This window comes from Xanthomonas sp. NCPPB 3570 (assembly GCF_056725115.1).
The window spans coordinates 1-57,671 of sequence record NZ_CM161513.1; the positions used below are offsets into that span (position 1 = coordinate 1).

Below are 57,671 nucleotides of genomic sequence, written 5' to 3' on the forward strand. Positions count from 1 at the left end.
ATGGATGCTTGGCCCCGTTGCCTGGAACGTCTGGAAGCCGAATTTCCAGCCGAGGACGTTCACACTTGGTTGAAACCGCTGCAAGCCGAACAGCGCCATGACAACAGCATGGTGCTGTACGCCCCGAACGCCTTCATCGTCGAGCAGGTGCGCGAGCGCTACCTGCCGCGCATCCGCGAACTGCTGACCTATTTCGCCGGCAGCGGCGAGGTGCTGCTGCAGGTCGGCTCGCGTCCGCGCGCGCCGGAACCGCCCGCCGCACCGCCCAGCGAGACCACGGCGGCACGTACCCCGGCGCCGCCGTTGCTGGAGCCGTTCGCCGGCAATCTCGATTCGCACTACACCTTCGCCAACTTCGTCGAAGGCCGCAGCAACCAGCTCGGCTTGGCCGCGGCGGTGCAGGCCGCGCAGAAGCCAGGCGACCGCGCGCACAACCCGCTGCTGCTGTACGGCGGCACCGGCCTGGGCAAGACCCACCTGATGTTCGCCGCCGGCAACGCCATGCGTGAGCAGAACCCGAACGCACGGGTGATGTACCTGCGCTCGGAGCAGTTCTTCAGCGCGATGATCCGCGCGCTGCAGGACAAGACCATGGACCAGTTCAAGCGCCAGTTCCAGCAGGTGGACGCGCTGCTGATCGACGACATCCAGTTCTTCGCCGGCAAGGACCGCACCCAGGAAGAGTTCTTCCACACCTTCAACGCGCTGTTCGACGGCCGCCAGCAGATCATCCTGACCTGCGACCGCTACCCGCGCGAGGTCGAGGGCCTGGAGCCGCGGCTGAAGTCGCGCCTGGCCTGGGGCCTGTCGGTGGCGATCGATCCGCCCGATTTCGAGACGCGCGCGGCGATCGTGCTGGCCAAGGCGCGCGAGCGCGGCGCGGAGATCCCCGACGACGTGGCGTTCCTGATCGCCAAGAAGATGCGCTCGAACGTGCGCGACCTGGAAGGCGCGCTCAACACGCTGGCGGCGCGCGCCAACTTCACCGGCCGCGCGATCACCACCGAGTTCGCCCAGGAGACCCTGCGCGACCTGCTGCGCGCGCAGCAGCAGGCGATCGGCATCCCCAACATCCAGAAGACCGTGGCCGACTACTACGGCCTGCAGATCAAGGACCTGCTGTCCAAGCGACGCACCCGCTCGCTGGCGCGGCCGCGGCAGGTGGCGATGGCGCTGACGAAGGAACTGACCGAACACAGCCTGCCGGAGATCGGCGACGCGTTCGCCGGGCGCGACCACACCACCGTGTTGCACGCCTGCCGCCAGATCAAGCACCTGATGGAGACCGACGGCAAGCTCCGCGAAGACTGGGACAAGCTGATCCGCAAGCTCAGCGAGTAGTGCGGCGGCCGGTATGGCGGACGCCGGATAAATCGGTGCATGACTTCGCGACAAATCCGGGAGAAACTGTGGATAAAGCGCGACGCGGCGGCGACGGCAAAACTATCCACAGGTTTCCCCACCAGTTCCGGGACAGTAGTACACGGGATTGGGAGCGTTAAAAACTCTTTGTATTCAGTGGCTTGAGCTACATTTGCACCGAATTTCGCTCTACCATCACCACCAAGCTTTTGATTTATTCCACATCTTTTAAAGCATAGGGGCACGGAACCACATGCGTTTCACACTGCAGCGCGAAGCCTTCCTCAAGCCATTGGCGCAAGTCGTCAATGTGGTCGAACGCCGCCAGACCTTGCCGGTTCTGGCCAACTTCCTGGTGCAGGTGCAGGGCGGCCAGCTGTCGCTGACCGGTACCGATCTGGAAGTGGAAATGGTCTCGCGCATTGCGGTCGACGATGCCCAGGACGGCGAAACCACGATCCCGGCACGCAAGCTGTTCGAGATCGTGCGTGCGCTGCCCGACGGCAGCAAGGTCACCGTGTCCCAGTCCGGCGACAAGATCACCGTGCAGGCCGGGCGCAGCCGCTTCACCCTGGCCACGCTGCCGGCCAACGACTTCCCCTCGGTCGACGAAGTGGAAGCCACCGAGCGCGTGGTGGTGCCGGAAGCGGCGTTGAAGGAGCTGATCGAACGCACCGCATTCGCCATGGCGCAGCAGGACGTGCGGTATTACCTCAACGGCCTGCTGTTCGACCTGCGCGACCAGACCCTGCGCTGCGTGGCCACCGACGGCCACCGCCTGGCACTGTGCGAGACCGAGTTGGAGAACGCCGGCGGCGCCAAGCGCCAGATCATCGTGCCGCGCAAGGGCGTGACCGAGCTGCAGCGCCTGCTGGAAGGCGGCGAGCGCGAAGTCGAGTTGGAAGTCGGTCGCGCGCATGTGCGGGTCAAGCGTGACGATGTCACCTTCACCTCCAAGCTGATCGACGGTCGCTTCCCCGATTACGAAGCGGTGATCCCGATCGGTGCGGACCGCGAGGTCAAGCTGGATCGCGAAACCCTGCGCGCAGCACTGCAGCGTGCGGCGATCCTGTCCAACGAGAAGTACCGCGGCGTGCGCGTGGAAGTCTCGCCGGGCCAGCTGAAGATCAGCGCGCACAACCCGGAACAGGAAGAAGCGCAGGAAGAAGTGGAAGCGGACACCAAGGTCAGCGACCTGGCGATCGGCTTCAACGTGAACTACCTGCTCGATGCACTGTCTGCGCTGCGCGAGGAGTTCGTGGTGATCCAGCTGCGCGACGCCAACTCGTCGGCATTGGTCCGGGAGGCGAGCAGCGCCCGCTCGCGTCATGTGGTGATGCCGCTGCGTCTCTGACGATCCCGCTGCGTGTTCCACGTGGAACACGTGCGAAAGCAACCCGGCCTTGTGCCGGGTTTTCTTTTTTGGAGCGCTGTAAAACTGCTTCTGCACGCAGGAAAGCAGTGCCGAGTTGTTGCTTCATGGAAAACGGGGCCGTCGAGCGACACACGGTGTTGGAGCGTCTTCGTCGGCACGGCCACCAAGATGGGCAGCCTAGACGTATCGCGTTGTCGCGCTGTCAGCCATGCACCCCCTGGATGGCTACGCTCAGGAATCGCTGGATCCTCATAGAACGTTGCTTTGCTGGAGAAGCCCAGCTGGCTCACGGCAGGCCCGCCCTGCATCGCACAGGCATCGCTCCTACGTGACGCCTCGATTAGCCCCGTTGAGACGGCGCTCGCGCCGCCGCGGGCAGCAACGCCTCACGGCACCCACAGACCATTTTGGTTATGCTGCCGCCCTGCCCCAACCTCGATCTGCGTGCGCCCGGTGCGAGCGCCTTCGCCTCTATCCCCGCATGCACGTCTCCCGTCTCGATTTCCATCACCTGCGCCGGTTCGCGACGATCGAGTTGGCGCCCGCGCCCGGGCTGAACCTGATCACCGGCGACAACGGCGCCGGCAAGACCACCGTGCTCGAGGCGATGCACCTGATGGCCTACGGCCGCAGCTTCCGTGGCCGCGTGCGCGATGGCCTGGTTCGACAGGGGCAGGACGCGTTGGATGTCTTCGTCGAATGGCAGGAACACGCCGGTGACGCAGGTCCGACTCGTCGGCGGCGCGCTGGACTGCGCCACAGCGGTCAGGAATGGCGTGGTCGCCTCGACGGCCAGGACGTCACCCATCTCGGGACGCTGTGCGCCGCGTTGGCAGTGGTCACCTTCGAGCCAGGGAGCCATCTCCTGGTCAGCGGCGGCGGAGAGCCACGGCGCCGCTTCGTCGACTGGGGCTTGTTCCACGTGGAACCTGACTTTCTGTCGCTGTGGCGACGCTATGCCCGCGCGCTCAAGCAGCGTAATGCCCTGCTCAAGAGCGGCGGCAGCGGCGCGGCGCTGGATGCCTGGGACCATGAGCTGGCCGAATCCGGCGAGCCGCTGACCTCGCGCCGCCAAGACTACCTGGACCGCCTGCTCCAGCGCCTGCTTGCCCTCGCCGCGGACCTGGCGCCGGCGTTGGGTATCTCACATCTGCAATTCGCACCCGGCTGGCGGCGGCAGGAGGTGTCGCTGGCCGATGCGCTGCTGCTCAACCGCGAACGCGACCGTCAGCTCGGCTATACCTCGGCCGGTCCGCACCGGGCCGACTGGAGCCTCAGCTTCGCCGAGATTCCCGGCCGCGATGCGCTCTCCCGCGGTCAGGCCAAGCTCACCGCCCTGGCCTGCCTGCTGGCGCAGGCCGAGGACTACGCCGAGCAGCGCGGCGAGTGGCCGGTGATCGCCCTGGACGATCTGGCCTCGGAACTGGACCGCCACCATCAGGCGCGCGTGCTGGAACGGCTGCGCGCCGGGCCGGCCCAGGTCTTCGTCACCGCCACCGAAACCCCGCAGGCGCTGGCCGATGCCGGCCTACCGATCGCGCGGTTCCACGTGGAACATGGGCAGATCCTGGCCCTTTCCTAGGCCGCCACGGGTCCGGCGGCCCGGGCTGCTATAATTTCTGCCAATCCCCTATCCAGCGGCGCGAACCGGCCCCCGCCTGTCTTCGCCGCCTCGTGGAGCCTACGGCACCCGCATGACCGACGAACAGAACACACCGCCCAGCAACGGCAACTACGACGCCAACAGCATTACTGCCCTGGAAGGGCTGGAGGCGGTCCGCAAGCGGCCCGGCATGTACATCGGCGACGTCCATGACGGTACCGGCCTGCATCACATGGTGTTCGAGGTCGTCGACAACTCCATCGACGAAGCCCTGGCCGGGCACGCGGACCACGTCGCAGTGACGATTCACGCCGATGGCTCGGTCTCGGTATCTGACAACGGCCGCGGTATCCCGGTCGGCAAGCACGCGCAGATGAGCGCCAAGCTCGGCCGCGAGGTCTCCGCCGCCGAAGTGGTGATGACCGTACTGCACGCCGGCGGCAAGTTCGACGACAACAGCTACAAGGTGTCCGGCGGCCTGCACGGCGTGGGCGTCAGCGTGGTCAACGCGCTGTCGGAGAAGCTGCTGCTGGACGTGTTCCAGGGTGGTTTCCACTACCAGCAGGAATTCAGCAATGGCGCGGCCGTCGCGCCGCTGGTGAAGCTCGGCGAGACCACCAAGCGCGGCACCACCGTGCGCTTCTGGCCGTCGGTGGTGGCCTTCCACAACAACGTGGAATTCCACTACGACATCCTGGCCCGTCGCCTGCGCGAGCTGTCCTTCCTCAATTCCGGGGTCAAGATCGTGCTCGCCGACGAGCGCGGCGAGGGCCGGCGCGACGACTTCCACTACGAGGGCGGCATCCGCAGCTTCGTCGAGCACCTGGCGCAGCTGAAGACCCCGCTGCATCCGAACGTGATCTCGGTCACCGGCGAGCACAATGGCATCACCGTGGACGTGGCGCTGCAGTGGACCGACTCCTACCAGGAGACGATGTACTGCTTCACCAACAACATCCCGCAGAAGGACGGCGGCACCCACCTGGCCGGCTTCCGCGGCGCGCTGACCCGCGTGCTCAACACCTACATCGAGCAGAACGGCATCGCCAAGCAGGCCAAGATCAACCTGACCGGCGACGACATGCGCGAAGGCATGATCGCGGTGTTGTCGGTGAAGGTGCCGGACCCGAGCTTCTCCAGCCAGACCAAGGAAAAGCTGGTCAGCTCCGACGTGCGCCCGGCGGTGGAGAACGCCTTCGGCGCGCGCCTGGAGGAGTTCCTGCAGGAAAACCCCAACGAGGCCAAGGCGATCGCGGGCAAGATCGTCGATGCCGCCCGCGCCCGCGAGGCCGCGCGCAAGGCAAGAGACCTCACCCGCCGCAAGGGCGCGCTGGACATCGCCGGCCTGCCCGGCAAGCTGGCCGATTGCCAGGAAAAGGATCCGGCGCTGTCGGAGCTGTTCATCGTCGAGGGTGACTCGGCAGGCGGCTCGGCCAAGCAGGGCCGCAACCGCAAGAACCAGGCGGTGCTGCCGCTGCGCGGCAAGATCCTCAACGTCGAGCGCGCGCGCTTCGACCGCATGCTGTCCTCCGACCAGGTCGGCACGCTGATCACCGCGCTGGGCACCGGCATCGGCCGCGACGAGTACAACCCGGACAAGCTGCGCTACCACCGCATCATCATCATGACCGACGCCGACGTCGACGGCGCACACATCCGCACCCTGCTGCTGACCTTCTTCTACCGGCAGATGCCGGAGCTGATCGAGCGCGGCTACGTCTACATCGGCCTGCCGCCGCTGTACCGGCTCAAGCAGGGCAAGCAGGAGCTGTACCTGAAGGACGACAACGCGCTCAACGCCTACCTGGCCAGCAGCGCGGTCGAAGGCGCGGCGCTGGTCCCGGCCAGCAACGAGCCGCCGATCACCGGTGCGGCGCTGGAGAAGCTGCTGCTGCTGTTCGCCAGCGCCAACGAGGCGGTGGCGCGCAATGCGCACCGTTACGACCCGGCGCTGCTGAGCGCGCTGATCGACCTGCCGCCGCTGGACGTGGCCCAGCTGGAGAGCGAGGGCGAAGCGCACCCAAGCCTGGACGCGCTGCAGGCGGTGCTCAACCGCGGCAGCCTGGGCTCGGCGCGTTACGCCCTGTCCTTCGAACGCGGCAGCGAGCAGAAGCCGGCGATGTTGAAGGTGATCCGTCGCCACATGGGCGAAGAGCTCACCAGTTGGGTGCCGATGGCCGCGTTCGAGAGCGGCGAACTGCGGGCCTTGCGCGAGGTCGCGCTGGCGCTGCACGGGCTGGTGCGCGAGGGCGCGCAGATCGTGCGCGGCAACAAGACCCAGGCCATCAGCAGCTTCGCCCAGGCGCATGCCTGGCTGTTCGAGGAGGCCAAGAAGGGCCGCCAGATCCAGCGCTTCAAGGGCCTGGGCGAAATGAACGCCGAGCAGCTGTGGGAGACCACGGTGAACCCGGACACGCGCCGCCTGTTGCAGGTGCGCATCGAGGACGCGGTCGCCGCCGATCAGATCTTCAGCACCCTGATGGGCGACGTGGTCGAGCCGCGCCGCGACTTCATCGAAGAGAACGCGCTGAAGGTCGCCAACCTCGACATCTGACCGTGGCGGTGCCCGTCCCTGGCCTCCGTGCCGGGGCGGGGCGTCCCGCTGCGCCTTCCGCCCGCTCCCGCCCAGGACCGCGATGACCGCACCGCCGTTGCCCGCCACCCCGCTGCCGTTGCCGTCCGCGCCGCCGGCCCGCCCGCGCCGGCCGATCCTCGGGTTCTTCCTCGACGTGCTGCTGGCGGCGGTGGTGCTGCTGGCGGTGAGCGTGCTGAGCGGCCTGGTCTGGGGCGTGATCCGCGGCTTCCAGCTGGCGATGGAACTGAAGGCGCACGGCATCCCCGCCGATCGCCTGGCCTCGGTGGTGGCGCAGCGGGTCGGCCAGCCGGGCGCGCTGGCGCAACTGCTGATCGCCCTGGTCAGTACGCTCTCCGCGGCGCTGCTGCTGTACTTCCTGCGTCGCCCGGCCAGCGCCGCCGAGCGCCGCGCCTCGTGGCAGGCGGCGCGCACGCCGTCGACCTGGGGCTGGGTGCTGCTGGTCGCGGTCGGGGTGTTCGTCGGTAGCGCGGCGATTTCCGCGCTGGCGGCGCAGGTCGGCATCAAGCCGGTGCCGACCAACCTGCCGTTGATGCAGGACGCGATGGCGCAGATGCCGCTGTTCCTGATCGTGTTCGCCGTGGTGATCGCCCCGGCCTACGAGGAACTGCTGTTCCGCCGCGTGCTGTTCGGGCGGCTGTGGGACGCAGGCCGGCCGCGGTTGGGCATGCTGCTCAGCGGCGCCGCCTTCGCCCTGGTGCACGAAGTACCGGGGACCACCGGCAACAGCCTGGCCGCGACCGCGCAACTGTGGCTGGTCTACGGCGGCATGGGCGCGGCGTTCGCCTGGCTGTACAAGCGCACCGGCACTTTGTGGGCGCCGATCGCCGCGCATGGCCTCAACAACGCCATCGCGGTCGCCGGGCTGTACTGGTTTGGCGCAACCTGAAGGTTTGTTTGACGAAATGTTAAGACGCGGCCCTCCACACTGCGACGCGTGTCAGGAGGGGGGACCGTATGAAGCAAGTGGTACTTGGCGCGTCGCTCGCGATGCTGCTGGCAGCGTGTGCGACGACGACATCGCCAACCGGGCGCACCCAGGTCGTCGGCGGCATTTCGCAACAACAACTCGACCAGATGGGCGCGCAGGCGTTCGCCGAGGCCAAGGCCAAGGAACAGCTGGATACCGATCCCAAGCGCAACGCCTACGTGCGCTGCGTGGTCAACGCGCTGGTCGCGCAATTGCCCGACCAATGGCGCGGCACCGGCTGGGAAACCGCGCTGTTCAACGACAAGGAACCCAACGCCTTCGCCCTCCCCGGCGGCAAGGTCGGGGTCAACAGCGGCATCTTCAGCGTGGCCAAGAACCAGGACCAGCTCGCTGCCGTGCTCGGCCACGAGATCGGCCACGTCATTTCGCGTCATCACGAAGAACGCATCACCCGCCAACTCGGCGCGCAGGCGGGCCTGAGCGTGATTGGCGCGCTGGCTGGCGCCCGCTATGGCCAGGGCGCGGCCGATACCGTCGGCCAGGTCGGCGGCATGACCGCGCAGACGCTGTTCCTGCTGCCCGGCTCGCGCCAGCAGGAAAGCGAGGCGGACATCGTCGGCCAGCGCCTGATGGCGCAGGCCGGGTTCGACCCGGCGCAGGCGGTGGATCTGTGGAAGAACATGATGGCCGCCGGCGGCGACCGTCCGCCGCAGTGGCTCTCCACCCACCCCGATCCCAGTGCCCGCATCCGCGAGCTGCAGCGCGACGTCGCTGCGCTGGAACCGGTGTATGCGCAGGCGCGCAGTGCCGGCAGGACGCCCAAGTGCGGCTGAGCCTGGCGTCGTCCCCGCGCCGGCCGCCGGCACTGTCACAGAAAACGCATCCAAAAACGTTTTCACGGCGTACAGGTTTCTGATAGGTTTGCTGGCTTGGCCGAGGAACGGCCGCTCCGTCTTCCGTGCCGCTCCGGGCGGTATCCACCGAGGTGACCCATGAAATTCCGCATTCGCAAGCAAGCGTTGTTGTCCCTGGTGATCGCCGCTGCCCTCGGTGGCGCGGTGGTGACCGATGCCGCTGCGCAGAGCGATCGCACCGACCACCGTTCCTCGCGCAATGCCAAGAGCGAGAAGGCGGCGGTGTTGTTCCCCAATGCCGAGCGCAAGGAGCCCAACGGCAAGCCGTCGTCCAAGCTCGGCAGCAAGCTGCAGAAGCTGATCGACACCTACAACAAGGGCGAGGACTACGCGTCGGTGCGCAGCCAGGCCGATGAGATCCTGGCCAACAGCGGCGCCAACGAGTACGACAAGTCGGTCGCCGCGCAGCTGGCCGCGCAGGCCGCCTACAACCTCGACGACAGCAAGGCCGCGCAGGCGTACCTGAAGCAGGCGATCCAGTTCAACGGCCTGGACAACAACGGCCACTACCAGTCGATGCTGATGCTGGCGCAGCTGCAGCTGCAGGACGACCAGACCGCCGAAGGCCTGGCCACGCTGGACAAGTTCCTCGCCGAAACCAAGTCGACCCGCCCGGAAGACCTGATCCTCAAGGGCCAGGCCCTGTACCAGGCGCAGCGCTATCAGGAAGCGATCCCGGCGCTGAAGCAGGCCATCGCCGCGTCGCCGGAACCGAAGGACAGCTGGAACCAGCTGCTGATGGCGTCCTACGCCGAGGCCGGCCAGACCGGCGAGGCGGTCAAGGCCGCCGAGGCGCTGGCGGCCAAGTCGCCCAACGACAAGAAGGCCCAGCTCAACCTGGCCAGCATGTACATGCAGGCCGACCAGATGGACAAGGCCGCAGCGGTGATGGACAAGCTGCGCACCTCCGGTCAGCTGACCGACGAGAAGGAATACAAGCAGCTGTACTCGATCTACGCCAACACCGACGGCCATGAGAAGGACGTCATCGCGGTCATCAACGAAGGCATGCAGAAGGGCATTCTGAAGCCGGACTACCAGACCTACCTGGCGCTGGCGCAGTCGTACTACTACACCGACCAGCTGCCGCAGGCGATCGAGAACTGGCAGAAGGCCGCGCCGCTGTCCAAGGACGGCGAAACCTACCTCAACCTGGCCAAGGTGCTGCATTCGGAAGGCCGCGTGGCCGAGGCCAAGCAGGCGGCGCAGCAGGCGCTGGCCAAGGGCGTCAAAAAGCCGGAAGACGCCAAGAAGATCATCAACCTGAAGTAGCACGCAAAAAAAGCCCCCGACGACCAGTGCTGAAAGTAGTGCAGGTAACAGGGATTGGTATAAGCTTGGAGGTTCCTGCGGTGTCATCGCCGCGTGAACTTGGGTCCCGCTCCACCGTGGGATCCGCCCCCCTTTAATCGAGTCATTGGCGCATGACGGAACAACTGGTCATCCATCGGCATTACGACAAAGATGACGCCTCCGGCCTCAGCTGGCCGCGCATCATCGGTATTGCCTTCGTAATCGCGCTGCACCTTGCAGCGCTGATGTTGCTGCTGATTCCGGCCGTTGCGCCCAAGGCGGTGGCGGAGAAGGAACGCAACATCATGGTCACCCTGGTGGACGCACCGCCGCCGCCTCCCCCGCCGCCGCCGCCGCCGCCGAAGCCGCCGGAAACTCCGCCGCCGCCGGTGAAGAACCTGGCGCCGCCGAAGCCGACCCCGCTGCCGCCGCCGCCGGAAGCCCCGGTGATCGACGTGCCGACGCCGCGCGACACGGACATCGCCACGCCGCCGTCGCCGCCCGCGCCGCCGGCCGCACCCTCTGACATCAGCGCTAGCGTCGATATCTCGTCGAAGAACATGAACCCGCCGAAGTACCCGCCGGCTGCATTCCGGTCGGGCGCACAGGGCGAGGTGATCCTGATCATCGACGTCGATGCCAGTGGTAACGTCACGAACGTTGCCGTCGAGAAATCCAGCCGCAACCGCGACCTGGACCGCGCCGCCATGGAAGCAGCGCGCAAGTGGCGGTTCAATGCCGCTGTCGTCAATGGACAGAAGACCGCCGGCCGCGTCCGCGTCCCGGTCAACTTCGCGCTGAACTGATACAAAGGTTGCGCGGACCGGCGCACCGCCGGTCCGCAAGCCCTGTCTACTCTTTGCACCACCCTCATCACCACCACACACAACAAAGGTAAGCGTCATGCTGCAGGAAATTTTCATCGCCGCTGCTGCGGGGGGCAACAACGCATCGAACGCCCTGTCGCAGATGGGCTTCGAGCACCTGATCACCGAAATGACCTCCAAGCCGGGTGACTTCGCCGTCTCCTGGGTGGTGCTCATCACCCTGATCATCATGTCCGCCTCGTCCTGGTACTGGACGATCATCAACATCTTCCGCGCCACCCGTCTGAAGAGCCAGGCCGACCGCGTCACCAGCCTGTTCTGGGACACCCCGAACGCCCAGGACGCCATCCGTGCGATGGAAGAGCAGCCGGCCTCCGAGCCGTTCTCGAAGATCGCTCTGGACGCTGCGCAGGCCGCCGCGCACCACCAGCGCGCCGAAGCCGGCACCGGCACCGGCCTGGGCGAGACCCTGAGCCGTTCGGAGTTCGTCGACCGCGCCCTGCGTCAGGCCGTGACCCGCGAAAGCACCAAGCTGCAGTCGGGCATGACCCTGCTGGCGACCGTCGGTGCGACCGCGCCGTTCGTCGGTCTGCTGGGTACCGTGTGGGGCATCTACGGCGCGCTGATCAAGATCGGTGCCACCGGCTCGGCCTCGATCGACGCCGTCGCCGGCCCGGTCGGTGAAGCGCTGATCATGACCGCGATCGGTCTGTTCGTCGCGATCCCGGCCGTGTTCGCCTTCAACTTCTTCAGCAAGGTCAACAGCTCGGTGATCGCCAAGTTCGACACCTTCGCTCACGACCTGCACGACTTCTTCGCCACCGGTTCGCGCGTTCGCTGATCCCGGCTAAGTCGTCCACGCAACGTTAACGGAGCCCGTTATGGCTTTCAGTAGTGGTAACAGCGGCGGCCCCATGGCCGACATCAACGTCACGCCCCTCGTGGACGTGATGCTGGTGCTGCTGATCATCTTCATCATCACGGCACCGCTGATGTCCCACAAGGTCAAGGTGGAGCTGCCCCAAGCCAACTTGAAGCAGGATCCGGACAAGGACGACAAGCGTTCGAATCCGATCACCCTGGCGGTCAAGGAGGATGGGTCGCTGTACTGGAACGATGAGCCGATCTCCAAGGAAGCCCTGGAGTCGCGCTTCTCGACCGCTGCACAGCAGACCCCGCAGCCGCCGCTCAACCTGCGTGGCGACCGCACCACCAAGATGCGCACGATCAACGAGATCACCAAGATCGCGCAGAGTCAGGGCATGCTGGACGTCGGCTTCGTTGCGACCAAAGAGAAGGGGAACTGAGCCATGGCGTTCAGCTCAGGAGGCGGCCGTGGTCCCATGGCCGACATCAACGTCACGCCGCTGGTCGACGTGATGCTGGTGCTGTTGATCATCTTCATCGTGACCGCGCCGATCATGACGTACCCGATCGACGTGGATCTGCCGCAGCGGGTCATCAACCCGCCGCCGCAGTTGCGCGATCCGCCGCCGCCGATCGATCTGCGGATCGATGCGTCGAACCAGGTGTTCTGGAACAACAGCCCGGTGGCGGTGAGTGCGCTCCCGCAGATGATGGAAAACGAAGTCCAGCGCGATCCGACCAACCAGCCGGAACTGCGCATCGATGCCAATCCGGATTCCGAGTACGAAGTGATGGCCAAGGTGCTGGCCGCCGCCAAGAACTCGGACATGAAGAAGATCGGCTTCGTCCAGCAATAAGCTTCACCGCAATCCGTTTCACCGCAACACCTCAGTCATGACGCGACTGCAAACGCCACCGGAAACGGTGGCGTTTTTTTGTGCGTGCACGGTTGGCTGCCATGCCTGTTTGCGACGATGCCGGTCTGCGGTCCGGCGTGTGGCGCGGCGTGTTGCCCGCCTGGCCGGGCGTGCTTCACGCTCGCCTGCTCACCTGCCGGCCTGAGCAGTCCGATGCGGGACCACTCCGAGCCTGCCCGCCTGTCGCCGCCCCTCGTATCCTGCCGCACCGCGGGTGTAGGCTGGTGGCGCGACACCACACCCACAGGAGGCTGGCCATGGCGTTCAGTGCTGCAGGGAATCGGGGACCGCTGGCGGAGATCAATGTCACTCCGCTGGTCGATGTGATGCTGGTGCTGTTGATCATTTTCATCGTCACCGCGCCGATGCTGACGCGAACGATCACCATGGACCTGCCGCAGCGGACGCCGGCACTCTCCAGACCCCTGCCGCCACCGGACCCGATCCAGTTGCGCCTGGATGCCAGTGGCCAGTTGTTCTGGAATGCCGCGCCGCTGGCCTTGCGCGATCTGCAGCCCCGGTTGCAGGACGCGATGGCGCAGGCGGCCGGCAATCCGCCCGAGCTGCGCATCGATGCCAGCCCGGACGCCGACTACGAGGCCATGGCCAAGGTGCTGGCGGCGGCCAAGAACGCCGACGTGCAGCGCATCGGTTTCGTGCAGTAACAGGCGCCGGCGATGCGACGCCACCGTGGTCGGTGGCGTCGCCCGCTCGGGCACCGCACGGCGCGCCGCCTGGGGGAGACAGCCAAAGACCCACGCTGACTGGATTGCGCCGAGCGCGACAGCCCTGCGGCACGGGATGGCCGCGCCCGCCAAGCGGCCAGTCTGTCAGGGTAGCGCCCTGCCCCGCGTTGCCGGCGTCGCTCAGCGTGCGCTGGCCAGCACCGCCAGATAGGCCTTCACCGTGGCGTCGAGCCCGGCGTAGAGCGCCTCGCCGATCAGCGCGTGGCCGATCGATACTTCCAGCACGTCCGGGACCGTCGCCAGGAACGCGCCGAGATTGGCCTGGGCCAGATCGTGGCCGGCGTTGACGCCCAGTCCGGCAGCCTGCGCGCGGTGTGCGGCGGCGGCGAACGGCGCAGCCGCAGCGCTGTCGCCCTGTTCCCATGCGGCGGCATAGGGCCCGGTGTACAGCTCGACGCGGTCGGCGCCCAGTTCGGCCGCCACCGCCAGGTCGGGATTGTCGGCATCGACGAACAGGCTGACCCGGCAGCCCAGGGTCTTCAGCTCGGCGATCAGCGGGCGCAGGCGGTCGCTGTCGCGGCCGAAGTCGAAGCCATGGTCGGAGGTGAGCTGGCCGTCGCCGTCGGGCACCAGGGTGGCCTGCGCCGGGCGGGTCTGCGCGCACAGGGCGATCAGTCCCGGATAGCCGGGACGCGGCGGCGCGAACGGGTTGCCCTCGATGTTGAATTCGACACCGCGCTCGCGGGTCAGCTCGGCCAGCACCAGCACGTCCTCGGCATGGATGTGGCGCCGGTCCGGGCGCGGGTGAACGGTGATGCCGTGCGCGCCGGCGTCCAGGCAGGCACGCGCGGCGTCGAGCACGCTGGGCAGGTCGCCGCCGCGCGAATTGCGCAGCACCGCGATCTTGTTGACGTTGACGCTGAGCTTGGTCATCGCCGGCGAACCGCTTACGGCGCTGCGGCGTCGTCGCTGGCGGCGGCCGCGGCGCGGCGCGCCTCGGCCTGCTCGCGCAGCCGGCGCAGTTCGGCCGGGTCGATCATCGGCATCGCGTCGCGCTGGCTGGCGTCGCCGATCTTGGCCACGTACCAGCCGCGTGCCCAGGCCAGCAGGAAGGCCAGCGCGGCCAGCAGGCTCACCACCAGCAACCACATGTGCGGCGTCGTGAACGCCAGAACGAAAGCACCCAGTGCGAGCGGCAGAAAGAGCCAGTACATGACGATCTCCCCAAGGATGGGGCAGTGTAGCGCCGCCGGGCGTGCCGGTTCCACGTGGCGTGGCGGTCGGCGCGCGCCGCTCCCGGCGCGGGGCGCCGCGCTTACAGCAGCGGCGAGGTCAGCCGCGCCACCGCCTCCGGCAGCCGGTAGCGCCACAGCGAGCGCTTGCGGTCGTCGCGCACGCGCACCGCATCGGCCATCTCCCCTTCCAGCAGCTCGGCCAGTTGCCTGGTCAGCCCGCGGTCGCGGAACAGCGTGGCGACCTCGAAATTGAGTCGGAAACTGCGGTTGTCGAAGTTGGCGCTGCCGACCAGGCACAGGTCCTCGTCGGTGATCAGCGCCTTGGTGTGCAGCATGCGCGGGCCGTACTCGTAGATCCGCACGCCGGCCTGCAGCAGTTCGTCGAAGTACGAGCGCGCGGCCAGCGTCACCAGCCGCGAGTCGCTGCGCTTTGGCACCAGCAGGCGCACGTCCAGCCCGCCCAGGGCCGCCGAGGTCAGCGCCATGCGCGCGGCCTCGCCCGGCACGAAATACGGCGTGACCAGCCACACCCGCCGCTGCGCCTCGTAGATCGAGGCGACCTGCAGGCGGTGGATGCTCTCCCAGGACGAATCCGGCCCCGACACCAGCACCTGCGCCTGGATGCTGCCGGCATCGCGGCTGGGCATGTCGCTGGGCCAGATCCGCGCCATGTCGAAGGCGTCGCGGCCCTGCCGGGTGGCGTACAGCCAGTCCTCCACGAACACCAGCTGCAGGCTGCGCACCACGTGGCCTTCGCAGCGCAGGTGCAGATCGCGGTAGGCATCGGCGCGCAGCGCTTCGTTCTCCTCGTCGGTGACGTTGATGCCGCCGGTGAAGGCGATGCGGCCATCGATCACCACGATCTTGCGGTGGGTGCGCAGGTTGACCCAGGGCCGCTTGAACTTGAACGGTCGCAGCAACTGGGTGGGATGGAACCAGGCGACCTCGGCGCCAGCCTCCAGCAGCGGCCGCAGGAAGCGCTTGCGCACCTGCGAGGAGCCGACCGCATCCAGCAGCAGGCGCACCCGCACGCCGGCGCGGGCGCGCTCGACCAGCGCGTCGCGGATGCGCGTGCCGGTGCGGTCGGGATTGAAGATGTAGTACTCCAGGTGCACGTGATGCTGTGCGGCGCCGATGTCGCGCACGATCGCGTCGTAGGTGGCGGCGCCGTCGACCAGCCACTGCACCGCAGTGGCCGAACTCGGCGCCAGGCCGGTGGTGGCCTGGGCGATCTTGGCCAGCTCGGTGCAGTCGGCATCCGGCGGACACACGCTGCTGTAGTGCTCCATGCCCGAGCGCGAGCGGCCGCGGCGCAGGCGCTGCCGCTTCACCTTCTGCGGGCCCAGCAGGTAATAGATGACGAAGCCCAGATAGGGCAAGGCGGCCAGCGACAGCACCCAGCTCAGCGTCGCCGCCGGCTCGCGCTTCTGCAGCACGATCCAGCCGCTCAGCCACAGGATGTACAGCAGGTAGGCGGCGGTGAGATAGGCGCCGATGTGGGGGATGCCGGTCAGCCGGTCCCAGGTGTTCTGCAGAGTCGCGATCACGAGCATCGGCGGATTCTAGAGGGTGGCGCGGAGGTTGCGGCGAAGGCGGCGTCGGATGGGCATGGTGGCGAGTGGCCTGATCGCGTGCAGTGGCCGTCTGGCTCGCTGGCGGCACATGGTTCTGCGAACCGGCACCGCACCGCACGGTGTATGACACGCGCTCGCGGCAGCCGGATGACGGCTGCCGTATCGCGTTCGCGCGCGACGGCGTGCCGGCTCGGCGAAAACCGGCGTCGACGCGCCGGCCACCGTGGAGCACGACCTGCGGCGCTGGCATCGCCTTTGATGCCTGCGCAAGCTGGGCAAGTGACCAATGGTACATGTCGGCCTGAAAGATTCAGCGCCGCCGTCCGTGCCGTCGCATCCGCCGAGACGGCCGGCGCGTAGCCTATGCCGATGAGCATTGCCATCAAGGGCCGCGGTGCCGGCAGCCACCTGCCGGGCCGCTTCGAACGGACCGTCAGCCAGGCCGAGGACGACGGCTGGCATCCCGACGACAGCGAGGAATTCGCCGCTCCGCGCCTGCGCACGCAGGTGAGCGAGGAGACCGCGCGCAGCATCATCAGCCGTAATCAGTCGCCGGACGTGGGCTTCGCGCAGTCGGTGAATCCTTACCGCGGCTGCGAGCACGGCTGCAGCTACTGCTTCGCCCGGCCTAGCCACGCCTATCTGAACCTGTCGCCGGGGCTGGACTTCGAGACACGGCTGTTCGCCAAGACCAATGCCCCGGAACTGTTGCGCCGCGAGCTGGCCAAGCCCGGCTATGTGCCCAGCCCGATCGCGCTGGGCATCAACACCGACGCCTACCAGCCGATCGAGCGCAAGCTGCAGCTGACCCGGCGCCTGATCGAGGTCTTCGCCGAAACCCGCCACCCGTTCTCGCTGATCACCAAGAACGCGCTGGTCGAGCGCGACCTGGACCTGCTGGCGCCACTGGCCCGCGACAACCTGGTCAGCGTGCACTTCTCGGTGACCTCGCTGGATCCGCGGCTGTCGGCCAGGCTGGAGCCGCGCGCCTCGGCGCCGCACGCGCGGCTGCGCGCGATGCGCACCCTGCATGAGGCCGGGGTGCCGGTCGGAGTGATGGTGGCGCCGGTGATCCCGTGGATCAACGACCATGCGCTGGAAGCGGTGCTGGAGGCGGCCCGCGCCGCCGGCGCCGAGTCCGCCGGCTACGTGCTGCTGCGCCTGCCGCACGAAGTGGCGCCGCTGTTCCGCGATTGGCTGCAGGCGCACCATCCCGACCGCGCCGCGCACGTGATGAGCACGGTGCAGCAACTGCGTGGCGGCAAGGACTACGACAGCACCTTCGGCAAGCGCATGCGCGGCGAAGGCGTCTACGCCGATCTGCTGGCGCGGCGCTTCGCCCTGGCGCACAAGCGGCTGGGTTATGCCGAGTCCCCGCGCCGCCGCCTGGACTGCAGCCACTTCGTCAAACCGCTACCGCCGCGCCCGTCGTCGCCGCAGGGGGTGTTGTTTTGAGCGGGGATTGGGGATTCGGGATTGGGGATTCGCAAGAGCGGCACGGCGCGGCCTGACGCAGCCACTGCCATCCAGCTGCCAAGAAAGCCGCTTTTACGAATCCCGAATCCCGAATCCCCAATCCCTGCTTTTGACGAATCCCCAATCCCGAATCCCTACTCCCGGCCGTACAACGCCTGGGCCGACTGGAACAGGATCCAGCTCGTGGCGATGAACTTGTCGCCGCGCTGCGGGCGGTTGCCGCGGTGGGTGTGGGTGAAGGCGGTGGGGGCGATCAGCAGGCTGCCCGCACGAGGGGCGATCTTGCGGCGCTGGAACAGGAACTCGGTCTCGCCTTCGTCGAAATCGTCGTTGAGGTACAGGGTCCACAACAGGTGCCGGTGCAGGGTCTCGGCGCCGGAATCGCGCGGGTACAGCTCGCAGTGCCAGTACGGATAGCCGCCCTCGCCCGCCTCGTACCACTGCAGGTTGATCGCGCCCGGGCGCAGGCAGGTGCGCGCCAGGTTGGACAGCGCCGCGTCGTCGAGCAGGGCGAAGTCCTCGGCGCCGAGCCGGTGCGGCTGGCCGTCCGCGCCTGGCACCTGCAGCATCAGCGGCGAGATCAGGGTCTGCGGATACTTGCGCAGATAGCCGAGCAATCCGCCGAACACCGCCTGCTGCAGCCGTTGTTCCACATCGCGCCACGGCTCCAGGCCGCTGATGCGCAGGTCACGGCTGCGCTTGAGCTCGGGAAACACGCCGCTGCCGACCTCGCCGGGCCGCAGCTGGGTGCTGCCGCGCAGGCGCCGCAGGATGGCGGCGCAGTCCTCGCGGGACATGGCGCCCTCGAACACTTCGATGAAATCGGGATGCGTGTCGGACATCGCGCGACCTTACCAGCGATTTCGCGGGGTTGCAGCCGCAGCGAAGCGGCCGCGAGCTGCGGACGGCGCCGGCCGGTGGACCGCATCACCGCAGCGCACGTGCGGATTGGGCTTGCGCGTGCGGCGAAAGCGGCGAGGACGGCGTCCATGCCACCTCCAGCCGCGCGGCCATGCGTCAGCGGAACACGCGCTGCCGTGGCTGATGCCTAGCGCGTGTCGCCCGGCGCTGGATTGCCGCGGATCGCGATGCCAAGCAGGGCCAGCCACACTGCCAGCGCCAGCAGGGTGGGCAGTTCGAAGCGACTGGAGTTGTACAGGGTGAAACTCCGCGCGGCGAAGAACAACAGCGTCCACAACGCCAGGTTGATCAGCACGATCCGCTTTCGCCAGCGATGGCGGGTGAACAGCGCGATGACGGTGGGCATCAGCGCGACCGGTGCGGTGGCGAAGAAGAACAGCACGACGAGGGTCTGGTTCATGGGTTTCCGCCTGCCTGGTAAGGCCAGGTGCAAGTAACGACGGGCAGCGATCGGCGCACTCCGCGCATGCCACGGACTGCCGCTACCCTGGCACAGTCCAGCCTTCGTGCAGCGTCCGCCGCCTTGCCCCACTCGTCATGGCGGCGCAATCGACGCAGATGGGCCGGGTCTCTTTGCATAGGGCACGTACGCATGTGGGGATCGGCGCGGGGTGCAACAGAGCGTCTTCGGCAACGCTAGAAGTAACCGCCCTGCGCTTCCTGCCAGATCCGGTAGCCCTCGAGCTCTTCCTCGGTCACCGAGGACTGTTGAACGAAATGAAGATCCCAACCGGCGAAAGACGCTCTGGAAATCGGAAGGTGGCCCATGCCCAGTGGCTCGTCATCGCGTCGATTGTCGCCAGCGAGATACAGCGTGGACGTGTCGACTGCCTTGGGCGGCACTGGGTAGACGTTGCTGTAGACGCGCACATGCACGCCATCCGCGTCCAGCTTGAGAATCTTGAGCAGCACATACCCACCCTCCGGCCGACTGGTCGCGTAGAGACCTCCCTCCCGCCACGCGTCGGCCGCCACTGGCGAAGCAGCGACAAACAATGCAAACAGAGCGGCAAGCCATCGTTTGAACATGGTCGGTCTCCTGATACTTGAACGCCCGCAACTGCACGGAATGACTGTGTTCACTGCGCGGCGGGGTCGCCCAGCGTCTCACAAGTTTCGGTGCCGCTGACGCAATCGATGGGTATCGAAGCCACCGCTCCGCTCGCGCCTGGCCTGGAGTGCCTCGGTGCCACCATGCATCAGGCGAGCGCCGACGCGACGCCTTGCGCGGAGCAGAGCAACGCCAGTTCACACCGCGCGATCCAATCCAATCCGAGGCGCGGGCTGGGTCGTTTCCTGCCCGCGCCATCGGCCGCTGTGTCGCTCAGGCATTCGCCGCGTCGTGTTCCAGGTGATACCGCACCGCCTCGGCCACCTCGTTCTTCGAGCCCAGGAACACAGGCACGCGCTGGTGCAGCTGTTCCGGTTGCAGGCCGAGGATGCGTGCGCGGCCGGTGCTGGCGGCGCCGCCGGCCTGCTCCACCAGCATGCCCATCGGGTTGGCTTCGTACATCAGCCGCAGCTTGCCGGCCTTGCCTGGGTCCTTCTTGTCCCAGGGATAGATGAAGATGCCGCCGCGGGTGAGGATGCGGTGCACGTCGGCGACCATGCTGGCGATCCAGCGCATGTTGAAGTTCTTGCCGCGCACGCCCTCGCTGCCGGCCAGCAGGTCGGCCACGTACTGCTGCATCGGCGCTTCCCAGTGGCGCTGGTTGGACATGTTGATCGCGAACTCGGCGGTGTCCTCGGGGATGCGCATGTCGGCCTGGGTCAGCAGGAAGCTGCCTTCCTCGCGCTCGAGGGTGAAGGCGTGGGTGCCGTGGCCCAGGGTCAGCACCAGCATCGTGCTGGGGCCGTAGATGCAGTAGCCGGCGGCGACCTGCGCGGTGCCCGGCTGCAGAAAGTGCTCGTCGCCGGGCTTGTCGGTGCCTGGGGGCGCGCGCAGCACCGAGAAGATGGTGCCGACCGAGACATTGACGTCGATGTTGGAGCTGCCGTCCAGCGGATCGAACAGCAACAGGAAATCGCCGCTGGGGTACTTGTCGGGCACCGGCTGGCAGTGGTCCATCTCTTCCGAGGCGCAGGCGGCGAGGTGGCCGCCCCAGGCGTTGGCTTCGAGCAGGATGTCGTTGCTGAGCACGTCCAGCTTCTTCTGCGCCTCACCCTGCACGTTGCCGGTGCCGGCATCGCCGAGCACGCCGCCCAGGGCGCCCTTGCTGACCGCGATGGAGATGCGCTTGCAGGCGCGGGACACGATCGTGATGAGCTGGCGCAGTTCCGGGCCGATACGCCCGGCATGCTGTTCTTCGATCAGGAAGCGGGTCAGCGACGTTCGCGACATGGGCAGGACGGCCTTGCGTGAGAAAGGGGACCGCCATTGTCGCGGGTTGCGCGGTAGATTTCGATCAACGGTGTTCCACGATCCTTTCCGCGCCTGCAGACGCGGCCGCCACGCAGGCACAAAAAAGCCGGAAGCGCAGGGCGCTCTCGGCTCCAAGGCAGGACCGCGGGGACTCAGCCCTTATGCACGGTCGCCACGGCTTGAGTCACGTAGTCCAGGTTCTTCTGGCTCAACGCGGCCACGCAGATGCGGCCGGTGCCGACCGCGTAGATGCCGAACTCCTCGCGCAGCCGGTCCACCTGCGCCTTGCTCAGGCCCGAGTAGGAGAACATGCCGGCCTGCTGCTGGATGAAGCCGAACTCCGGCGCGCCGAGGGCGGCCAGCTTCTGCACCATGCCGGCGCGCAGGGCGTGGATGCGCTCGCGCATCTCGGTCAGCTCCTGCTCCCACATCGCGCGCAGTTCCGGGCTGTTGAGTACCCCGGCAACCAGCGCGGCGCCGTGCGTGGACGGGCTGGAGTAGATGGTGCGGATGATGCGCTTGACCTGCGACTGCACCGCCTTGCTCTCGGCGGCGTTGGCCGAGACCACCGACAGCGCGCCGACGCGCTCGCCGTACAGCGAGAACGACTTGGAGTACGAACTGGCGACCACGTAGTTGTCGATGCCGACCTCGGCCAGCAGGCGCACCGCGTAGGCGTCGGCATCGATGCCCTTGTCGAAGCCCTGGTAGGCGATGTCCACGAACGGGAACAGGTTACGTTCCTTCAGCAGCTCGGCCACGGTGCGCCACTGCGCCTGGCTCAGGTCGGCGCCGGTCGGGTTGTGGCAGCAGGCATGCAGCAGCACCACGCTGCCGGGGGCGAGCGCGCGCAGGTCGGCGAGCATGCCGTCGAAGTTCAGGCCGTGGCTGGCCGGATCGAAATAGGTGTAGTCGACCACGTCGAAGCCGGCGGCGGTGAACACCGCGCGGTGGTTCTCCCAGCTCGGGTTGCTGATGGCGATGGTCGAGGTGGACAGCAGCTTCTTCAGCAGGTCCGCGCCCACGCGCAGCGCGCCGCTGCCGCCGACGGTCTGCGAGGTGGCGACGCGGCCGGCGGCCAGCAGCGGCGACTCGGCGCCGAACAGCAGTTTCTGCGTGGCCAGGTCGTAGGCGGGCAGGCCGTCGATCGGCAGGTAGCCGCGCGGCTTGGCTTCCTGCGCCAGCTGCTGCTCGATCTGCTGCACGGCGCGCAGCAGCGGGATGCGGCCGTTTTCGTCGTAGTAGATGCCCACGCCCAGGTTGACCTTGGTCGGGCGGGAGTCGGCGTTGTAGGCCTCGGTCAGGCCCAGGATCGGGTCGCCTGGGACCTGTTCCACGTTTGCAAAGAAGGACACGGCGGTACTCGTTCGGTGGCGGAGGTGGGGGCCGGAAGGACCGGAGCCGGCGCGGTCAAACACCTCATCCTAACAAACGCTGCCGCGCTTGGCCGGTGCGGCCGGGCGGCAGTTGGGCGATGATGGGCCATGTCTTCTTCCCTGCCCTCCGCCCTGCTCTGCGGGGCCTGCGCCCTGGCGCTGTCGTCCCTGGTCCACGCCGCTCCTGCCGAGGAGCCGGCCACCACCCTGCCCGCCTTGCAGGTCCAGGCCGCCCGCGTCGGCGGCGTGGCCGATTTCGACCTGCCGGCGTCGCTGACCACCACCGGCCTGGGCGACAGCGACCGCCTCGGCATCCAGGCATCCGAGGCGCTGGTCGGGGTGCCCGGCCTGCTCGCGCGCGATCGCCAGAACTACGCGCAGGACACCCAGCTGTCGATTCGCGGCTTCGGCGCGCGCTCGGCGTTCGGCGTGCGCGGGGTGCGCCTGCTGCTGGACGGCATCCCGGCGACGATGCCGGACGGCCAGGGCCAGCTGTCCAACTTCAACCTGTTCGGCAGCGAGCGGGTCGAGGTGCTGCGCGGGCCGTTCTCGGCGCTGTACGGCAATTCCTCCGGCGGCGTGGTGCAGCTGTGGAGCGCCGACGGCCAGCCGGACGATCCCTGGCGGCTGCGCAGCGCGATCGGCAGCCACGGTACCGCGGCGCTCAGCGCCCAGGCGCTGGGCCAGCAAGGCGAGGTCCACTACAACCTGGCCGCCACCCATTTCAGCACCGATGGCTACCGCGACCACAGCCACGCCCAGCGCACCACCTTCAACGCCAAGATCGGCATCGATCTGGCGCCGGGGCGGCGCCTGGACCTGCTGCTCAACGCGCTGGAGGCGCCCGATGCGCAGGATCCGCTGGGCCTGAGCCGCGCCCAGGCCGCTGCCGACCCGCGCCAGGCCACCGCCGCGGCCAGCCAGTTCGACACCCGCAAGTCCACCCGCCAGGTCCAGGCCGGCGCCATCTTCACCCAGCAGGTGGACCAGCAGACCTGGCGCCTGATGGGCTACGCCGGGCGCCGCGACGTCACCCAATACCTCTCGGTTCCGGTGAGCGCGCAGAGCAACCCGCTCAACGCCGGCGGGGTGATCGACCTGGACGGCGACTACGGCGGCCTCGACGCGCGCTGGGCCTGGCAGGGCGAACTGGGCGGCCGCGCGTTCCAGTTCACCGTCGGCGCCAATGCCGACCGCCAGCAACAGCACCGCACCGGCTACGAGAACTTCGTCGGCAGCACGCTCGGAGTGAAGGGCCGGCTGCGGCGCGACCAGCAGGACCGGGTGGAGAACGTGGACCAGTTCGCCCAGGCCTGGTGGCAGTTCGCCGAGCGCTGGTCGCTGCTGGCCGGCCTGCGCCACAGCCAGGTACGGTTCCGCTCGGACGACGCCTACATCGTCGGCCGCAACCCCGACGACAGCGGCCGCACCGACTATGCCGCGACCACGCCGGTGGCCGGACTGGTGTTCCGCGTCACCGACGACCTGCGGCTCTACGCCTCGGCCGGGCGCGGCTTCGAGACCCCGACCTTCAACGAGCTGGGCTACCGCCGCGACGGCGGCGCCGGCCTGGCCCTGGACCTGGCCGCGGCGCGCAGCCAGAACCTGGAACTGGGCGCGAAGTGGCGCAACGCCGCCGGCGCCAGCTGGGACGCGGCGCTGTTCCGCGCCAGCACCGACGACGAACTGGCGGTGGCCAGCAACACCAACGGCCGCAGCACCTACCGCAACATCGGCCGTACCCGCCGCCAGGGCGCCGAGACCAGCCTGACCCTGCCGCTGGGCGACAGCGCGCAACTGCAGCTGGCCTACACCTGGCTGCAGGCGACGGTGCGCCAGGCCTACCTGACCTGCGCCAGCAGCGGCTGCGCGACGCCCACCGCGGTGGTGGCCGCCGGCACCCGCCTGCCCGGCGTGCCGCAGCAGCAACTGTTCGCGCGCTGGCAGTGGCAGCCGCGCGCCTGGCAGTTCGCGGTCGAGGGCGTGGCCGCCGGCGACACCGTGGTCAACGACCTGGCCAGCGAGGCCGCGCCCGGCTACGCCCTGCTCAACCTGGAAGCGGCGCGGCGCTGGACCACCGCGCACGGCACCCTGCGCACCTTCGCGCGCATCGACAACGCGTTCGATCGCCGCTACATCGGTTCGGTCATCGTCAACGACGGCAATGGCCGTTACTACGAGCCGGGGCCGGATCGCAGCTATACTGTCGGGCTGCAGTGGGACTTGCCGCACTGAGTTGGTCTTAGGCGGGGAGCATCTCCCAGCGCCATCCGAGCGTGGCGTTTTTCGGTAGTTCGCTGATCGCCGCTAGCGATGGGCGGCACCATGGGACGCGGGAATCCTGTTCGGCGGTGGCGCAGGACTGCTTCGTCGAGCAGCGCCGGAGCCCCTGCCCTGACCTGTCCGCGGGTCCTGCGGCACACCGTGGCATGCGCGCTTCACAAACCGCCGCCGGCGACGCTTAGACGCAGGGAAGGCAGCGCCGCATGGATGGCCCATGCAGGCGTCGATGTCGCGGAGGGATTGCCGTGGAAGACAAGCTCGACCGGTTGCTGAGCGACGTCGCCCGGCTCAAGCAGGCGCTGCAGACGCGGAAAACCCCGGCCGAGCGCGCGTTCCGGCTCCTGGAGAAGATGCTGGCGCCGTTGGCGATGGCGGTGTTGGCGTTCTACGGCAATGCCGCCGCGGACAAGATTTCCGCAGGCCAGTTGGCGCTGGCGAAGCTCAGCGTGGAAGACAAGAACAGTGAATTTGCGCGCTCGTTGCAGAGCAAGTACGTGGAACTCTTCTACGCCGACATCACCTCGGGCGATCCGGTGCGGCAAGGCCACGCGCTGGGCCTGCTGCGCCTGATGGATCCACCGCTGGCGCTGCAACTGGCGGCGTTCGTCGCGACCAGTCCAACGGCGCCGCCGGCGCTCAAGGCGCAGGCCGAAGCCACCGGCCGGCAGATCCGGCGCGAACCCCGCGCACCGGCGGCACCGGCACGGTCGCGATGAGCCAGGCCGACGGCAGCAGCGCGCCGCTCAACTGCGGTTGATCGACACCCCGCCGTCGACCAGCATCGCGCTGCCGGTCACGAACGCGGCTTCGTCCGAGGCCAGGAACAGCGCGGCCCGCGCCAGTTCGTCCGGCTGCGCCAGGCGCTTGAGCGCATGCAGCTGCGCGACCTGCGCCAGCGCCTCTGGCGTGCCGTTCATCGCCTCCGCCATCTGCGTGTGCGTGCCGCCCGGCAGCAAGGCGTTGACCCGGATCGCCTGCGGTCCGAACTCCGCTGCCAGCGCCTGGGTCAGGCCGATCAGGCCGGCCTTGCTGGCGGCATAGGAGGCGGTGCACGGGAAGCCGACGGTGTGGCCGACGAAGGTCGAGGTGAAGATCACCGACCCGCCGCCGCGTGCCAGCATCGCCGGAATCTGATGCTTGGCGCCGAAGAATGCGCCGCTGAGATTGATGTCGAGCGCGTCGCGCCAGGCCTGCGCCTGCAGCTGCGTGGTCGGCACCAGGGTGCCCAGGGTGCCGGCATTGTTGAAGCCGATGTCCAGGCCGCCGAAGCGCTCGCTGGCCAACGCCACCAACGCCTGCGCATAGGCCTCCTCGCGGACGTCGCCGGCCAGCCACGCGGCCTGGCCGCCGGCCTCCTCGATCTCCGCGGCGATTGTCTGCAGCAGCGCGCCGCGGCGCGCGCCCAGCACCACGCATGCGCCTTCGCGTGCGAACAGGTGCGCCGCGGCGTGGCCGATGCCGGAACTGGCGCCGGTGATGAGCGCGATCTTGCCGTGCAAGCGTTGCATGTGATGCTCCATGGTCTTGAAGGAACCTGGAGCATCGTCGGCGCCGCCGCGCGCTGCTCGCCGTGTTCGGACGCGGCAGTCGCGGGCGATGGATCGTCCGAAAGATGCGTTGGATGCGAGAGCGGCGGCCAACCGTGACGCGGCGTCCTGCGAGATCTGTCGAAACTCGGCAAGAAGCACTGCTGTCCTGTAGGAGCGGCTTCAGCCGCGACTGGCATGACCGATGGAGTCGCGTCGCGGCTGAAGCCGCTCCTGCGAGAAACCCGACGTCGACAACCGCGCGGCGCAGCCGGCACGCAGCGAAACGCGATCTCAGTGCGCGCCCAACTGCAGCCGCCGGTACAGCGTGCTGCGGCTGATGCCGAGCCGGCGTGCGGCCTGCGAGACGTTGCCGTTGCAAGCGTCCAGAGCCTGGCGCATGGCGCCGAGCGCGAGACTGTCGAGGTCGGCATCGGGCAACGGCATCGCGGTGCCGGCGTTGCTGCCCTGCTCTGCCGCGCGCACGCCGGGCAGATAGGCCGGCAACGCGTCGCTATCGACCAGCGCGTCCGGATCGCTCAGCGCCACCAGCGTGCGCAGGCAGGCCACCAGCTGGCGCAGATTGCCCGGCCACGCATAGGCGCTCAGCGTCGCCAGGGCGGCCTCGGTCAGGCGCCTGCCCTGGCCAAGCCGCGTCCACAGCTCGGCGACCAGCGTGCGCCGGTCCGGATGCGCGCGCAGCGCCGGCACCTGCACGCAGTGGTGGGCGATGCGGTAGTACAGGTCGGGGCGGAAGCGCTGCTCGGCCATCGCCGCGTCCAGGTCGCGGTGGGTGGCGCAGATCAGCGCGAAATCCAGCTTCACCGGCTTGCCGCCGCCCAGCGGCAGCAGTTCGCGCTCCTGCAGTACACGCAGCAACCGCGGCTGCAGGGCCAGCGGCATGTCGCCGATCTCGTCCAGGAACAGCACGCCGCCATCGGCCTGACGCAACAGCCCCGGATTGCCGTGCTTGCGCGCGCCGGTGAAGGCGCCGTCCTCGTAGCCGAACAGTTCCGCTTCGATCAGCCCTTCCGGCAGCGCCGCGCAGTTGACCGCCACGAACGGGCGCCCGGCGCGTGCGCTGCGCCGGTGCAGTTCGCGCGCGAACACTTCCTTGCCGGTGCCGGTCTCGCCCTGCACCAGCACCGGCAGTTGCGCGTCGAGCACGCGCCGCGCGCGTTCCAGCGCCAGCTCCTGTGCGGCGTCGAACAGCGGTGCGTCGGACGCCGCCGCCGCCGAAGGCCGCGACGACGCGGTCACGGTGATCGGCGCCTGCTGCGGGCGCCGCCGCGGACGGTCGTCGGCCGGGCTGTCGATGCGTCCGTGCAGCGCCCGTCCCTGCAGATCGAACACGCTGCCCTGCTGGCGCAGCCGCGACAGCGGCTCTTCGAACAGCGCCTCGTAGGGCGCGCGGCCGAGTTCGTGGCGCTCCAGCCCGAACAGCCGCAACCCGGCCTGGTTGGCGGCCACCAGGCGGCCGTTGCGGAAGGCCAGCAGCGCCTCGCGTGCGGTGCCGAGCAGCGCCGGGTCGTGGTGCACGCGCAGCAGTTCGCAGCCGGGAATGCCGTCGTCGAAATAGCGGTGCTCGATGTTGGCCACCGCCATCCGCGCCAGCGCCAGCGCGTGCATGTGCTGCACGCTGGCGTCGCCGGAGATGTCGAGCACGCCAGCGAGGGCGCCGTACGGATCGAAGATCGGCACCGCGGCGCAACTGAGGATCTGGTGCGGGGCGAAGTAGTGTTCGCCACCGCGCACTTCCACCGAGCGGCTTTCGACGATCGCCGTGCCGATCGCGTTGGTGCCGACCTGGGGTTCGCTCCAGCATGCGCCGGGCATCAGCGCCACCCTGCCCGCCTTGTCGAGGAAGCGCGGGCTGCCTTCGGCATCGAGGATCCAGCCGGCCTCGTCGGTGAGCAGCACGATGCTGCCTGTGGCCGCGGCGTCGCCGGCCAGGCCTTCCAGTTCGGCGCGGGCCAGCCGCCACAGTCGCTCGTGCGCCTCGCGCAGGGCGCGCAGGCGCGAGGCCTCCAGTGGCTCGATCGCCGGTTTGGCGTCCGCGGCCAGGCCCAGGCGCTGGCAGCGCTGCCACGACTGCAGGATGGTGTCGGGCACCTGCCCGACCGGCGCGCCGCCGCGTTCGAAAAAGGCCCGGCGGGCCTGGCCGAGTTGGTGTTGCGAAGGGTGCTGCGCCATGTCCGGCTCCGCTGTCGCAGATTGCGACACCTGGTGATACGGGTGTTCCGATAAACAGCACATCCGCCGGCGCGGTGCAATCAGCAGGCGTGGCGCAACGCAGCAAAACCGGGCGGGGTGCGTCGCTGTGTCGCGGTGCGAACGCGTGACGCGGCGCAGCACGCAAAACCTGGCATCGGTCTTGCGCATGTGCAGCTACCCGGACGGGCCTGCCCTGTCCTTCTCGACCGCCGAAGGAGACACCACGATGAATGCCGTCAGCACCGCCAAGCCGCATGCCACCGATCCGCAGTCCATCTTCAAGTCGCGCTACGGCAACTTCATCGGCGGCAAGTGGGTGGAGCCGAAGAGCGGGCAGTATTTCGACAACAGCACGCCGATCACCGGCAAGGTGTTTACCGCGGTGGCGCGCTCCAACGCCGAGGACATCGAGGCTGCGCTCGACGCCGCGCACGCCGCCAAGGACGCCTGGGGCAAGACCTCCAGCACCGAGCGCAGCAACGTGCTGCTGAAGATCGCCGACCGCATCGAGCAGAACCTGGAACTGCTGGCCTATGCCGAGACCTGGGACAACGGCAAGCCGGTGCGCGAGACGCTCAACGCCGACGTGCCGCTGTGCGTGGACCACTTCCGCTATTTCGCCGGTGCGGTGCGCGCGCAGGAAGGCGGCATCTCCGAGATCGACCACGACACCATCGCCTACCACTTCCACGAGCCGCTCGGCGTGGTCGGCCAGATCATTCCGTGGAACTTCCCGCTGCTGATGGCGTGCTGGAAGCTTGCGCCAGCGCTGGCCGCCGGCAACTGCGTGGTGATGAAGCCGGCCGAGCAGACCCCGGCCTCGATCCTGGTGCTGATGGAGGTGATCGGCGACCTGTTGCCGCCGGGCGTGCTCAACGTGGTCAACGGCTTCGGCCTGGAGGCGGGCAAGCCGCTGGCCAGCAATCCGCGCATCGCCAAGATCGCCTTCACCGGCGAGACCACCACCGGCCGGCTGATCATGCAGTACGCCAGCCAGAACCTGATCCCGGTGACGCTGGAACTGGGTGGCAAGTCGCCCAACATCTTCTTCGCCGACGTGATGGCCGAGGACGACGACTTCCTCGACAAGGCGGTGGAAGGTTTCGTGCTGTTCGCCTTCAACCAGGGCGAGGTGTGCACCTGCCCGTCGCGCGCGCTGATCCAGGAATCGATCTACGACAAGTTCATGGAGAAGGCGCTCAAGCGCGTGGCGGCGATCAAGCAGGGCAACCCGCTCGATCCCAACACCATGGTCGGCGCGCAGGCCTCCAGCGAGCAGCTGGAGAAGATCCTGTCCTACATCGACATCGGCAAGCAGGAAGGCGCCGAAGTGCTGATCGGCGGCGAGCGCAACGCGCTGGATGGCGAGCTGGCCGGCGGCTTCTACGTCAAGCCCACGGTGTTCAAGGGCCACAACAGGATGCGCGTGTTCCAGGAGGAGATCTTCGGCCCGGTGGTGTCGGTGACCACCTTCAAGGACGAGGCCGAGGCGCTGGCGATCGCCAACGACACGCTGTACGGCCTGGGCGCCGGCGTGTGGAGCCGCGATGCGGCGCGGCTGTACCGCATGGGCCGCGCGATCCAGGCCGGGCGCGTGTGGACCAACTGCTACCACGCCTACCCGGCGCATGCCGCGTTCGGCGGCTACAAGCAGTCGGGCATCGGCCGCGAGAACCACAAGATGATGCTCGACCACTACCAGCAGACCAAGAACCTGCTGGTCAGCTACTCGCCGAAGGCGCTCGGCTTCTTCTGACGTGCGGGCAGGGCGGCGGCACGCGCACAGGCGTGTCGTCGCGTTGCCGCCAACTGATCTGGATCAAGGCAATCCGTCGCCGGTCGCGCGATGGTGACAGTACCCGTTTTTCTCAGGAGCGTTGCAATGGACAAGACGATGAAAGCCGCCGTGGTGCGGGAATTCGGCAAGCCGCTGGCGATCGAGGAAGTGGCGGTGCCGCGGCCGCAGGCCGGCGACATCCTGGTCAAGATCGAAGCCTGCGGCGTGTGCCACACCGACCTGCACGCGGCCGAAGGCGACTGGCCGGTGAAGCCGAACCCGCCGTTCATTCCCGGCCACGAGGGCGTGGGCCATGTGGTGGCGGTGGGCGCCGGCGTGGACCACGTCAGGGAAGGCGATCGCGTCGGCATTCCGTGGCTGTATTCGGCCTGCGGCCATTGCGAGCATTGCCTGGGCGGCTGGGAAACCCTGTGCGAGACGCAGCAGAACACCGGCTACTCGGTCAACGGCGGCTTCGCCGAGTACGCGCTGGCCAATGCCAACTACGTCGGCCACCTGCCGAAGGGCATCGGCTTCGTCGAGGTCGCGCCGATCCTGTGCGCCGGCGTCACCGTGTACAAGGGCCTGAAGGTCACCGACACCAAGCCCGGCAACTGGGTGGTGATCTCCGGCATCGGCGGCCTCGGCCACATGGCGGTGCAGTACGCCAAGGCGATGGGCCTGAACGTGGCCGCGGTGGATGTGGACGACGCCAAGCTGGCGCTGGCCTCGCGCCTGGGCGCGACGGTGACGGTGAACGCGCGCACGACCGATCCGGTGGCGTACCTGAAGAAGGAAATCGGCGGCGCGCACGGTGCGCTGGTCACCGCGGTCTCGCCGAAGGCGTTCGAGCAGGCCATCGGCATGGTCCGCCGCGGCGGCACCGTGTCGCTCAACGGCCTGCCGCCGGGCCAGTTCCCGCTGGACATCTTCGGCATGGTGCTCAACGGCGTGACCGTGCGTGGCTCGATCGTCGGTACGCGTCTGGACCTGCAGGAGTCGCTGGAATTCGCCGAGCAGGGCAAGGTGGCCGCGACCGTGGCCACCGACACCCTGGACAACGTCAACGACGTGTTCGCACGCATGCATGCCGGCAAGATCGAAGGCCGCATCGTGCTGGACATGGCCACCTGATGGACGCGTCCGCGCCCGCCGACGCGCTGCCGCCGCAGGTGCTGGCGACGCTGCCGGCGCTGCAGCTGATCGCCAAGCTGCGGGCGCGGCACGGCGCACTGCTGTTCCACCAGTCCGGCGGCTGCTGCGACGGTTCCTCGCCGATGTGTTATCCGCAGGACGACTTTATCGTCGGCGACCGCGACGTGCTGCTGGGCGAGATTGGGCAGGCGCCGTTCTACATCAGCCCGTCGCAGTTCGCCTACTGGAAGCACACCCAGCTGATCATCGACGTAGTGCCCGGCCGCGGCGGCATGTTCTCGCTGGAGAACGGCGAGGGCGTACGCTTCCTGGTGCGCTCGCGCCTGTTCACCGACAGCGAGTACGCCGCGCTGAAGGCGGCGGGGAAGGTGTAGGAGCGGCTTCAGCCGCGACAGGGCGTTTCTCGATCTCGCGTGGTCGCGGCTGAAGCCGCTCCTACAGTAGGAACCCCGGTGTGGGAGGCGCTGTTGCGATTCCCCATTCCCTATTCCCCAATCCCGGCTCCATCGCGGCTGAAGCCGCTCCTACCGATGTGATGCATCGCGCCGACGATGCCCTGGGTGGCCTACGACGCCTTCGGCGGCTTCGCCGGCACGAACGGGGACACCGGGTCGCTGGCGGGAAAGGTTTCTTCCAGCGCTTCGTCCTGGTTGGCGTCGGCGTGCCGTCCGTGCGCGGTGTCCGGCGTGGAGTGCGCCGGCGTGTCCGGCGGGGCAGGGCGATCCTCGCCGGTGCGTGGTTCGTGTTCGACGATGGTCTCGGGCCGGTCGCCGGCGCCGCGGTCTTCGCTGAGCTGCGTCTCGCGTTTGCCGCGTTGTTCGCCGGGGAGGGGGGCCGCGCGGCGCAGCGGGTCGGTGGGCGTGGACATGTCCGGTTCCTCCAGAGGAATGGCGGCGGAGGTCCAGTTCACCGCCGCGGCAGTGAAGCCATTGCGAATCGCGGCCCTTGCACGCGTCGGTCACGAACCGCTAACGGGGCGGGCGCTACTGCTGCGCATCCCCCCGCCGACGTTGCCGCCCGGAGCCCTGCCATGCGCCCCAGCGACCGCCCCGACCCGCTGCTGTTCAACGCCCATCTGGACCCCTTGCCGAGCGTGCCGCCGCCGCGCCGCCGTGGCGCCGCGCCGCGCCCGCACGATGCGCCGGATTACCGCCGCTACAGCCTGGCCGACTACCGCCAGCGCCGTGCGCGCCACCGCACCCCGTGGCGCGACCTGTGCCCGGCCTATGCCTTCGCCCTGCAGACCCACGCCCGCGGCTGGCCGCGCGGACCGGAGGCCGAGACCGATGGCGAACTGGCCGCGCATTGGGACCTGGTGCGCGGCGACTCGCGGCTGGACTGGGATCAGGCGCGGCAGGTGGTCGAGGACGCCTGGCAGGCGCTGGACCACCTGCCGGCGCAGGCGACCGGCATGGAGGCGCACTGATGCCGCGCCCGATCTGGACCGGCACGCTGTCCTTCGGCCTGCTCAACGTGCCGGTATCGCTGATGTCCGGCGAACGCCGGGTCGACCTGCACTTCCGCATGCTCGACGCGCGCGACAAGCGCCCGATCCGCTTCGAGCGGGTCAATGCCGACACCGGCGAGGAAGTGCCGTGGAAGGACATCGTCAAGGCCTACGAATACAGCAAGGGCAACTACGTGGTGGTCGAGCAGCAGGACATCGCCTCGGCCGCGCCGGAGAGCCACGAGGCGGTGGAGGTGGAGGCCTTCGTCGACGCCGCCGAGATCGACCTGCGCTATTTCGAAAAGCCCTACGTGCTCGTGCCGGGCAAGAAGGCCGAGAAGGGCTATGTGCTGCTGCGCGAGACCCTGCGCAGCACCGGCAAGGTCGGCATCGCGCGGGTGGTGATCCGCACCCGCGAATACCTGTCGGCGGTGATGCCGCTGCAGGACGCACTGGTGCTGATCCTGCTGCGCTATCCACAGGAACTGGTGGACCTGGACGACTACACGCTGCCCAGCGGCAAGGCGGCCGACTACCGGATCAGCGCCAAGGAAACCGAGATGGCGGCGCAGCTGATCGACTCGATGTCCGGGCGCTGGGACCCCGACGCCTACCACGACGAATTCCGCGAGCGGCTGCATGCGGTGATCCAGAAGCGGATCAAGGCGCAGGAGGGCACCACCCAGGTCGACGAGGACGCCGAGGCGCCGCAGCGCGAGGACGCCACCACCAACGTGGTCGACTTCATGTCGCTGCTGCAGAAGAGCCTGGAGGCCAAGAAGCGCACGCCGGCCAAACAGGACGAGCGCGTGCCGGTGCGCAAGACCGCGACGAAGAAGAGCGGCAAGCCGGCCAAGAGCGCGGCCGGCAAGGCCAAGAAGGCGACGCGGGCCAAACCGGCGGCGGCCAAGGCCAAGCCGGCCGCGCGCAAGGCGCCGGCGCGGCGCAAGGCCGGCTAGGGCAGGTCGGTTGCGGCGGCGCCAGGGCCGCCGCGACCGGCGTTACGCCGAGACCATCGCCTCGCGCGTCACCTGCGCCAGCGACTCGCGCGAAATCGCCGCGATCGACCTGGCGCCGGTCAGGGTCATCGCCACCCGCATCTCCTTCTCGATCAGGCCCAGCAGGTGTTCCACGCCGGCCCGGCCGGCGGTGGCCAGCGCGTAGACGAAGGCGCGGCCGAGCAGCACCGCGTCGGCGCCGAGCGCCAGCATGCGCACCACGTCCAGGCCGCTGCGCACGCCGGAGTCGGCCAGGATCTTCAGCTCGCCCTTCACCGCATCGGCGATCGACTGCAACGCCCGCGCACTGGACAGCACGCCGTCGAGCTGGCGTCCGCCATGGTTGGAGACGACGATGCCGTCGGCGCCGAAACGCACCGCATCGCGCGCGTCGGCCGGGTCGAGGATGCCCTTGATCAGCATCGGCCCGGTCCAGAATTCGCGGATCCACTCCAGGTCCTTCCACGAGATCGACGGATCGAAGTTGGCGCCGAGCCAGCCGATGTAGTCGGCCAGCCCGGTGGGGTGGCCGCGGTAGGTAGAGATGTTGCCCAGGTCGTGCGGGCGCCCGCGCAGGCCCACGTCCCAGGCCCAGCGCGGATGCGTGAGCGCCTGCAGCATGCGCCGCAGCGGCGCGTTGGGGCCGCTCATGCCCGAATGCGCGTCGCGGTAGCGCGCACCCGGCACCGGCATGTCCACGGTGAACACCAGGGTGCTCACGCCGGCCGCCTTGGCCCGCTCCAGCGCGTTGCGCATGAAGCCGCGGTCCTTGAGCACATACAGCTGGAACCACATCGGCCGGTCGATCGCCGGCGCCACTTCCTCGATCGGGCACACCGACACCGTGGACAGGGTGAACGGCACGCCCTTGGCCGCCGCCGCCCTGGCCGCCTGCACCTCGCCGCGGCGCGCGTACATGCCGGTCAGGCCCACCGGCGCCAGCGCCACCGGCAAGGCCAGGCGTTCGCCGAACAGCTCGGTGTGCAGGTCCAGCGCCGACATGTCGCGCAGCACCCGCTGGCGCAGGGCGATGTCGCTGAGGTCGGACACGTTGCGGCGCAGGGTGTGTTCGGCATAGGCGCCGCCGTCGATGTAGTGGAACAGGAACGGCGGCAGCCGGCGCTGGGCGGCGGCACGGTAGTCGGTGGCGGCGGAAATGATCATCGGGGCAGGGCGGTCAGGGAGAGGAGGGCAGGCGCGAGGCACGCGCGCGGCGTGCATCGTCCTCGTCGAGCGTGCGCAGCGCGCTGTGCACGAATTCCAGGTGTGCGTGCGCGGCGGCGCGTGCGCGTTCCGGGTCGCCGGCCAGGATCGCGTCGCGCAGCGCGCGGTGTTGGGCGTGCAGGGCGGCGAAGATGCGCGGCGAGGCGAACAACTGCTGCCGGCTCTGCGAGATGTTGGCCTGCAGCAGGTCGAACAGGCCGCGCATCACCTGCAGCAGGACGCGGTTGTGGGTGGCCTCGGCGATGGCCAGGTGGAAGTCGGCATCGGCGTGCGCCTGGGCGGTGGCATCGGCCTGCGCGTGGGTCTGCAGCAGCGCCTCGAACGCGGCGTCGATGCGCGCGCGGTCGTCGGCGGTGGCGCGCAGCGCCGCGTGCCAGGCGGTGGCGCCTTCCAGCGCATGGCGGGCCTCCAGCACGTCGAAGCGGTACTCCGGGTCGGCGTGCAGCAGCGGCAGGAACGGCTGCAGCGGCGCCACCACCTGGTCCTCCGGGGTCGGCGGCCGTTGCACGTAGGTGCCGCCGCCCACGCGCGCCCGCAGCAGCCCCTGGCTGGCGAGCTGGGCGATGGCCTCGCGCAGCACCGGGCGGGACACGCCCAGTTCCGCGGCCAGGGCGCGCTCGGCGGGCAGGCGCGCGTCGACGGCCAGGCCGCGTTGCGCGATCAGTGCGCGCAACTGGGCGGCGACCCGGTCGCTGAGCCGGGCTGGGGACTCGGCCGGGGCGTCGGCGCTGGCGGTAGCGGATAGATTGGTCATACCAATTGCGTGATAGTAAAGCGCGTGGCCTGGCCATTAGGCGCCACGTCTCACGCAACGTCAATCACCGCAGCAAGATACGGCGCGTAATTGGTCATACCAATCAGAACATTCGATAGCGCGCCATCGCCGCAGCCAGCACCACCAGCACGGCCACCAGGGCCAGTTCCAGCCCGAGCAAGCGCTGCAGCGTGCGCACCTGCGCGGGCGGCGGCGCCCAGTCAGGCTGGCGCCGCGCCTGCCGGCGCCAGCGCAGCAGGCGCAGCGTCGGCACCAGCGAAAGCAGGCCGATCGCCGCGAAGGTGCCGAGCTTGGCCCAGAACCAGGGGTTGTGCAGGTAGTAGTCGGCGCCCTTGACTCCATAGCGCACACGCAGCGCGCCGGCCGCCAGGATCAGCAGCGCGGCCACGCCGTAGATGGCGTCGATGCGGACCAGCCGCGTCAGTTGGATGCGCGCCAGCGGCGCGCGCAGCAGGGCCCATTCGGCCACCAGCGCGGCGATCAGCAGCAGCATCGCTAGGTGGTGCAGGGCGGCCAGGATCAGGTCGACAGTGCCCATCGGCGCGGCCTCACCACACCCACGGCAGCAGCCGCCAGCTGTGCGCGGCGTAGTCCGGGTAGTCCTCGGGGAAGGCCTGGGTCAGCATCGCTTCCTCCACCCGGATGCGGCGCAGGAACGCCCAGGTCACCGGCAGTACGATCGCCAGCAGCGACAGCACGTTGCCCATGCCCAGTGCCAGCCCGTAGAACGCCAGCAGCGCGCCGGTGTAGGAGGGGTGGCGCAGATAGCGGTACGGCCCATGGCGGACCAGACGGTGGCCCTCCTGGATGGTCACGTCGACGGTGAACCAGCGTGCCAGCACCCGGATCGACCACAGCCGCAGCGCCAGCCCGCCGGCCAGCAGTACGCAGGCCGTCCAGCGCAGCGGCTCCTGCAGGTGCGGCGCATACCGCCACACGCCGAGCATCGACAGCACCACGCCCAGCGCCACCGCCGCGTACAGCACACGCCACAGCAGGCGCAGCGTGCCCTGGTCGCGGGCACCGCCGTCGGCGGCGCGACGGCGGCGGCTGAGCAGCATCTCGTAGGCGCCCCAGCTCAGGCCGAGCAGCATGAACAGCAGATCCGGATGGCGCAGAGTCAGGGGCATGGCGGCGTCCTCGTGGCGGAGTGCAACAGCGGCATTGCGTGGCAAGGTGGATGAACCGGGCCCGTCCTGCGTGTCGATCGTCCGGCATGCAGCGGGTATGGACACAGTGTGCCGCGCGCGCGGTGGTGCGGCAGTGGCCGCAGGTCATGCCGTCCGCCTGCCGGAAGTCACTTTCTGCGCCCGCCCCATTGCCGTGGCATCGGCCCGCCGTCAGCATCGGCCGCATGAACCGATTCCTGCGCGACCTGATCGAACCCAAGCGCCTGGCCGGGCTGCTGACCGTGGCCACCGTGCTGTGGTCGTTCCAGTTCGCGACACATGCATTGGCCGTCTGGCGCTGGATCGCGGCGACGCTGTTCCTGCTGCCGCTGCTCGGCGCCCACTACCTGCCCGCGCGCTGGCGCGACGCCGCGCTGTGGGTCGAAGCGGCCGCGGCGATGGCCCTGGTCTGGCTGGAGCCGCACGTCGGCACCGCGCCGGTGCTGCTGGTGGTGGTGGTCGCGCAGGTGGCGTTGCAGTGGCCGCCGCGGCCGGTGCTGGCGCTGGCGCTGCTGGCCAACCTGGGCACCTTCCTGGCGCTGTCCGCCGCCGGCATCAGGCATCCGCTGCTGACCACGCTGATCTACGCCGGCTTCCATGCTTTCGCCGGCCTCAGCGCGCACTACGCGCGCACCGCCGAGCTGGCGCGCGAGGCGCTGGCGCGGGTCAACGCCGACCTGCTGGCCACCCGCGCGCTGCTGGCCGACAGCACCCGCGACGCCGAGCGCCTGCGCCTGGCCCGCGAACTGCACGACGTGGCCGGGCACAAGCTCACCGCCCTGCGCATCCAGTTGCGCCTGCTGCTGGCCGATCCGGCGCTGGCGCAACGCCCGGAGGTGGCGACGGTGGAGCGGCTGTCCGGCGAACTGCTGGCCGACATCCGCGCGGTGGTGCAGTCGCTGCGCGACGAACGCGGCGTGGACCTGGAGACGGCGCTGTGCGCCCTGGCCGCGCCGTTCCCGCGGCCGCAGCTGCAACTGCAGATCGATCCGGCGCTGCGCATCACCGATCCGCACCTGGCCGAGACCCTGCTGCGGCTGGTGCAGGAAGCCCTGACCAATGCCGCGCGGCATGCCGACGCGGCGCATGTACGGGTGCGCCTGGGCCAAGACCGGCAGCAGCTTTGCCTGGACATCGAGGACGACGGCCACCGCGCCGAGCGCATCCGCGAGGGCAACGGCATCGCCGGCATGCGCGAGCGTCTGGCCGCGCTGCACGGGCGCCTGGAACTGGGCCGCACGCCGCTCGGCGGCATGCAACTGAGCGCGAGGCTGCCGCTGTGAGCGCGCTGCGGATCGCCCTGGCCGACGACCAGGTGCTGGTGCGCGCCGGCCTGCGCGCGCTGCTGCAGACCCAGGGCATCGTCGTCGCCTGCGAGGCCGACGACGGCCAGGCCTTGCTCGACGTGGTGGCGGCCACGCCGGTGGACGTGGTGCTCAGCGACATCCGCATGCCGGGCATGGACGGCATCCAGGCGCTGCAGCAGTTACGCGCGCGCGGCGACCGCACGCCGGTGCTGCTGCTCACCACCTTCGACGACTCGGACCTGCTGCTGCGCGCCACCGCCGCCGGCGCGCAGGGCTTTCTGCTCAAGGACGCCGCGCCGGAAGACCTGCGCGAGGCGATCGCGCGCGTGGCCGCCGGCGAGACCCTGCTGCAGCCGGTCAGCACCGACCCGGTGCGCGCGCGCTACCGCTACCGCGACGAGGACGCGCCGCGCGACACCTTCAACGAACGCGAAGTGGCGATCCTGCGCCTGCTTGCCGGCGGCTATTCGAACAAGGAGATCGCGCGCAGCCTGTTCCTGGCCGAGGGCACGGTGAAGAACTACGTCTCCACCATCCTCGACAAGCTCGGCACGCGCGACCGCACCCGCGCGGTGCTCAAGGCGATCACGCTACGCATCATCTGATGCGTGCACGAGCGGTGACGCTGCGACGTCCACCGGCAGCGCGTCGGGACTGAAGTCCCTCCCACACTGTCTCCATCCGGCATCGTGGCACCGTCCCAATGGCGGCACCGTCCGACATCGTAGGAGCGGCTTCAGCCGCGACAACCGATGTTGCGGTGCGTGGCTCCCCGATAAGCGCTTTGCCTTCCCGCCAGCACAGCATCCGCTACCGCGATGCCGCCTTTGGTGGGAGCGACTTCAGTCGCGACGCGACCCATCCGAACGCGCGCGCACACCCGCAGTACGCTCCATACCCCGCCGTGTGCTACCACCGGGACTTCTGTGCGCCCGCCGCAGACATTAAGATGCCGCGGGGCATCCAGCCGAGAGGACATCACGTTGATCATCCACCCGAAAGTTCGCGGTTTCATCTGCACCACCACGCATCCGCTCGGTTGCGAGCGCAACGTGCTCGAGCAGATCGCCGCCACGCGCGCGCGCGGCGTGCGCGGCGACGGGCCGAAGAAGGTCCTGGTGATCGGCGCCTCCAGCGGCTACGGCCTGGCCTCGCGCATCACCGCCGCGTTCGGCTTCGGCGCCGCCACCCTCGGCGTGTTCTTCGAGAAGCCCGGCAGCGAGAAGAAGGCCGGTACCGCCGGCTGGTACAACGCCGCCGCCTTCGACAAGCACGCCAAGGCCGCCGGCCTGTACAGCAAGTCGATCAATGGCGACGCGTTCTCCGACGAGGCGCGCGCCAAGGTCATCGAACTGATCAAGCAGGACATGGGCGGCCAGGTCGACCTGGTGGTGTATTCGCTGGCCTCGCCGGTGCGCAAGCTGCCGGGCACCGGCGAAGTGAAGCGCTCGGCGCTCAAGCCGATCGGCCAGACCTACACCGCCACCGCCATCGACACCAACAAGGACGCGATCATCGAGGCCTCGATCGAGCCGGCCACCGAGCAGGAGATCGAAGACACCGTCACCGTGATGGGCGGGCAGGACTGGGAACTGTGGATCGATGCGCTGGACGCCGCCGGCGTGCTCGCCCCGGGCGCGCGCACCGTGGCCTTCAGCTACATCGGCACCGAGATCACCTGGCCGATCTACTGGCACGGCGCGCTGGGCAAGGCCAAGGTCGACCTCGACCAGACCGCGCAGCGCCTGCACGCCCGCCTGCAGCAGCACGGCGGCGCAGCCAACGTGGCGGTGCTGAAGTCGGTGGTCACCCAGGCCAGCGCGGCGATCCCGGTGATGCCGCTGTACATCTCCATGGTCTACAAGATCATGAAGGAAAAGGGCCTGCACGAAGGCACCATCGAGCAGGCCGACCGCCTGTTCCGCGAACGCCTGTACCGCGAGGACGGCCAGCCCGCGGCCACCGACGACGAGAACCGCCTGCGCCTGGACGACTGGGAACTGCGCGACGACGTGCAGGACGCCTGCAAGGCACTGTGGCCGCAGGTGACCACCGAGAACCTGTTCCAGCTCACCGACTACGCCGGTTACAAGCACGAGTTCCTCAAGCTGTTCGGCTTCGAGCGCCAGGACGTGGACTACGACGCCGAGGTCGACCCGGACGTGAAGTTCGATTGCGTGGAGCTCTGAGGAGCCGGGATTGGGGAGTGGGGATTCGGGAGTAGTCGTGTCCCGGATCCTGGAAAGAACATGCGGCCGGCAGCGATGTCGGCCGTTTTCTTTTGCACCTCGCATCGCCAACGTGCGATGGCCGGTCGCGGCTGAAGCCGCTCCTACGAGAGCACGCGCTGCACCCGTAGGAGCGGCTTCAGCCGCGACAATCGAAGCCGCGATGCCCGAACTGCCCCCACACCATCAGGACTAAAAAACCCGCCACATCGCAACACCAATCCGCACGCAAACCCGCAGCGCCAGCGCCTTCACGATTCCCCACTCCCATTCCCCATTCCCGGCTCTTCACCGCCTCACATCGAACCGCGTCGCCCCCACACACGCCTGCACCTCGGCCTCGCTCAGCGCCAGCATGTCGCCCGGCAGCGTGTGCTTGAGGCAGCCGGCGGCCAGGCCGAAGCGGATCGTGGCGGTGTCGTCCCATCCGCGGCTCAACCCGTGCAGCACGCCGGCGGCGAAGGCGTCGCCGCCGCCGATGCGGTCGACGATGCCGCTCAGCTCCTCGGCCGGCGCCTGCGCCACGCTGCCGTCGCGGCGCAGCAGCATCGCGCCCAGGCTGTGCCGGTCCACGCTGTGCGCCGCGCGCTGGGTGCAGGCCATCGCCTGCAGCTGCGGGAACGCGGCAAAAGCATCGCGCGCGCCCGCCTCCACCCGCGCTTGCACGCTGTCCTGCGGGTAGCGGTGGCCCAGCACCACCTCCAGGTCGCGGTAGTCGGCGAACAGCACGTCCGCCTGGTTCAGCAGTTGCCGCAGGATGCCCGGCGCATCGCCATTCCAGGCTTCCCACAATTTGGGCCGGTAGTTGCCGTCGAACGACACCCGCACCCCGGCCGCGCGTGCCGCCTGTGCCGCGGCCAGCGCCGCCGCCGCGCCGCGTTCGCCCAGCGCCGGGGTCACCCCGGACAGATGCAGCCACTGCGCGTCCCGCAGCAGCGCCGGCCAGTCGTGCTGGTCGCCCGCATCCAGCGCGAAGGCCGAGCCGGCGCGGTCGTAGGTGACCTCGCTGGGCCGGTGCCCGGCGCCGGTGCTGAGGAAGTACAGGCCCATGCGCCCTGGCACGAAGCGGATGCCGCCGGTGTCCACGCCATGCCGGCGCAGTTCGCCGGCCGCGCCCTGGCCCAGCGGGTTGTCGGGCAGCACGCTGACCACCGAGACGGCATGGCCGAAATGCGCCAGCGCCACGCCCACATTGGCCTCGGCACCGCCCACCTGCACCTCCAGCCGCGGCGTCTGCAGCAGCCGTTCGTGGCCCGGCGCGCCCAGGCGCAGCAACAGTTCGCCGAAGCAGACGATGCGGGAAACGGTCATGGCGGGCGGGTCCGGGCGGCCGAAGGGACGCCAAGCATGCCGCGAAACGCGCACCTCGGCCAGAAATACTGACTAGCGGTGTCATTTTCGTGCGGCAGCACGCGGTTCGGCACTGGCCCGCGTCGCGATCGTGCGCTATCTCATTGACTGGAAAGACCCTGCGGCCGCCGTGCACTCTGTTGCGCTGCAAGATGCCGCAATGTTTCGCAACTGTTAACGTTGGTTTTGACTAGCGGTGTCATTCGCGACAACGCCCGTAGTTCAACGCCGTCATGGAACCCTTGGGAGGGGAGGACATGCAATCACGTACCGAACGCCGGAAGACACCGGTTACCTTGCTCGCGCTGTCGATCAGCCTGGCCCTGCAGGCCGGTGCGCTGCAGGCGCAGGAGGCTCCGGCGGCGTCCGCGCCACCCGCCACGGCCTCGGCCGATGCCACCACCGAGCTCGACACCGTCGTCGTCACCGGCTACCGCGCCAGCGTGGAGAAGGCGCTGGACATCAAGCGCGCCGAGAAGGGCATGGTCGACGCCATCGTCGCCGAGGACGTGGGCAAGTTCCCCGACACCAACCTGGCCGAATCGCTGCAGCGCATCCCCGGCGTGGTCATCACCCGCGACGCCGGCGAAGGCCGCAACATCTCCGTGCGCGGCCTCGGCCCGGACTTCACCCGCGTGCGCATCAACGGCATGGAAGCGCTGACCACGGTCGGCGCCAGCGACCAGAGCGGCGGCACCAACCGCGGCCGCGGCTTCGACTTCAACGTGTTCGCCTCGGACCTGTTCACCCAGATGGTGGTGCGCAAGACCGCCTCGGCCGACGTGGAGGAAGGCTCGCTGGGCGCCACGGTCGACCTGCGCACCGCGCGGCCGTTCGACTACGACGGCTTCACCTTCGCCGCCAACGGCCAGGCCACCTACAACGGCATGTCGCAGAAGGCCGATCCGCGCATCGCCGCGCTGGTCGCCAACACCTGGGCCGATGGCACCTTCGGCGCGCTGATGTCGGTGGCCTATTCCGAGCGTCAGGTGCTCGAGGAAGGCAGCGGCACCACGCGCTGGGCCAACGGCCCCAGCAACAACGGCTACAGCGCCGCCTCGCCGTTCGCTGCGGCCAACAGCGCCAACGTGTTCAGCCCGCGCATCCCACGCTACACGCAGATGGAGCACGAGCAGAACCGCCTGGGCGTGACCGGCTCGCTGCAGTGGAAGCCCAACGACAGCACCGAGTTCTCGCTGGACGGCCTGTATTCCAAGATCGACGCCAAGCGCGACGAGCACTACATCGAGGCGATCAGCTTCAGCCGCGGCCGCTCGCAGAACGGCAAGCCGGACATGATCGTGCGCGACGGCTACGTCGATCCGGCCTCCGGCGCGCTGCTGTACGGTCGCTTCGACAACGTCGACATCCGCTCGGAGAACCGCCACGACGAGTGGAACACGGTCTTCAAGCAGCTCACCCTCAACGGCGAGCACCGCTTCAGCGACACCTTCAAGATCACCGGCGAGATCGGCAGTTCCAGTTCCAAGCACCGGAACCCGATCCAGACCACGATCATCATGGACAAGAACAACGTCGCCGGGTACAGCTACGACTACCGCAACAGCTACACCTCGCCGGTGTTCAACTACGGCATCGACCCGACCGCCGCCAACGGCTGGACCCTGGCCGAAGTGCGCATGCGTCCGCAGTCGGCCAACAACAGCTTCGACACCGGCTCGCTGAACTTCGAGTGGAACCTGGGCCCGAACTTCACCCTCAAGGGCGGCGTGCTGGCCAAGAACTACGGCTTCGACACCAAGGAGTTCCGCCGCGCCTCCGAAACCAGCGTGCCGACCTTCGCCACCGGCAACCGCATCGTGCCGGTCGACCTGGTGACGCTGGCCGGGCTCAAGGGCATCGAGGGCTCGCCGTCGAACTGGGCGGTGCCCGACCTCAACGGCATCGCCGATGCGCTGGGCATCTACAGCGGCACCGGCACCTGGACGCTGACCGAGCGCGCGGTCAACACCCGCAGCGTGGAAGAGAAGGACCGCGGCGCCTGGTTGATGGGCGACTTCGCCTTCGACATCGGCGCGATCCCGTTCTCCGGCAACGTCGGCGTGCGCTACGTGAAGACCAAACAGTCCTCCACCGGCTACGCCCTGGTCGGCTCCAACCTGATCAACACCACGGTCGAGCGCGACTACCACGACACCCTGCCGTCGCTGAACCTGGTCGCCGAGATCACCCCGGACTTCCTGATCCGCTTCGGCGCAGCCAAGGTGATGACGCGGCCGGGCCTGGGCAGCCTGACCCCGGGCGTGACGGTCGCCGTCGCCGGCGGCGCGCGCACGGTCAGCGGCGGCAATCCGAACCTGGATCCGATCCGCGCCAAGACCGCCGACCTCGGTTTCGAGTGGTACCTGCAGGAAGGCGCGATGCTCGGCCTGGCGCTGTTCTACAAGGACATCGACAGCTTCGTGCAGACCGCGCGCACCATCGCCCCGTACTCCAGCAGCGGCCTGCCGGTCAGCCTGCTCGACGGCACCGGCGCGGCGGCCAGCGACGACTTCGTCTTCAGCGTGCCGCTCAACACCCCGGGCGGCAAGCTGAAGGGCGCCGAGTTCAACTACATCCAGCCCTTCAGCTTCCTGCCGGGCAAGTGGGCCAACTTCGGCACCCAGCTCAACTACACCTACGTGCAGTCGAAGATCCAGTACGTCACCGGCACCGGCGCGCTGTCGTTCAACACCGACCTCACCGGCCTGTCGAAGAACTCGTACAACGCCACGCTGTTCTACGAAGGCGAGCGCTTCAGCGGCCGCGTGTCGCTGACCCACCGCGACGGCTACCTGACCCAGGTGCCGGCGACGGAAACCGGCTTCGACATGCACGGCATGCGCGGCACCAATGTCGTCGACGCCAAGCTGACCTACAAGATCGACGAGAAGATCGACATCAGCCTGGAAGGGTCGAACCTGACCAACGTGCCGTACTACGAGTGGGTGCAGACCAGCGCCACCGGCGCGCAGCTGCCGCTGACCTACAGCGAGACCGGCCGCCAGTACGCGATCGGGGTGCGTTACAAGTTCTGATGTCTGCGTGCGCCGGTGCCGCGCTGCGGCATCGGCAACGCCCCGCTGCCCGCATACTCGCGGGCCGGGGAGGGAGATCGACGCGCGCCGTCATGGCGCGCGCCGATCGCAAAGGAGCGAGATGAACCAGGCAATTCGCAGTGGCGCCGCCGCCGACCACATCGTCGCGGCTGAAGCCGCTCCTACGCGCGCACCGGCTCCTCGTAGGAGCGGCTTCAGCCGCGGTAGCCGGCCTCGTTCTTCCACGGCGCTGCCCATGCGCCTGCGCCGCATGCTCCACAGGCTCGCCCTGCTGTGCGGACTCTTGTGTCCCACCATCGCCACAGCCGCTCCACCCGAACTCCTCTTCCGCGTCTCCGCCGACCATGGCCTGGACGCCGACGTCGCCCAAGGCGACCCGACACCCAACTTCCGCGACAAGATCGCCCTGGTCCCCACCGGCGTCTCCGGCCAGGCCATCGAATGGGCCGACGACGGCGTGCTGTCCTGGAACGCCCCCGGCAACCTCTACACCCAGCGCGGCACGCTGTCGTTCTTCTGGCGCTCGCGCTACCCGGTGGGCGAAGCCCCGTTCGTGATCTTCCGCGTCGGCTACGCCGACCACACCAGCTGGGACATGGCCTGGCTGCGTATCGACTGGAACGGCCGCGGCTTCGATGCCTTCGTCACCGACGCCAACCTGGCGCGCACCCGCGTCTCCTTCAAGCTCGACAAGATCCCCGCGCCCAGCGCCTGGACCCACCTGGCCTTCGCCTGGGACGAGACCCGCGGCGTGCGCCTGTACGTGGACGGCAAGGAAGCCGCACGCGTCGACTGCACCCAGGTCTGCGCCGATGGCGGCTCGCTCGACTTCGACGCCGCGCTCGACCAGCTCGGCCTGGCCGCGCGCGTGCTGGCGCCGCACCAGGTGCAGAGCCGCTACAACTTCCTGCGCGGCAGCGATTTCGACGAGATCCGCGTCTACGACCGCATGCTCGATGCCGCCGGCGTCGCCGCGTTGGCCCGGCAGCAGGAACCGCGCAGCGCCGAGACCGTACCCGACAGCGCCGCGCGCAATGCCTGGCTGCACCGCTTCGGCTGGGACCGCGGCCGCGCACCGCCGGCGCTGGATGCCCCGTCCACGCGCATCCGCAAGGTCGAGTTCGCCGACGCCAAGGACCTGAAGGAGTGGATGTGGAAGGCGACCGACGGTATCGCCGAGACCACCTGGCCCGGCGTCTACAACCGCTCGCGCCTGCCCGGCCGCAACGACTACTTCCAGCTGCCGGACTGGAACGTCTACGTCGAAGGCGGCAAGGCGCTGGACCTGGCCCTGCCCGACGAACCGTTCAACCGCATCGAACTGCGCGGTGCCGCCTATGGCCAGGCCACTTATGCCGCCGAAGGCGCCACGCCCACGCCGCTGTTCTCGCGCGCCCAGGGCACTGTGCGCAGCGTCGACCAGTTCGAGCGCCGCCGCGGCGGCCACCTGCGCTTCACCAATGTCGCCCAGGAAACCCCGATCCAGGAAATCTGGGCCTACGACGTCGGCGCCGGCGCCGAGCCGGCCAACCCCAGCGCCACGCTGCGCTACACCGTGCGCAGCGACATCGCCCCGGACTACGCCAACCTCGCCGCGCTGCGTGCCTACATCGCCGGGCGCTACCCGCCGGACGAGCGCAGCACCGTGGTCGCGCTGCCGACCAAGGCGCCCCAGCGCAAGCGCGCCGACGACAAGGCCGCGGCGCCGCCGCTGCCCATCGTGCATGTGCTCATCCCCTCCAACCTAGGCGACGCACCGGCCGCGCAGCCACTGATGCGCAGCTGGTCCTACGGCTGGGAGAACATGCACGACGGCCTGGACGGCATCGCCATCGACCTGCCGGCACTGCAACTGCCGGCCACGCACAACGGCCTGATCCCGCTCAACATCCGCGTCAAGGATCCGATCTGGCCCGGCCGCGACATGCTCGACGTGTCGGTGTCGGTCGCGCCCGGGCAGGCGCGCACGCTATGGCTGGACCTGCGCGACCGCATCCTGACCGACGACAGCCTGATGCTCAGCATCGCCTCGGCCGCCCCCGGCTTCGACGCGCGCGCGCTGGACGGCGCGCAGATCCGCCTGCTGTTCAAGCCGCGCGAGCAGGCCAAGGCCGAGCACATCGCCGACCGCTTCAACCAGGTCAAGGACAACTGGGGCTTCCTGGTCGAGGAACACACCACCTCCAAGCGCCAGCGCCTGTACGCGCGCCTGGACGCCGACATCCACGACCTGCTGCGGGTGGACCCGGACAACGCGCTGGGCCGCCAGTACTGGGCCGACATCAGCTACGGCAACCAGGGCTCGCTGCCGGTGCAATTGCCGCAGCCGCCCAAGGGCGTGCCGGGCTGGGCGTTCTGGCAGCTGGAAGACCTCAAGGCCACGCGCCGCTACATCAACTGGTGGATCGACGAACGCCAGGTCGACTACGGCGATTTCGGCGGCGGCATCTCCGACGATTCCGACCTCACCCAGCAATGGCCCGGCGTCGCCCTGATGGGCGTGGACCCGGACAAGCTCAACGCCTCGCTCACCGCCCTGTCCGACGCCAACTACCGCAACGGCATGTTCACCGACGGCCTCTCCACCATCGAGACCGACGAACTGCATTCCTACGAGGACGGCATCAACATCAACAGCGAGATGCTCTACCTCAACTGGGGCGACCCGCTGACGGTGGAGCGGCTGATGCGCACGGTGAAGGCGTTCGACAACATCATCCAGGTCAACCCGCAGGGCCACCTGCTGTTCGCCAGCAACTGGTTCGGCGGGCGCAAGGTCTACCGCGAGCCGAACTGGCAGTGGCAGAAGCCCTACTCGTTCCCGATCCTGCACCCGGCGCTGCTGCTGGGCGGCTACAACGCCGACCCCAACAGCCGCCGCATCGTCACCGGCCTGGCCGACGGCTACCTGGCCCATGCTTACACCGACGCCAAGGGCCAGTGGGCGCTGCCCAACGAGATCAACTGGGCCACCGGCAAGACCCGCGGCGGCAGCCTGTTCGACGGCAGCGGCGGCCCCGACACCCTGCACACCTTCTGGGCCGCCTACCGCTGGACCGGCGACGCGCGCTATCTGAAGGCGATCGACTACCGTGTCGCCAAGGCCGGCCCCGGCGGCCTGTCCCTGCTCAACGAGAACTTCCTCGACGTGCTCGGCAAGCGCGACAGCTGGGGCGCCAGCTTGGCGAAGGCGGCAGCAGATGCCGACCCCGACGACGCCCCGGACTTCGCCCACCACGTCGCCTGGGAACAGAGCGGCGATACGCGTTGGCTGGAAACCCTGTACCGCGCCGAGACCCGCGACAAGCTGCAGACCTTCTACATGAACACCGAAGGCCACTGGTGGAGCGACCGCGTCGAATCGCCCACTGTGAACCTGCAGCGCGCCCGCCTCGGCGGCGTCGCCCTCAAGCGCAACCAGACCTACCCCGGCCACACCGTCAGCTGGCGCTTCGCCGATCCCGAAGGTGCCGTGCAGGTAGCGGTGCTGCTGCCGAAGCCGCGGCAGGATCGCTTCACCGTCATCGGTTACAACACCAGCGGCAAGACTCAGCGGGCGCAGATGACCGGGTGGAATGTTGCCGCCGGGCAGTGGCGGATGCGCTCGGGCGTGGATCGCGATGGCGATGGGAAGATCGATGGCAAGGCCACCACCAGTGAATTCGCGTTCGAGAAGAGCGGGGCGGTGAACGTGGAGTTCCCCGCCGGCAAGACGGTGGTGATGGAGTTCGAGCTGGTCACGCCGGCGGCGGTGCCGGTTGAACAGCGGCCGGATCTGGGGATTGGGCGGGGGGATGTGCGGGTGACGGGCGATGCCATCGAAGTCACCGTGCATAGCCTGGGGCATGTGGATGCGCCGGCGGGGTTTGTGGTGTTGGAGGATTCGCGGGGTCGGGAATTGGCGCGGGCGGGGTTTGCTGCGTTGGAGGCGCCGCGGGATTTGGAGCCTAGGACGGCCCAGGTGCGGCTGGCGGTGCCGCGTGGTGCGAGTGCCAAGGGAGGTCGGCTGCGTGTCGTCACCCAGGGCGACGTCGCAGAACTGACGCAGAGAAACAATGCAGGGGATGTGCCTTGATTTAATTGGACCCACATCAAGACGCGCTCTTGCCTAGCGGAACGCGCATTCAACTCGGAATGTCCCCGACTGACGGCTTACATTTGTCTCCCAAAAAAGTGTGACGCCGTGCTACAACAGGATCATCTGTGGGGGAGAACGGACTTCCATAGGACCTGATCGGACGGTTGCGCCTGGGGATACGCGGCGCAGAGCGTCCATGTGTAATGAGAACGCTAGGACGCCAATTTTCTCAGGGGAAATCGATGTTTACCAAAGTCTCGATCATCGCGACGCTGGCCGGGTTTGCCATGTGTCTGGCGGCTGTATCTGCGGACGCACGTGTGCGTGCGGCGGGTTCACACCACACGACCAGTCATGGGGGGCACTACACGTTGGGCCATGGCTCTTCGCATAAGGGCGGTAGCTATCGTAGTCCAAGCACCAATAATCAATACCGCCGGCATAAGTCCTAATTTTTATAAGTTACGAACTTCTTGACCGAATAGCCATTTTGGCAGAGCAAATGGCATCAGTTTGCTCTTTCCCGTGCCCAGCATCTTAAAACCTGCACTCTGACCCGGTTCTCTATGCATTAGTTGCTGCAATAAACGGAGTCGCTGCCATGCCAAAGCAAGTAAGGACGCTCTCGTTATATCGCAAGATTATCGATCAACTCCCTGAGTTCAGGCTCGTGAGTTCGACCCTTACTGATCGTCTTGCACGCGCCCTCGGATTCGACGGAATCCCCAAAGAAGGAGACTCCATCCTCCCAAGCTCCAACGGGGTTGCAACGATCTTCAACGCTCGAGGAAAAGAGATCGTAAGGCGCGACCTTCCTATGGAGACGCGATCTCGCATGATCAACACGACATGGCAAGACTGGCATGGCCAGACACACCACGGAATACAGATACGAGACTATGAAGCGTATCCGAGAGATTTAATTCCACCGCCAGGTGAATTTCTTACGGCGATGCGTAAGAATGGCCAAATCGTGGCTGCTTCCCGCATCATACAGCGAGACGAGGATGAATCTGACATCGTTATTATTATAAATATGTTTTTAGAATGTTTTCCTAACTTCGAAATCGTTCGGCCAGACCTCACCGAACCCACCGAAATTAGAAAGATCAACTGGAAGATCCTTCCGCAAGGCCAGTATCCATTTGAGCGTGCTCGACAAGCTCTAGAGGAATACCTTCAACAACTCTCGGAAGATGATAGGGCAACCGCAACGGAAAGAATTCGCGGCATTACCCGGCACAATCCAGACTTTATTGCCATTGGACTTGGCGGATTCAGTGATTACGTCGTCTTCGGGTTCACTGGAAGGCATCGATATGTTCTTGAGAGTCCAAACGCAGGCAATGCAACTTACGTGTTTCGCAATAAATGGGAAGATTTTTCCAAATTAAGCAAACGAGAGATCCTCCAAGAGAATCTTCAAGAAGCGCGACTCGTGCATAACAGCAGATGGCATAGGTCGGTCAGTGACGTCATCAACAGCTCGTAGAGGTATCCATCAACTTGAAAACAGGGGTCAGAGTACACTTTTCTTGTGAGGGCGGAATAGGGGTCAGAGTGCACTTTTTTGTTTGCTACACCTATGAAAGTTCACTCTGAACCAAGTTTTAAGAGCAGCCAACAATTCATTCAAGCCGACGCCGCCTCGGCTCGACCTATTTCCAACGTTAGACGATATTACACAACAAGGATATCTCATGGCCTCTAGAAAGCCCTCAAAAGGTAAAACGGCCTCAGCCCGAGCTAAGAAAGCTCCAGCCAAGAAACCAGCTGATCGTGTTTCTGCCAAGAAGGCGGCCAAGCGTGCTTCTGCAAAGGAGAAGTCTCCTCCCGCGAAGTACCCACGCCATGCCGTGGAAAAGGCACTGAGGATCCCGAAGGCAATCTTGGATCAAAATGCAGGTCGCTCCTGCACGGTCAAGGAAGCAGCCGCATTCTTAGGACTGGGAGAAGCTGGTCCATTTCAGACCGAAGTTAGTTCAGGCATTAAATATGGATTTCTAGATCGTCCGGTAGCGGGCCAAGTGCAAGTTACGGATAGGGCCAAGCAAATTTTACGGCCTCAGGATCCCGATGATCGGCTGCGCGGAATCCGCGAAGCCGTACTCTCGGCCCCCGTGATCTCAGATGTATACGGGCACTATCGAGGTGAATATATTCCAGATGCACAGTTCTTCCACAACGCCTTAGTTGACACTTTTGATGTTCCGGCGGACAAAGTGGACGAATTCCAGGACGTTTTTTTGGAGTCGCTCGCTTCCGCCGAGTTGGTTGCTGAATCTGAAGGTAAGCATCGAGTGCTAGATGTGAGTTCGGGCCACGAACAAAGTCCAGGCAACACAGCCACGTTTAAGAAGTTAGATAGGGCGGTAAAAGTTGAGGCCGGGGAAAGCTGCTTCGTCATGATGCCATTCGCTGTTCCGCAGGGCGACTACTATTCAAAGATCTACAAGCCGGCCATTGAAAAAGCAGGCCTGCGGCCGGTTCGCGCAGACACTGAAATATTTGGAACTGGGAAAATAATGGATCAAATATGGTCCGGAATACATGCAGCAAGAGTCCTTGTCGCAGAACTGACGACGAGGAATCCAAATGTATTTTATGAGCTTGGCCTAGCGCACGCACTTGAGAAACCTGTCGTATTAGTCTGTGGTAACGAATCAGACGTTCCTTTTGATCTTAAACATATTCGTGTAATTTATTACGACACAAGCGACCCATTCTGGGGAAGCAAGTTGATGGATAAGGTTGCGGAAAACATTTTATCAGCTATTGCAAATCCAGAAGAGGCGGTACTAAAGCGAAGGAATGAATGATATCGTCTAACAATTAATTTAGACCGACGCCACAATGAGTAACCGGATCGGGTTAACTTTGATTTTTGTATAATGGATTTAGTTTTAAGCAACGGGCTCAGGACGACCTATTGGTTGATCGTGGTGGGTTTGCGTGGCCGATGGGCTGGCCTGACACCAGCGAAGCCGCAGGAAACAGGGGTCAGAGTGCATTTTTATTGTATGCAAGGCAATTTAAAGTTAGCTCTGACCCCAGTTCTGTTTGGCGTCATATGGTGCCGGCCCGCGTAGCATAGACCGCTGCGCCGCTGCCTTCGAGTGCGTCAGCCGCGGGCTCGACATGCTCATCGTGAATAAACCCTGGCCATGGCCCGAACCAAGAACGACAAGCACCCTGTCTCCGTATCCAAGCCATCGGCATCTGGCCGGCCACTGGGCATGTCCTATCTCGACTGGCTCGGCCAGGCGGCCTGCGACGAGTTCTTCAAGCTGCACGACAACGAAGTGTTCAGGGGCATCGGCGCCGGGGCGGTGCTCTTGCCGCCGCACAGCGTACCGGCCAGCCGATCGCCCCGTAGCGGTTGCGCGGTCATCGAGGCGTTTCCGCATGGGCTGGCGTACGGCAGCATGATGACTTTGCTCGTAGGCTATCTTGCTTTCGGAGCAATCGCCATCATGAGCCCTTTGCTCGCTTTGCTGATTCCAATGCTCTTCACAAGTTTCGATGCGTTCTCGGCTGTGTTCGGTGGAATCATGCTGTTGGCTACTACGTTCATGCTCCGCTTCGACCTCATCGGCTACCGCCACGCACCCACCCTGTTCGACCGCAACGCCGGCAAGGTCCATGTCTTCAAGGACAACACGCGTCTCTTCGGCTGGTGGCCGCTCTGGGGCGGGGGCGGCCAGCACGAGATCCTCAGCTACGACTGGGCCTGCGTGCGCGCCCAGGTCGTCCGCTTCAAGACATTCACCGGCACCGTCGCACAGGACAACGCCACTCTGCAGATGATCGTGCTGGCCGCGCCCGGCGATACCCGCGTGGTCGGCCAGTTCGGCCTGGGCCTGACCAGTAGCGCCATCGCCGTGCAGCCCCTGCTCGATAACTGGGAGCACATCCGCCGCTTCATGGAGCACGAAGGGCCGCTGTTCGTCGAAGGCGACGGGCCCAATGAGGCCTTGTTCGAGATGCGCTTGGCGCGCTGCATCTTCTTCGGCCAACCCTTCATCGGCCCGGGCAGTGCGGAGCATTGGAAGCACCCCGACCTGGGCGCCATCCTCTGGCAGGTCATCGCCATCCCGCTCTTTCCGCTGACCATGCTCTACGGCCTGATCCGCTGGGCCAGTTTCCACATCAAGAGTAAGCCCGCATGGCCGCCTGAAGTGCTGTCCAGCGTGGGCGGCGCCCCCTTGCATGGCAGCGCGCTGGACGCTTGGCGCCATGTGGTGCCGGACCGCGCAGCAGGGGCCGCCTCGCGGCTGCCTGCGAGCGCGTCAGCCTCGGGCGCGACACGCTCAGCGTGAATAAGAGCGGCTCCCAAAACCCAGCGAAGCGGTTCTGGCGAGGCACCGCATCGAAGGCAGTACGAGTAGTACGACAAGATGCGGTAACGACGCCAGAAGGGTTTTGTGAGCCGCTCTAAACCCTGAACATGGCCCGAACCAAGAACGAAAAGCACCCAGCCTCCGGACCCAAGCTATCGGCATCTGTGAAAACAGGGGTCAAAGTACACTTTGCATGCGCGACGATTTTAAAGTTCGCTCTGGCCCCAGTTATACTCAATGGCGTCGCGCTTGTCCTTCAAGATTTTCCAGATGCGGACAATGATGGCCGGCTTAGCAGGAGGCTAGACGAGTCACTGGCTATGTACAATGCTGGTAACGCACACGGCGGTGTACATCGTCTGCAAGACTTCCAAGGTCTCATTTTCAAAGCTGCAGCATGACTCGGGCGCCTAACAATTCATTCAAACCGCCGCCACTTCGCGGCGCGGATTAATCTAGATACCACGTAAATCTCATGGCACGCGTCCCTGTGATTCGAATTGAGCTCGGAAACGTAACGTCCGCGAAGGATCTGCATACCCTTCTCATGGAGTCGCTCGGCTTCCCTAGCTGGTATGGCCGCAATTGGAATGCATTTTGGGACGCCATCACCGGTCTGGTAGAAATGCCTGAGCAACTAGTTCTAGACGGCTGGCAGCAGTTTTCATTGCGCATGCCCACGGATGCGCAACTGATGTGCAAGTGCCTCGAGGACATGTCCGATATGTATCCCCATCTTTCTTCAACAGTCGTGTATACCTAACATCCCGTTCAAGGTGCACGCACTGTCGTGCGTCGCTTAGCTCCATCGATAGGCTTCTTACAACGAGGGATAGCGGAGGTGGATTGAGTTATTCGTTGATCGTGTGGGTTTGGGTAGCCGATGGGCTAGCCTGACACCCGCGAACCGGCGGGTCTTGGCCTAGACCATGCCACGAAACGCATGATGGCCGAGAGCCAGCTGTTGCTGGAGGCGAATGCGGATGTAGGCACGCAGTTCGTCGCTCAAGCAAGGCGCGATAAGCACTGCCGGAAGGTGGCGACGTCAGGGAGCCACGGCTGCGCGTAGTGGCTGGAGGGGAGGTGGCCGAAGTAACACAGCGCAACGAAGTGCTTGATCTTGAGTGAAATCCGAAAGCGGTGGATTGAGCGAGAACGGCTACCCCAAAAAATGGAGACATGGCGCTTTGCGCGGAAGCTGGGTTACTGACGTTCAGGCCGGATTGACGGCGCTCATTGGCTCAGCCAGGATTGCATGATGCCGCGTTTAGGCGATCCAACAGGTGGCTAGGTACTGCATGAGAATTTTCACGATATTAGCGATAGGGCTTGTTATTTTCTGGTCGCAGGTTGCGTCCGCGTGCGAGTTCTTTGATCTAAAGCCCGAAAAGGTTGTGGCTCTTAAGGACAACCTTGTGATTGCCTATCCGGCGGAAATTTCGAATGTTCCTCGTGCCGCGAACGATCCGAGCTATAGGCAGCCGTTTCGCCAGACGATTTTGTGGACGGTAGTCGTGAGCTGGAAGGGTCAATACAAGCCAGGTGATCAATTCACCACGCGCCAAGACCTCAACCGATCTGGAATGTGCAGCCCTGGCGCCGGAAACTATACCAAGAAGCCGCTGTTGTTGGCCTTCAGCGGTCGTGAGCCATACCAATCTTTCTGGGAATTTTCAGTAGAGCATGACGTTGAGAAGTTTAAGTATCTTCAAAAGAAGCGGGTCCGGGGCGGAACCTGACAATTCATCCAAGCCAACGCCGCCTCGCGGTGCGGTTTAATTCAAACGAATGAGTCCTATGGAAGCCTGGCAGCCCATTACGGTCGATGAGCTTGAGGCACTGGTGGCCGATCAGCTTCCTGGCTGCTCGCCTGCGCAGCAGACTGCGTTCGCCCGCTACCGTGTGCCGTTCTACTCAGTGCCTTTCCAGCGCAGCTTCGGCTTGGAGCAGGTCCTTGTTGTTGCGGAGCTGCCGTCCGGCCTGCTCTACTACGAGGACGTCGAGGACGGATTTGAGGTTGGGCTGTTGGATGCGGATGGCATCTTGCACGACCATGGCTGCAACCAGTTGGAATTGACTTACGCGCTGTCGCGGGCAGGGTTCTGACAATTCACTCGAGTCCATCTCGCTCGGCTCCGCTGCTTAACGCTCGTGTTGGATCCCATGCTAAAGATTGTCATCGGCGTCTGGATCTACCTCTGCGGCCTCTTCGGATCGCTTGTCACGGCGGCACAGCTGTCGCAGATTCTCGCTGCTTTCCCCGCGAGCCAGCTCGAGTCTTATGGGCCGCGTGTGCCGGGGGTTGCTCGTTCGTTTTCTGCTTGGTTGCCCTATTCCCCAGCTGCGCTTTGGCTCAGTGCAGCCGTTACTGCTGCAATTGGTCTCTATCTGTGGCGGTCGCGCCACTCGCTCGAGAACAAGCTCTTTGCCTCGGCCGTCATCGCGGCACTCAACCTGTGCTTGGCAATGTTCTTTGCGACTGCGCTGCTGACGGCGTACTTCTATCTGCCCAAGATCGCGAATACGGCCTAAGATCCATCCGAGTCGCCGCCACCTCGCGGCGCGGCATCATGCAGGCGCTGGACTCATAATCGGGACTTCAAGTGATTCGACTGATACTGACCGCGATTCTCGCTGTGGCATGCACGTCGGTGCATGCAGACGAATCACTTCCAGCTGCGCTTTCGCCAGCCGACGAGGCAGCCAAAATTGCGTCCGCACAAACCGTCGGAAGCGCGATCTACCTGCACGATCAAGCCGCGTCCGTGGCGACCGACGCGGTGCTGGCAGTGCCCGAGTTCAGGCGAGACAATCGGGTCAAGGGCTGGGTCACGGAACAGCAGGGCGCCGACATTGTCGTGACGTTTCTGGACAGCACGCCGGCGGCGATCTATCGGGTCGCCGTCACCAATGGGAAGGCCGGGTCTGTCAAGGCGCTGGAAGCGCCTGTTGCACTCACCGCTTACGAAACGGGTGCGGCGCAAGCCCGTGCCGCGGCAACGACGGCGCAATTCGAGCGATGCGCGAAGAAGTACAACTCCGTTGTGTTGCCAGGCAAGAGTCCCGAAGAAGACTGGGTCGTTTACCTTCTTCCAGCAACCACAAAAAACAACGTGGTGCCGATCGGCGGCACCTACCGCTTCTCGGTGAAGGACGCGCGCGTCGTATCCCATCGGGCATTCACGCGCACATGCATCGTTCTAGAGACGGGCCCAAAGGTGGAGGCGCTGATGATCACCCACTTGCTCGATCCCGTGCCCACGGAGGCGCACGTGTTCTGGAGCCTATGGGCCAGAAAGCCCATCTATGTCGCCACCGCGCCCGCGGGAACGATCTGGGACGTGCAGGGCGACCAGATCAGGTTGGTCGAGCGCAAATAGGAAAGACCGCGAAGGCAAGGGGAGATTGCACTTTGTTGTGGGCGACACGTCTGTAAGTTTGCTCCGATTTCAGTCGGCTCTAGCGCCAACACCGCGATCTGTGGGAAGCTCGATTCTCGGTGGCAGCGTCCGGCAGCACGGTTCTTACGTCACCGCCTCCCGGTATGGATTCGCCGAAGCCGGCACGCTCCGCGCACGGTGCAACCCAGGCCGCAGGCACAACAGCAGGGTTCTTGATGGCCCCACATGCTCCGAAAGCACTGGTTCGTCGGCGTGGGCAGTCGTTGCAACCACGTCGTTGCTTGCCTTGGTGCTTTGCTACCTCACGCTTTGTCTGGTCGTACTGCGTCAGCCGGGCTGGCTACCTTCTGGTTCGCTCCTTGGCGCCTCGCTGATTGGTCCACCGTATTGGCTTGTCTGGGGAGCCGGGGCGTACCCCATGTTCTGGGGCTCCACTCTGCTTGTTGCGGCCGTCGCCGCTGTTGGCGCCTACTGGCGCGCGCTTGCGCTGCCTTGTGTCGGGCTTTGTCTTCTCGTATGGATGAGTTCAGGATTTCTTGCAGTGGCCATGTCTATCTAGACATGCTGGGTAAAACAATCCACCCGATACGAATGCGTACCCGTGGGTCCGCTCACTTCAGGCATAAGTCTAGTGATGGACGCGCGGTGCTGCGTCCACTTTGGACAAGTCCTCATGGTCGCGATCTGTGGCATGCTCCGCTTTTGGCGGCAGTGCTGGGGAGCGCGGTCGATGCTTATCTCCTGGCACCACCGCCTAGGCATGCATGCAAGCCTAGGATGTTTCGTGGCGCGCTGAGTTCAGGCCTTGGACCGCACTGGAGACGCAATGGCAGCATCTAAAGGCACGACAATTTCCGGCTACCGCAACAAGAACGACCAGGTCACGGTACGCGCCACAGGCCTGCTGGGAACCGACCACCTGCAAAAGATATACGTTCTACGCTGTGATGGCTGCAAGCTGGAGTACGGGGCCAATGGGAGCGACATTTTTCATCGACGTTGCCCGCATTGTGGTGGCGGACGCCCTG

The 57,671-nt window shown here is 66.8% G+C and carries 49 protein-coding genes; 33 read left to right on the plus strand and 16 right to left on the minus strand.

Annotated features, from left to right (window positions below):
• The 12 genes from dnaA to AC1PLR_RS00060 all read left to right on the plus strand — a co-directional run bounded on the left by dnaA (position 1) and on the right by AC1PLR_RS00060 (position 13,347).
• A complete protein-coding gene (dnaA, locus tag AC1PLR_RS00005; protein WP_481102234.1) occupies positions 1-1,341 on the plus strand; it encodes a chromosomal replication initiator protein DnaA in 1,341 nt (446 codons plus the stop codon).
• A 274-nt stretch (positions 1,342-1,615) separates the two neighbouring features.
• Positions 1,616-2,716 (plus strand): DNA polymerase III subunit beta, encoded by a 1,101-nt coding sequence (dnaN, locus tag AC1PLR_RS00010; protein ID WP_010340416.1) that lies wholly within the window; start codon positions 1,616-1,618, stop codon positions 2,714-2,716.
• Between the two features lie 502 nt (positions 2,717-3,218).
• Positions 3,219-4,319: a DNA replication/repair protein RecF gene (gene recF / locus AC1PLR_RS00015; protein ID WP_481102235.1), complete on the plus strand. Its 1,101-nt coding sequence runs from the start codon at positions 3,219-3,221 to the stop codon at positions 4,317-4,319.
• Between the two features lie 112 nt (positions 4,320-4,431).
• A complete protein-coding gene (gyrB, locus tag AC1PLR_RS00020; protein WP_010340414.1) occupies positions 4,432-6,894 on the plus strand; it encodes a DNA topoisomerase (ATP-hydrolyzing) subunit B in 2,463 nt (820 codons plus the stop codon).
• A gap of 82 nt (positions 6,895-6,976) precedes the next feature.
• On the plus strand, positions 6,977-7,822 hold the full coding sequence (locus tag AC1PLR_RS00025) for a CPBP family intramembrane glutamic endopeptidase (protein ID WP_209245577.1): 846 nt from the start codon (positions 6,977-6,979) through the stop codon (positions 7,820-7,822).
• 68 nt (positions 7,823-7,890) lie between these two features.
• A complete protein-coding gene (locus AC1PLR_RS00030; protein ID WP_481102236.1) occupies positions 7,891-8,697 on the plus strand; it encodes a M48 family metallopeptidase in 807 nt (268 codons plus the stop codon).
• 159 nt (positions 8,698-8,856) lie between these two features.
• Positions 8,857-10,050 carry a tetratricopeptide repeat protein gene (locus AC1PLR_RS00035; RefSeq protein WP_481102237.1) on the plus strand — a complete coding sequence of 398 codons (1,194 nt, stop codon included), beginning with the start codon at positions 8,857-8,859 and terminating at the stop codon, positions 10,048-10,050.
• A 152-nt stretch (positions 10,051-10,202) separates the two neighbouring features.
• On the plus strand, positions 10,203-10,877 hold the full coding sequence (locus AC1PLR_RS00040) for an energy transducer TonB (RefSeq protein WP_010340410.1): 675 nt from the start codon (positions 10,203-10,205) through the stop codon (positions 10,875-10,877).
• A gap of 97 nt (positions 10,878-10,974) precedes the next feature.
• Positions 10,975-11,739, plus strand: coding sequence for a TonB-system energizer ExbB (exbB, locus tag AC1PLR_RS00045; RefSeq protein WP_010340667.1), 765 nt, complete (start codon positions 10,975-10,977; stop codon positions 11,737-11,739).
• Between the two features lie 40 nt (positions 11,740-11,779).
• Positions 11,780-12,205 (plus strand): ExbD/TolR family protein, encoded by a 426-nt coding sequence (locus AC1PLR_RS00050; protein WP_010340666.1) that lies wholly within the window; start codon positions 11,780-11,782, stop codon positions 12,203-12,205.
• Between the two features lie 3 nt (positions 12,206-12,208).
• Positions 12,209-12,622, plus strand: a complete 414-nt coding sequence (locus AC1PLR_RS00055) for an ExbD/TolR family protein (RefSeq protein WP_010340665.1) — start codon at positions 12,209-12,211, stop codon at positions 12,620-12,622.
• A 317-nt stretch (positions 12,623-12,939) separates the two neighbouring features.
• Positions 12,940-13,347: an ExbD/TolR family protein gene (locus AC1PLR_RS00060; protein WP_481102238.1), complete on the plus strand. Its 408-nt coding sequence runs from the start codon at positions 12,940-12,942 to the stop codon at positions 13,345-13,347.
• 201 nt (positions 13,348-13,548) lie between these two features.
• Here AC1PLR_RS00060 and AC1PLR_RS00065 read toward each other — a convergent pair whose 3' ends face one another.
• The 3 genes from AC1PLR_RS00065 to cls all read right to left on the minus strand — a co-directional run bounded on the left by AC1PLR_RS00065 (position 13,549) and on the right by cls (position 16,156).
• Positions 13,549-14,301: a pyridoxine 5'-phosphate synthase gene (locus AC1PLR_RS00065; protein WP_481102239.1), complete on the minus strand. Its 753-nt coding sequence runs from the start codon at positions 14,299-14,301 to the stop codon at positions 13,549-13,551.
• A gap of 14 nt (positions 14,302-14,315) precedes the next feature.
• Positions 14,316-14,582 (minus strand): hypothetical protein, encoded by a 267-nt coding sequence (locus AC1PLR_RS00070; protein ID WP_010340662.1) that lies wholly within the window; start codon positions 14,580-14,582, stop codon positions 14,316-14,318.
• 101 nt (positions 14,583-14,683) lie between these two features.
• Positions 14,684-16,156, minus strand: a complete 1,473-nt coding sequence (gene cls, locus AC1PLR_RS00075; RefSeq protein WP_481102240.1) for a cardiolipin synthase — start codon at positions 16,154-16,156, stop codon at positions 14,684-14,686.
• Positions 16,157-16,546: 390 nt separating this feature from the next.
• On the opposite strand from cls, the gene AC1PLR_RS00080 reads away from it, so the two are divergent.
• A complete protein-coding gene (locus tag AC1PLR_RS00080) occupies positions 16,547-17,632 on the plus strand; it encodes a PA0069 family radical SAM protein (RefSeq protein ID WP_481102241.1) in 1,086 nt (361 codons plus the stop codon).
• 155 nt (positions 17,633-17,787) lie between these two features.
• Here the strand turns inward: AC1PLR_RS00080 and AC1PLR_RS00085 are convergent, their stop codons facing one another.
• From AC1PLR_RS00085 to AC1PLR_RS00105, 5 genes are all read right to left on the minus strand, one after another.
• A complete protein-coding gene (locus AC1PLR_RS00085; RefSeq protein WP_481102242.1) occupies positions 17,788-18,495 on the minus strand; it encodes a 2OG-Fe(II) oxygenase in 708 nt (235 codons plus the stop codon).
• Between the two features lie 206 nt (positions 18,496-18,701).
• Positions 18,702-18,974, minus strand: a complete 273-nt coding sequence (locus tag AC1PLR_RS00090) for a hypothetical protein (protein WP_481099437.1) — start codon at positions 18,972-18,974, stop codon at positions 18,702-18,704.
• 236 nt (positions 18,975-19,210) lie between these two features.
• On the minus strand, positions 19,211-19,603 hold the full coding sequence (locus tag AC1PLR_RS00095; protein ID WP_481102243.1) for a hypothetical protein: 393 nt from the start codon (positions 19,601-19,603) through the stop codon (positions 19,211-19,213).
• Between the two features lie 295 nt (positions 19,604-19,898).
• Positions 19,899-20,915, minus strand: coding sequence for a class 1 fructose-bisphosphatase (locus AC1PLR_RS00100; RefSeq protein ID WP_019799076.1), 1,017 nt, complete (start codon positions 20,913-20,915; stop codon positions 19,899-19,901).
• Positions 20,916-21,088: 173 nt separating this feature from the next.
• Positions 21,089-22,291 carry an amino acid aminotransferase gene (locus AC1PLR_RS00105; protein ID WP_010340653.1) on the minus strand — a complete coding sequence of 401 codons (1,203 nt, stop codon included), beginning with the start codon at positions 22,289-22,291 and terminating at the stop codon, positions 21,089-21,091.
• Positions 22,292-22,420: 129 nt separating this feature from the next.
• Here AC1PLR_RS00105 and AC1PLR_RS00110 point away from each other — a divergent pair, with 129 nt between their 5' ends.
• Complete coding sequence (locus AC1PLR_RS00110) at positions 22,421-24,547, plus strand: TonB-dependent receptor family protein (protein WP_481102244.1); 2,127 nt, start codon at positions 22,421-22,423, stop codon at positions 24,545-24,547.
• Positions 24,548-24,840: 293 nt separating this feature from the next.
• Positions 24,841-25,311, plus strand: coding sequence for a hypothetical protein (locus AC1PLR_RS00115; protein WP_481102245.1), 471 nt, complete (start codon positions 24,841-24,843; stop codon positions 25,309-25,311).
• A 27-nt stretch (positions 25,312-25,338) separates the two neighbouring features.
• Here AC1PLR_RS00115 and AC1PLR_RS00120 read toward each other — a convergent pair whose 3' ends face one another.
• Entirely contained in the window at positions 25,339-26,103 is a 765-nt protein-coding gene (locus AC1PLR_RS00120; RefSeq protein ID WP_481102246.1) for an SDR family oxidoreductase, read from the minus strand.
• Between the two features lie 312 nt (positions 26,104-26,415).
• A complete protein-coding gene (locus tag AC1PLR_RS00125; RefSeq protein ID WP_481102247.1) occupies positions 26,416-28,314 on the minus strand; it encodes a sigma-54-dependent Fis family transcriptional regulator in 1,899 nt (632 codons plus the stop codon).
• Between the two features lie 247 nt (positions 28,315-28,561).
• On the opposite strand from AC1PLR_RS00125, the gene adh reads away from it, so the two are divergent.
• The 3 genes from adh to AC1PLR_RS00140 all read left to right on the plus strand — a co-directional run bounded on the left by adh (position 28,562) and on the right by AC1PLR_RS00140 (position 31,641).
• Positions 28,562-30,091, plus strand: coding sequence for an aldehyde dehydrogenase (gene adh / locus AC1PLR_RS00130; protein WP_481069925.1), 1,530 nt, complete (start codon positions 28,562-28,564; stop codon positions 30,089-30,091).
• Positions 30,092-30,217: 126 nt separating this feature from the next.
• Positions 30,218-31,246 (plus strand): alcohol dehydrogenase AdhP, encoded by a 1,029-nt coding sequence (gene adhP / locus AC1PLR_RS00135; protein WP_481102248.1) that lies wholly within the window; start codon positions 30,218-30,220, stop codon positions 31,244-31,246.
• On the plus strand, positions 31,246-31,641 hold the full coding sequence (locus tag AC1PLR_RS00140) for a DUF779 domain-containing protein (protein ID WP_481102249.1): 396 nt from the start codon (positions 31,246-31,248) through the stop codon (positions 31,639-31,641). Before adhP ends, AC1PLR_RS00140 begins: the two co-directional genes overlap by 1 nt.
• A gap of 191 nt (positions 31,642-31,832) precedes the next feature.
• On the opposite strand, the gene AC1PLR_RS00145 is transcribed toward AC1PLR_RS00140, so the two are convergent.
• Entirely contained in the window at positions 31,833-32,135 is a 303-nt protein-coding gene (locus AC1PLR_RS00145) for a hypothetical protein (protein ID WP_481099446.1), read from the minus strand.
• 162 nt (positions 32,136-32,297) lie between these two features.
• Between AC1PLR_RS00145 and AC1PLR_RS00150 the strand changes: the two genes are divergently transcribed.
• Both AC1PLR_RS00150 and ku read left to right on the plus strand, forming a co-directional pair.
• Positions 32,298-32,693, plus strand: a complete 396-nt coding sequence (locus AC1PLR_RS00150; RefSeq protein WP_481102250.1) for a hypothetical protein — start codon at positions 32,298-32,300, stop codon at positions 32,691-32,693.
• Positions 32,693-33,673 (plus strand): non-homologous end joining protein Ku, encoded by a 981-nt coding sequence (ku, locus tag AC1PLR_RS00155; protein ID WP_481102251.1) that lies wholly within the window; start codon positions 32,693-32,695, stop codon positions 33,671-33,673. The genes AC1PLR_RS00150 and ku overlap by 1 nt, the downstream gene beginning before the upstream one ends.
• A gap of 42 nt (positions 33,674-33,715) precedes the next feature.
• Here the strand turns inward: ku and lldD are convergent, their stop codons facing one another.
• The 4 genes from lldD to AC1PLR_RS00175 form a co-directional block, all read right to left on the minus strand.
• Positions 33,716-34,876 carry an FMN-dependent L-lactate dehydrogenase LldD gene (lldD, locus tag AC1PLR_RS00160; protein ID WP_481102252.1) on the minus strand — a complete coding sequence of 387 codons (1,161 nt, stop codon included), beginning with the start codon at positions 34,874-34,876 and terminating at the stop codon, positions 33,716-33,718.
• Between the two features lie 13 nt (positions 34,877-34,889).
• The gene (gene lldR / locus AC1PLR_RS00165) at positions 34,890-35,690 is read right to left on the minus strand and encodes a transcriptional regulator LldR (RefSeq protein ID WP_481102253.1); all 801 of its coding nucleotides are present in this window, start codon (positions 35,688-35,690) and stop codon (positions 34,890-34,892) included.
• Positions 35,691-35,793: 103 nt separating this feature from the next.
• Complete coding sequence (locus AC1PLR_RS00170; protein WP_481102254.1) at positions 35,794-36,249, minus strand: DUF2214 family protein; 456 nt, start codon at positions 36,247-36,249, stop codon at positions 35,794-35,796.
• A gap of 10 nt (positions 36,250-36,259) precedes the next feature.
• Entirely contained in the window at positions 36,260-36,841 is a 582-nt protein-coding gene (locus AC1PLR_RS00175; RefSeq protein ID WP_267107224.1) for a methyltransferase family protein, read from the minus strand.
• A 224-nt stretch (positions 36,842-37,065) separates the two neighbouring features.
• On the opposite strand from AC1PLR_RS00175, the gene AC1PLR_RS00180 reads away from it, so the two are divergent.
• The 3 genes from AC1PLR_RS00180 (at position 37,066) to fabV (ending at position 40,376) form a co-directional block, all read left to right on the plus strand.
• Complete coding sequence (locus AC1PLR_RS00180; protein ID WP_209245600.1) at positions 37,066-38,163, plus strand: sensor histidine kinase; 1,098 nt, start codon at positions 37,066-37,068, stop codon at positions 38,161-38,163.
• On the plus strand, positions 38,160-38,792 hold the full coding sequence (locus AC1PLR_RS00185) for a response regulator (RefSeq protein WP_010340637.1): 633 nt from the start codon (positions 38,160-38,162) through the stop codon (positions 38,790-38,792). Before AC1PLR_RS00180 ends, AC1PLR_RS00185 begins: the two co-directional genes overlap by 4 nt.
• A gap of 378 nt (positions 38,793-39,170) precedes the next feature.
• A complete protein-coding gene (fabV, locus tag AC1PLR_RS00190; protein ID WP_481102255.1) occupies positions 39,171-40,376 on the plus strand; it encodes an enoyl-ACP reductase FabV in 1,206 nt (401 codons plus the stop codon).
• A gap of 327 nt (positions 40,377-40,703) precedes the next feature.
• On the opposite strand, the gene AC1PLR_RS00195 is transcribed toward fabV, so the two are convergent.
• Positions 40,704-41,726 carry a PfkB family carbohydrate kinase gene (locus tag AC1PLR_RS00195; RefSeq protein ID WP_481102256.1) on the minus strand — a complete coding sequence of 341 codons (1,023 nt, stop codon included), beginning with the start codon at positions 41,724-41,726 and terminating at the stop codon, positions 40,704-40,706.
• A 296-nt stretch (positions 41,727-42,022) separates the two neighbouring features.
• On the opposite strand from AC1PLR_RS00195, the gene AC1PLR_RS00200 reads away from it, so the two are divergent.
• The 10 genes from AC1PLR_RS00200 to AC1PLR_RS00245 all read left to right on the plus strand — a co-directional run bounded on the left by AC1PLR_RS00200 (position 42,023) and on the right by AC1PLR_RS00245 (position 56,622).
• Positions 42,023-44,803 (plus strand): TonB-dependent receptor, encoded by a 2,781-nt coding sequence (locus AC1PLR_RS00200; RefSeq protein WP_481102257.1) that lies wholly within the window; start codon positions 42,023-42,025, stop codon positions 44,801-44,803.
• A gap of 271 nt (positions 44,804-45,074) precedes the next feature.
• Positions 45,075-48,899 carry a LamG-like jellyroll fold domain-containing protein gene (locus AC1PLR_RS00205; protein WP_481103654.1) on the plus strand — a complete coding sequence of 1,275 codons (3,825 nt, stop codon included), beginning with the start codon at positions 45,075-45,077 and terminating at the stop codon, positions 48,897-48,899.
• A gap of 604 nt (positions 48,900-49,503) precedes the next feature.
• A complete protein-coding gene (locus AC1PLR_RS00210; RefSeq protein ID WP_481102258.1) occupies positions 49,504-50,394 on the plus strand; it encodes a hypothetical protein in 891 nt (296 codons plus the stop codon).
• Positions 50,395-50,602: 208 nt separating this feature from the next.
• Positions 50,603-51,721 (plus strand): hypothetical protein, encoded by a 1,119-nt coding sequence (locus AC1PLR_RS00215; RefSeq protein ID WP_295864201.1) that lies wholly within the window; start codon positions 50,603-50,605, stop codon positions 51,719-51,721.
• Between the two features lie 417 nt (positions 51,722-52,138).
• The gene (locus AC1PLR_RS00220) at positions 52,139-53,221 is read left to right on the plus strand and encodes a DUF6708 domain-containing protein (RefSeq protein ID WP_481102259.1); all 1,083 of its coding nucleotides are present in this window, start codon (positions 52,139-52,141) and stop codon (positions 53,219-53,221) included.
• A gap of 568 nt (positions 53,222-53,789) precedes the next feature.
• Positions 53,790-54,005 (plus strand): barstar family protein, encoded by a 216-nt coding sequence (locus AC1PLR_RS00225; protein ID WP_481102260.1) that lies wholly within the window; start codon positions 53,790-53,792, stop codon positions 54,003-54,005.
• Between the two features lie 535 nt (positions 54,006-54,540).
• Entirely contained in the window at positions 54,541-54,981 is a 441-nt protein-coding gene (locus AC1PLR_RS00230) for a hypothetical protein (RefSeq protein WP_481102261.1), read from the plus strand.
• 58 nt (positions 54,982-55,039) lie between these two features.
• Positions 55,040-55,348 (plus strand): hypothetical protein, encoded by a 309-nt coding sequence (locus AC1PLR_RS00235; RefSeq protein ID WP_481102262.1) that lies wholly within the window; start codon positions 55,040-55,042, stop codon positions 55,346-55,348.
• A 57-nt stretch (positions 55,349-55,405) separates the two neighbouring features.
• Positions 55,406-55,774 (plus strand): hypothetical protein, encoded by a 369-nt coding sequence (locus AC1PLR_RS00240; protein ID WP_481102263.1) that lies wholly within the window; start codon positions 55,406-55,408, stop codon positions 55,772-55,774.
• Positions 55,775-55,845: 71 nt separating this feature from the next.
• Entirely contained in the window at positions 55,846-56,622 is a 777-nt protein-coding gene (locus tag AC1PLR_RS00245) for a hypothetical protein (RefSeq protein WP_481102264.1), read from the plus strand.
• Positions 56,623-57,671: the final 1,049 nt, after the last annotated feature.

Bases quoted from the DNA above. Each gene is read 5' to 3' on its own strand.
- dnaA (WP_481102234.1), top strand. From the start codon at position 1: ATGGATGCTTGGCCCCGTTGCCTGGAACGTCTGGAAGCCGAATTTCCA.
- dnaN (WP_010340416.1), top strand. From the start codon at position 1,616: ATGCGTTTCACACTGCAGCGCGAAGCCTTCCTCAAGCCATTGGCGCAA.
- recF (WP_481102235.1), top strand. From the start codon at position 3,219: ATGCACGTCTCCCGTCTCGATTTCCATCACCTGCGCCGGTTCGCGACG.
- gyrB (WP_010340414.1), top strand. From the start codon at position 4,432: ATGACCGACGAACAGAACACACCGCCCAGCAACGGCAACTACGACGCC.
- AC1PLR_RS00025 (WP_209245577.1), top strand. From the start codon at position 6,977: ATGACCGCACCGCCGTTGCCCGCCACCCCGCTGCCGTTGCCGTCCGCG.
- AC1PLR_RS00030 (WP_481102236.1), top strand. From the start codon at position 7,891: ATGAAGCAAGTGGTACTTGGCGCGTCGCTCGCGATGCTGCTGGCAGCG.
- AC1PLR_RS00035 (WP_481102237.1), top strand. From the start codon at position 8,857: ATGAAATTCCGCATTCGCAAGCAAGCGTTGTTGTCCCTGGTGATCGCC.
- AC1PLR_RS00040 (WP_010340410.1), top strand. From the start codon at position 10,203: ATGACGGAACAACTGGTCATCCATCGGCATTACGACAAAGATGACGCC.
- exbB (WP_010340667.1), top strand. From the start codon at position 10,975: ATGCTGCAGGAAATTTTCATCGCCGCTGCTGCGGGGGGCAACAACGCA.
- AC1PLR_RS00050 (WP_010340666.1), top strand. From the start codon at position 11,780: ATGGCTTTCAGTAGTGGTAACAGCGGCGGCCCCATGGCCGACATCAAC.
- AC1PLR_RS00055 (WP_010340665.1), top strand. From the start codon at position 12,209: ATGGCGTTCAGCTCAGGAGGCGGCCGTGGTCCCATGGCCGACATCAAC.
- AC1PLR_RS00060 (WP_481102238.1), top strand. From the start codon at position 12,940: ATGGCGTTCAGTGCTGCAGGGAATCGGGGACCGCTGGCGGAGATCAAT.
- AC1PLR_RS00065 (WP_481102239.1), bottom strand. From the start codon at position 14,301: ATGACCAAGCTCAGCGTCAACGTCAACAAGATCGCGGTGCTGCGCAAT.
- AC1PLR_RS00070 (WP_010340662.1), bottom strand. From the start codon at position 14,582: ATGTACTGGCTCTTTCTGCCGCTCGCACTGGGTGCTTTCGTTCTGGCG.
- cls (WP_481102240.1), bottom strand. From the start codon at position 16,156: ATGCTCGTGATCGCGACTCTGCAGAACACCTGGGACCGGCTGACCGGC.
- AC1PLR_RS00080 (WP_481102241.1), top strand. From the start codon at position 16,547: ATGAGCATTGCCATCAAGGGCCGCGGTGCCGGCAGCCACCTGCCGGGC.
- AC1PLR_RS00085 (WP_481102242.1), bottom strand. From the start codon at position 18,495: ATGTCCGACACGCATCCCGATTTCATCGAAGTGTTCGAGGGCGCCATG.
- AC1PLR_RS00090 (WP_481099437.1), bottom strand. From the start codon at position 18,974: ATGAACCAGACCCTCGTCGTGCTGTTCTTCTTCGCCACCGCACCGGTC.
- AC1PLR_RS00095 (WP_481102243.1), bottom strand. From the start codon at position 19,603: ATGTTCAAACGATGGCTTGCCGCTCTGTTTGCATTGTTTGTCGCTGCT.
- AC1PLR_RS00100 (WP_019799076.1), bottom strand. From the start codon at position 20,915: ATGTCGCGAACGTCGCTGACCCGCTTCCTGATCGAAGAACAGCATGCC.
- AC1PLR_RS00110 (WP_481102244.1), top strand. From the start codon at position 22,421: ATGTCTTCTTCCCTGCCCTCCGCCCTGCTCTGCGGGGCCTGCGCCCTG.
- AC1PLR_RS00120 (WP_481102246.1), bottom strand. From the start codon at position 26,103: ATGCAACGCTTGCACGGCAAGATCGCGCTCATCACCGGCGCCAGTTCC.
- AC1PLR_RS00125 (WP_481102247.1), bottom strand. From the start codon at position 28,314: ATGGCGCAGCACCCTTCGCAACACCAACTCGGCCAGGCCCGCCGGGCC.
- adh (WP_481069925.1), top strand. From the start codon at position 28,562: ATGAATGCCGTCAGCACCGCCAAGCCGCATGCCACCGATCCGCAGTCC.
- adhP (WP_481102248.1), top strand. From the start codon at position 30,218: ATGGACAAGACGATGAAAGCCGCCGTGGTGCGGGAATTCGGCAAGCCG.
- AC1PLR_RS00140 (WP_481102249.1), top strand. From the start codon at position 31,246: ATGGACGCGTCCGCGCCCGCCGACGCGCTGCCGCCGCAGGTGCTGGCG.
- AC1PLR_RS00145 (WP_481099446.1), bottom strand. From the start codon at position 32,135: ATGTCCACGCCCACCGACCCGCTGCGCCGCGCGGCCCCCCTCCCCGGC.
- AC1PLR_RS00150 (WP_481102250.1), top strand. From the start codon at position 32,298: ATGCGCCCCAGCGACCGCCCCGACCCGCTGCTGTTCAACGCCCATCTG.
- ku (WP_481102251.1), top strand. From the start codon at position 32,693: ATGCCGCGCCCGATCTGGACCGGCACGCTGTCCTTCGGCCTGCTCAAC.
- lldD (WP_481102252.1), bottom strand. From the start codon at position 34,876: ATGATCATTTCCGCCGCCACCGACTACCGTGCCGCCGCCCAGCGCCGG.
- lldR (WP_481102253.1), bottom strand. From the start codon at position 35,690: ATGACCAATCTATCCGCTACCGCCAGCGCCGACGCCCCGGCCGAGTCC.
- AC1PLR_RS00170 (WP_481102254.1), bottom strand. From the start codon at position 36,249: ATGGGCACTGTCGACCTGATCCTGGCCGCCCTGCACCACCTAGCGATG.
- AC1PLR_RS00175 (WP_267107224.1), bottom strand. From the start codon at position 36,841: ATGCCCCTGACTCTGCGCCATCCGGATCTGCTGTTCATGCTGCTCGGC.
- AC1PLR_RS00180 (WP_209245600.1), top strand. From the start codon at position 37,066: ATGAACCGATTCCTGCGCGACCTGATCGAACCCAAGCGCCTGGCCGGG.
- AC1PLR_RS00195 (WP_481102256.1), bottom strand. From the start codon at position 41,726: ATGACCGTTTCCCGCATCGTCTGCTTCGGCGAACTGTTGCTGCGCCTG.
- AC1PLR_RS00200 (WP_481102257.1), top strand. From the start codon at position 42,023: ATGCAATCACGTACCGAACGCCGGAAGACACCGGTTACCTTGCTCGCG.
- AC1PLR_RS00205 (WP_481103654.1), top strand. From the start codon at position 45,075: ATGCTCCACAGGCTCGCCCTGCTGTGCGGACTCTTGTGTCCCACCATC.
- AC1PLR_RS00210 (WP_481102258.1), top strand. From the start codon at position 49,504: ATGCCAAAGCAAGTAAGGACGCTCTCGTTATATCGCAAGATTATCGAT.
- AC1PLR_RS00215 (WP_295864201.1), top strand. From the start codon at position 50,603: ATGGCCTCTAGAAAGCCCTCAAAAGGTAAAACGGCCTCAGCCCGAGCT.
- AC1PLR_RS00220 (WP_481102259.1), top strand. From the start codon at position 52,139: ATGTCCTATCTCGACTGGCTCGGCCAGGCGGCCTGCGACGAGTTCTTC.
- AC1PLR_RS00225 (WP_481102260.1), top strand. From the start codon at position 53,790: ATGGAGTCGCTCGGCTTCCCTAGCTGGTATGGCCGCAATTGGAATGCA.
- AC1PLR_RS00230 (WP_481102261.1), top strand. From the start codon at position 54,541: ATGAGAATTTTCACGATATTAGCGATAGGGCTTGTTATTTTCTGGTCG.
- AC1PLR_RS00235 (WP_481102262.1), top strand. From the start codon at position 55,040: ATGGAAGCCTGGCAGCCCATTACGGTCGATGAGCTTGAGGCACTGGTG.
- AC1PLR_RS00240 (WP_481102263.1), top strand. From the start codon at position 55,406: ATGCTAAAGATTGTCATCGGCGTCTGGATCTACCTCTGCGGCCTCTTC.